Origin of the sequence: Xanthomonas bonasiae, from assembly GCF_014836395.1 — a bacterium.
Lineage (GTDB): Bacteria > Pseudomonadota > Gammaproteobacteria > Xanthomonadales > Xanthomonadaceae > Xanthomonas_A > Xanthomonas_A bonasiae.
Genome location: NZ_JACSQX010000016.1, coordinates 57,672 through 100,374 on the forward strand (window position 1 = coordinate 57,672; position 42,703 = coordinate 100,374).

The following is a 42,703-nucleotide window of genomic DNA, read 5'->3' on the forward strand; positions in this document are numbered from 1 at the left end:
AGGTTGGCTGTCGCGATTCGATTGGCGACGCCCAATGGGCGGTGCCGAAAGAAACCTTGAGCGGCGAGACGTGGCGGTAAGCAAATGGAGCGAGAATTCAACTGTTTCGTTGTACTGCTGTGCAGCTGCCGTGCCGTCGCCTCAAGGCTCTATCGGCACGGAAGCCGGGGTGCTGCATGAAACATTAGGCGTAAGGCGATTCCCGACCTCGGGTGCGTGCGCTCCCTACGCCTGGGAGGCGCGCCATTGCGCCGCGTCGTGCATGTCGCGTCGGTACCGAAGGCCAGCCGGACGAACTGTCCGCCTGGCCCTCGGTCAGAACTCCTGCCAATCCGTCTCGGCCGCGGTACTGGCGGCGGCGCGGTTGCCGGGGATCGCGCGCATGGCGGGCTTGCGCGCGCCGCTCGCCGGCTGAGGCCGCTTCGCCTGCGTCTGCGCCGCAGCCACGGGGCGGCTCGGTAGCGCCGTGCCCGGCGCGCTGCCGTCGAGCCTGAAGATCGCGACGACCTCGCTGAGCTGGCCGGCCTGTTCTTCCATCGCGCGCGCCGCGGCCGTGGCTTCCTCGACCAGCGCGGCGTTCTGCTGGGTGGCCTCGTCCATCTGGGTGACGGTGTGGTTGACCTGCTCGATGCCCGCCGACTGTTCCTGCGAGGCGGCGGAGATCTCGCCCATGATGTCGGTGACGCGCTGCACCGAGGATACGATCTCGGCCATGGTCTGGCCGGCGCGATCGACCAGTGCCGAGCCTTCGGCGACGCGGGTCACCGAGTCGTCGATCAGGCCCTTGATCTCCTTGGCGGCGTTGGCCGAGCGCTGCGCCAGCGTGCGCACCTCGCTGGCGACGACCGCGAAGCCGCGGCCCTGTTCGCCCGCACGCGCCGCTTCCACCGCGGCGTTGAGCGCCAGGATATTGGTCTGGAAGGCGATGCCGTCGATCACCGAAATGATGTCGGCGATCTTCTTGGAGGAGATCTCGATGCCACTCATCGTGGTCACCACCTGGCTGACCACGGCGCCGCCCTGCGAGGCGACGGAGGCGGCGCCGACCGCGAGCTGGTTGGCCTGACGCGCGTGTTCGGCGTTCTGCTTGACCGTGGAGGTCAGCTCTTCCATCGAGGCGGCGGTCTCTTCCAGGCTGGCCGCCTGCTGCTCGGTGCGGCGCGACAGGTCGTCGTTGCCGGCAGCGATCTCGCTGGCCGCGGTGTTGATGTTGCCGGCGGCCTGCTGGATGCGGCCGACGATGCCGGCGAGCCGTTCGGCGGTGGCGTTGGCATCGTCGCGCATGGTCGCGAACACGCCGTCGAACTCGCCGTGCATGCGCGCGCTCAGGTCGCCGTCGGCCAGTGCGCTGAGCAGGCGCGACACTTCGGCGATGCTGCCCGCATTGGCGTCGAGCAGGCCGTTGAGCTGCTGCGCCAGCAACAGGAAGAAGCCCTGCTTGCCGTCGCTGTCGATGCGTCTGGACAGGTCGCCGGCCGCGGCGCTGCGCACCACCTCGGCCACCTCCACTTCGACCCTGGCTTCGGCGGTGCGGTCGCGCCATTCGCAGACGAAGCCGACGTGGGCGCCGACCTCGTTGCGGATCGCGGAGACCTCCTGGGCGATGCAGGCTTCGCGGTAGCGCACCTCGCGCTGCGCGACGCCCTGGCGGTCGAGTTGCTGGTAGATCTCGGCGTCCTGCGAGTTGCCCACTTCCAGCAACGACACCGGCTGGCCGAGCAGGGGGCTGGAGCGCTGGAACGCCGGCGCGCAGGCGTGGATGTCGTCGGCGTAGGTGTCCAGCAGTTTCTGCAGCGCGCCGTTGGCGTAGACGATGGTCAGGTCGGGATCGGCGATGTACATGCCGGTCGAGGCGTTGTCCAGCGCGGTGCGGATGCGCAGGTTCTCGGCGGCGACGCTGCGCTCGCGTTCGATCCGCTCGCGCAGTTCGCGCTGCATCCGCGCCAGCGCCGCCATCAGGCTGTTGGCGTGCTTGGCGGCGACCGGAATCGGCTGGTCCAGGCGGCCCGCCGCGATGTGTTGGGCGGCGGCCATCGCCACGCTCGGCTCGCCGCCGAGCAGGCGCGAGACCGAGCGCAGGATCCAGCCGGCGGCCAGTCCCAGGCACAGGATCGCCAGCACCACCGCAGCGGACTGTTGCCAGGTCACGCGGTGGCTGTACTGCTCGGCCGCGCTGCGATTGGCCTCGTTCAGCGCCGCGATGCGGTCGCTGATCGAGCCCATGCGGGTTTCGAGCTGCTCGAACTTTTCGGTGAAGGCGGCGTAGGCGGCGGCGCTGTCCGCACCCGTTTCGACCAGGCCCACGACCTGGCTCGCCGCGTCGATGTAGCCCTGCAGCGCAGGCGTGACCGCGTCCAGTTCGCGACGCAGGGCCGGATCCAGCGGCAGCTTGCGGTTGTCGGCCAGGGCCTGGCGGAACTCCGCGGCGTGCTCGCCCAGCGAGGCGCGCGCGGCCTTGATGCCGGCATCGTCCTGGCGCGAGGCGGCCAGTAGCGCGGTGGTGACGTCGCCGCGCAACGCGTCGTGCATCATGTCCGCCTGCATGTGGTTGCGCAGCGCATCGGACGAGGTGACCTGTGCGGCGACCGCGCCGAGCAATCCTTGCTGGGCGCTGTAGCCGACGCCGCCCAGCGCCAGCAGTGCGAGCACCGCCACCAGCACCAGGATTGCGAGCATGTGCATGATCTTCATCGGTATCGCCTGGTTCGGTTCAAAAACGGAAAGACAAACCCGCGCCGAGCGCGTGATCCGGCGAACGATCGTTGAGGCCGTAGCTGTAGGCCACATCCAGTTGCACGTCGTTGCTCAGCAGCCAGGCCGAGCCGACGTCGAGCAGGGCGACGGTGCCGCCGTCGTCGCTTTTCGCGATCTGCGGCAGCGCCAGTTCGACGAACGAACGGCTGCGTTCGCTCCATGACTTGCCGAGCACCACGCCGAAGATGCCGGCCGCGTAGCGGTGGCCATCCTCGTTCTCGTCCCAGATCACGCCCGGCATCACCCCGGCGGAGAGGCTGTCGCTGAGCTCCCATTCGGCGACCAGGCGGAACGAAGGCCGCGCGCCGTTGCCGCGCAGGCGGCGCGCGCCGCTGGGCAGGTCCACGTGCAGCAACCACGCCAGCGAGGCGCCGCCGTCGTCGGACGCGGCCAGGTGATGCTTGACCCCGAGCGAGACGTCGGCGAAGCCGGAGATGTCGCCATCGCCGCCGGGCACGTCGTTGTGCTGCCAGCCGTCGGTTTCCAGGCGCAGTTCCCAGGTCGGGCCGAGCCCGTAGCGGAACAGGGTGGGCGTGGCGTAGCCGTCGACACCGTCGTCGCGCTCCCAGGCCACGCTGGTTTCCACTTGCAGGCGGCGATCGCCGACGGTGAGGCTGGATTCGACGAAGTCGGGGCGATCGGTGGCGATCGGCTCCTCTTCGGCGTGCGCGAGGCTGGCGATGCCGAACAAGGTCAGGCAGCTGGCAAGAACGATAGGTTTCATTGTGTTCCCCGTGAACGGTCGACCGTGAAACGCATGCGCCTGGCCGGGCTGTCCCGGACTGGCCGCATGGTCCGTTTGGACCGGCTGTCGCGTCCCCAAGACGCGGTCAGCCAAATGTCATACTGGCTAGCGGCCAGACGCGACGTATCTTTAAACATGTCCGACCGATGGCGCGCGGAGGTCATCGAAAGGACAACGCAGCGGCGGTTGGCGTGGCGTGCTTGTCGCACGTCACCCCAATCCTCTCTCCCACAGGGCTTTCCTTCGGTCGCCGGTGGGAGAGGGGTCCAGCCGATGGCGACGCGATGGAACGGCTGGCGACAAGCCATCCAACCAGGCACCGCCGCCCATGCCGTTCCGGCGCATACCCGCGGTGGTGCGGGTATGCGCCGAACCGCAACGGCTCAGAACTCGTGCCACTGCGTGTCGGCGGTGCTCGCCGGCTTGCCTGGCACCGCGCGCATCGGCACGTTGCTGCGCTTTGCCGGCGCGCGCTTGGCGTTCGTGCCTGACGCGGCGACCGCGAGGCCGGGCTTGGCCACGGCTGCCGGCGTGGAGACGGCGGCGTTGTCGAGCTTGAACACGGCCACGGCCGCAGTGAGCTGGCCGGCCTGTTCTTCCATCGCGCGCGCCGCGGCCGTGGCCTCCTCGACCAATGCGGCGTTCTGCTGCGTGGCCTCGTCCATCTGGGTGACGGTCTGGTTGACCTGCTCGATGCCGGCGTACTGCTCCTGCGAGGCGGCCGAGATCTCGCCCATGATGTCGGTGACGCGCTGCACCGAGGACACGATCTCCTGCATGGTCCTGCCGGCCTGATCGACCAGTGCCGAGCCCTCGCTGACGCGGGTCACCGATTCGTCGATCAGGCCCTTGATCTCCTTGGCCGCGCTCGCCGAGCGCTGGGCGAGGGTGCGCACTTCGCTGGCGACCACAGCGAAACCGCGGCCCTGTTCGCCGGCACGCGCCGCTTCCACCGCGGCGTTGAGCGCCAGGATGTTGGTCTGGAAGGCGATGCCGTCGATCACCGAGATGATGTCGGCGATCTTCTTCGACGAGATCTCGATGCCGTTCATCGTGGTCACCACCTGGCTGACCACGTCGCCACCCTGCGAGGCGACGGTGGCCGCACCGACGGCGAGTTGATTGGCCTGGCGTGCGTGCTCGGCGTTCTGCTTGACCGTGGAGGTCAGTTCTTCCATCGACGCGGCGGTTTCCTCCAGGCTGGCGGCCTGCTGCTCGGTGCGGCGCGACAGGTCGTCGTTGCCGGCGGCGATCTCGCTGGAGGCGCTGTTGATGCTCAGCGCGGCGGTCTGGATGCGGCCGACGATGGCAGCCAACTGCTCGGAGGTGGCGTTGGCGTCGTCGCGCATCCGGGCGAACACGCCCTGGAACTCGCCCTGCATGCGGGCGCTCAGGTCGCCGGCAGCGATGGCCTGCAGCAGCGTGGACAGCGCTTCCAGATTGCCATCGGCGGTGGCCATCAGCTGGTTGAGGCTGTCGACCATGGCGCGGAAGTCGTACTGGAAGCGCTCGGCATCGCCGCGCACGCTGAAGTCGCCGGCCGCGGCGGCAGAGGCGAGCTGGTTGATCTCGCGGTTCATCGCGGTCAGGTTCTGCTTGACCGTGTCCATGGTCTCGGTCAGCACGGCCTTCTCGCCAGGCAGGCGGTCCATGTCCTCGCTGAAGTCGCCGATCGCGTAGCGGCCCATGATCTGCGCCAGGCGCAGCTTCACCGCGATATGCGACGCGGCCAGCGCGTTGCTGTCGCGGACCATGCGCCCGTAATCGCCGGGGAAGGCGCTTTCGTCCATGCGGTAGCTGATCTAGCCGGCGTCGTGGCGCTGCGCCATTTCCTTCTGCGCATCGAGCACGGCACGCAGTTGTTCCTGCATCCGCTGCAACGAACCGAACAGGCGGCCCAGCTCGTCGTTGCGCTGGTAGTGGATGCGGCTGTCCAGGCGCCCGGCGGCGACGGCGCCGGACACCTCTACGGCGTTGGCCAGCGGGGTGACCACCAGGCGCCGCAGCAGGAGGTAGAGACCGGCGCTGAGCAGCAGCGCCGCGCACAGGCCGACCGCGACGATGGTCCACAGCAGCGAGCGCGCCTGGGCCATCAGCAGCCCGCGTGGCACCGCCACGCCCAGCGCGAAGCGCTCCTGCGCCTGGCCGATCTGCAGCGGCACGTAGACTTCGATATCGGTGGCGCCGGTCTGCGCATCGTCGACTTCGCGGGTCACGCTCTCGCCCTTGGCGATGGCGGCCAGCAAGGCGCGCGTGGCCGGGTCGTCCAGCTTCTTGCCCACCTTGGCCGGGTCGCGGTCGGCGATGATCGCGCCGCCTGGCGACAGCAGGCGCACATGGCCGGCGCCGAGCGGGCGCAGCTTGGACAGGCGTTCCTGCAGCTTGGCCAGGCCGAAGTCGGTGGTCACCACGCCCAGGAACTTGCCGTCCTCGAGCACCGGCGTGGTCAGCGTGGTCATCAGCACCTTGTTGCCGCCGATCTCGTACACGTAGGGTTCCACCACGGTCGGGCGGTGCTGCTGGCGCGCCTTCAGATACCAGTCGCCGGAGCCGGGCACCTCGTAGTCGCGCAGCGGTTCGCGCACCTGCTTGTCGCCCTGCCAGGCCCAATACACCATGTAGCGGCCGCTGGCGTCGTGGCCGTCGGCGTTGGCATAGGCCGTGTCCTTGCCATCGAACGCCTGCGGCTCCCACAGCGTGCCCAGGCCGGTCCAGTCGGGGTGCTGGCGCAATTCGCGCAGCACGATATCGCTGAACGTCTCGCGCACCTTGCCGTCCTGGTTGCGCTGCGCCAGCAGGCTGTTGGCGAACACCTGGTTGGAGACGAAGGCCGCGCCGATATCGTTGGAAATGCGCTGCGCTTCCAGGTAGGCGACATCGGTCATGCCGGCTTTGGCCGAGGTGAGCAGCGCATCGCTGCTGCGCACGTAGATGATCGCGGCGGTCACGCCGAAACACAGCACGGCGATCGCGGCCACGCCGAGCATCAGGCGGGTGGCGACGCTGGTGAAGCGGGGGGCTGGGGTCGGGCTCATGGCGTTCATCGCTGGCAGAAGTGGAGAAAAACGAAGCAACCGATCCGTTCGCCCGCGCTGTGGTGCCGCGTTTCTTGTTGGGTACGACGGTATCGGCACTATCCTGGGTCTGATTCCTTATCGGCACTGCGTCTCATAAATTGAATCGGCCGCAGCGAGCTGCGGCCGATCGGAACCTCATGCAGCGGTGGGAGCCGCCGCCGGACTCAGAACTCCTGCCATTCCGTTGCGGTCCCCACGGCGGCCAGGGCCCGCGGCCGCGGCGCCGGGCGCAGCGGCGAACGCGGGGCCGGCACGCTGCGCAGCCCGGGTCGGGCCGCGACGGCGTCGTTGGCGGCCTCGATCTTGAACACCGCCACGGCGCCGGTGAGCTGATTGGCCTGTTCTTCCATCGCCCGCGCCGCGGCACTTGCTTCCTCGACCAGGGCGGCATTCTGCTGGGTGGTCTCGTCCATCTGATTGACGGTCTGGTTGACCTGCTCGATGCCGGCGTACTGCTCCTGCGAGGCGGCGGAGATCTCGCCCATGATGTCGGTGACGCGCTGCACCGAGGACACGATCTCGCTCATGGTCTGGCCGGCCTGGCGCACCAGCGCCGAACCGTTGGACACCTGGCCGACCGAGTCGTCGATCAGGCTCTTGATTTCCTTGGCCGCGCCGGCCGAGCGCTGGGCCAGCGTCCGCACCTCGCTGGCGACCACGGCGAAGCCGCGGCCCTGTTCGCCGGCGCGCGCCGCTTCCACCGCGGCGTTGAGCGCGAGGATGTTGGTCTGGAAGGCGATGCCGTCGATCACCGAAATGATGTCGGCGATCTTCTTGGACGAGGCCTCGATGCCGTTCATGGTGGTCACCACCTGGCCGACCACGTCGCCGCCCTGCGCCGCGACCGAGGCCGCGCCGACCGCGAGCTGGTTGGCCTGGCGGGCATGTTCGGCGTTCTGCTTGACGGTGGAGGTCAGCTCTTCCATCGAGGCGGCGGTCTCTTCCAGGCTGGCGGCCTGCTGCTCGGTGCGGCGCGACAGGTCGTCGTTGCCGGCGGCGATCTCGCTGGCCGCCGCATTGATGCTGATCGCCGCGGTCTGGATGCCGCCGACGATGCTGGCCAGTTGCTCGGCGGTGGCGTTGGCGTCGTCGCGCATGGTCGCGAACACGCCGTTGAAGTCGCCGCTCATGCGGGCGGTCAGGTCGCCGGCGGCGATGGCGCGCAGCATTTGCGACAGCGCGTCGAGGTTGCCGTCGGCGGTGGCCATCAGCTGGTTGAGGCTGTCGATCATGGCGCGGAAGTCGTATTGGAAGCTTTCGGCGTCGCCGCGCACGCTGAAGTCGCCGGCCGCCGCGGCATCGGCAAGCTGGCCGATCTCGCGGTTCATCGCACCGAGGTTCTGCTTGACCGTGTCCATCGTCGTGGTCAGCACGGCCTTCTCGCCGGGCAGGCGGTCCATGTCCTCGCTGAGGTCGCCGATCGCATAGCGGCCCATGATCTGGATCAGGCGCATCTTCACCGCGATATGCGCAGCGACCAAGCCATTGCTGTCGCGGACCATGCGCCCGTAGTCGCCGGGGAAGACGCTCTCGTCCATGCGATAGCTGATCTGGCCGGCGTCGTGGCGCTGCGCCATTTCGGTCTGCGCGGCGAGCACGGCGCGCAACTGGTTTTGCATGCTGCTCATGCTGACCAGCAGGCGCCCGGTCTCGTCGCGCGATTGGGTATCGATGGTGTTGTCCAGCTTGCCCGAGGCGATGGCGTCGGCCACGTCGATCGCAAGGCCCAGACGCTTGACCAGCTGGCGGCGGATCACCAGGCCCATGCCCACGGCGACCAGGATCGCGACCAGGCTGCCGAGCAGCACCGACCACTTGCCCTGCGCGCGCACCGTTTCCAGCTGTTGGCTGCGCTTGACCAGCAACCCGCTTTCCTCGTCGGCGAATGCGCTCAGCAGTGGGCGGATCTTGTTCATCGCCTCGCGGTCGCGGCCTTCGCCGAACGCGGCCAGGACCTGTTGCTGGCTGTCGGGACGCTCGCGCAAGGCGATGACCTGCTGCTCGATCTGCACCAGCTCCTGGTATGCGGACTGCAATTGCGCCAGGCGCGCCTGTTGCCGCGGATTGTCCGCGGTCAGGCGCTTGGCCTCGGCGAAGCTCTTCTCGAAGCCGGCCTGGCCGAGTGCGAACGGCTGCAGGTAGTCCTTGTTGCCGGACAGCAGATAGCCACGGGTGCTGGTCTGCACGTTCAGGGTGTTGGCCTGCATCAGTTCGCCGGTAGCCAGCACCTTGAAGGTATGTTCGTTGATGGCGACGGCGTCGTTGAACTGGAACTGGCTGCGCAGGCTGATCGCGCCGACGATGAGCAGCACCAGCACGACGGCGCCGAAGCCGATGGCGAGTTGGGCCGACAGGGGCAGATTCTTGGTCTTCATCGATGGATCCCGGAGTTGAGGATGAAACGGGCTATGAAAGGGCGACAGCAGCGCGTCGGATGCCGATCACTGCATCCATGTCCTCTGTAACGGCGGATCTATCGTTAAATTCAATCGATTTCTTGATATCAATAGATAGTCAAAGCATATCGATATTTGGTTTATTGATGCATGACGCCTTTATCCGGCTGGCCAGTGGCACGCGACGGCGTGCGGTTGTGGCTTGCCGCACAATGGCCGTGTGCGGCGAATCCCAGCACGGGGTAAGTCGGCACTGTGTCCCAGAACGCGATTCGGCCGCGGGGGTCCGCGGCCGATCGGTGTCGCATTGCGCTGGGTCAGGTGGCGGCTGGACTTGCGATCGCCGCCATTCCTGTCTGGCTGGGCCTGGCGTCTATGCCTGACGCAATTGCGTCGGCTGTGCCGGCAGGTTGCGCAGGGCGGCCCGGCTGGCCGGCGCGGCGTTGGCCGCCTCGAGCTTGAACACCGCCACGGCTTCGGTGAGCTGGCCGGCCTGGTCTTCCATCGACCGCGCCGCGGCCGTGGCTTCTTCCACCAGCGCAGCATTCTGCTGCGTCGCTTCGTCCATCTGGGTCACGGTCTGGTTGACCTGTTCGATGCCGGCGTACTGCTCCTGCGAGGCGGCGGAGATCTCGCCCATGATGTCGGTGACGCGCTGCACCGAGGACACGATCTCGGTCATGGTCTGGCCGGCCTGGCGCACCAGCGTCGAGCCCTCGGCGACGCGGGTCACCGACTCGTCGATCAGGCTCTTGATCTCCTTGGCCGCACCGGCCGAGCGCTGGGCGAGGGTGCGCACCTCGCTGGCGACCACGGCGAAACCGCGACCCTGTTCGCCGGCACGCGCCGCTTCCACCGCGGCATTCAAGGCGAGGATATTGGTCTGGAACGCGATGCCGTCGATGACGCTGATGATGTCGGCGATCTTCTTCGACGAAGTCTCGATGCCGCTCATCGTGGTGACGACCTGGCCGACCACCTCGCCGCCTTGCGAGGCGACCGTGGCGGCGCCGACCGCGAGCTGGTTGGCCTGGCGCGCATGCTCGGCGTTCTGCTTGACGGTCGAGGTCAGTTCTTCCATCGACGCGGCAGTCTCTTCCAGGCTGGCGGCCTGCTGCTCGGTGCGCCGCGACAGGTCGTCGTTGCCGGCGGCGATCTCGGTGGCGGCGGCATTGATGCTGACCGCCGCGGTCTGGATGCGGCCGACGATGCCGGTCAACTGATCGGCGGTGGCGTTGGCGTCGTCGCGCATCCGCGCGAACACGCCATGGAACTCGCCGTGCATGCGCGCGGTCAGGTCGCCGGCGGCGATCGACTGCAGCAGCGCGGAGAGCTTGCCGAGGTTGCGGTCGCTGACCTCCATCATGGCGTTGAGGCCTTGCACCATTGCCTGGAAGTCGTGCTGGAAGTGATCGGCATCGCCACGCGCACTGAAGTCGCCAGCGGCGGCCGCCGCGGCCAGGCGCTTGATCTCGGTGTTGATCGCCAGCAGGCTGGCCTTGGCCGCATCCATCGATTCGTGCAGCACCGCGCGGCTGCCGGGCAGGCGCCGGGCGTCGCGGCGCAGGTCGCCGTTGGCGTATTCGTTGAGCACCGCGATCGCATCGACGATCGCGTCCAGGTGCTCGAACATCATGGTGTTGATGCCCTTGCTCAGGTCGCCGTACACGCCGGGGAAATCCAGCGGCATGCGATGGGTCATGTCCTTGTCGGCATGCAGTTCGATCATCAGCGCGGTCTCGCTGGAGAAGCGCTGCAGCTGCGTCTGCATCTTGTCCATCGCGTTGAGCAGGCGGCCGGGCTCGTCGCGGGCCTGGGTACTGACGTCGTTGTCCAGGCGGCCGTTGGCGATCGCCTCGGCGGCGCGGGTGGCGCGGTTCAGCGGCTGGGTCAGGCTGCGGGTGATCAGCCAGGCCAGCAGGCTGCTGGCCAGCACCGCGGCGATGCCGCCGCCGATCAGCATCGCGCGGCCGCGTTCGATATGGCCGACCGCGGTCGCATGCGCCTCCTTGCTGAGCTGGTTCTGCAGGACCGCGTTCTCGCGGATCTTGGTCTGCCAGGCGAGCGTCGCGGGACGCGATTTTTCGTGGAAGAGTTGCTGCGCCTGAGCATACTCGCCCGCCTTGACGGCTTCGATCACCGCGTTGTTCAGCGGTCGTGCCTTGTTCATCAGGTCTTGGATTTCGGCACGCAGGCGCTTGCCGGCGTCATTGGTCGGCATCGCATAGAGCTTGTCGCGTTCGGTGTTGTAGTGCTGGCGTTCGGTCTGGATCACTGCCAACTCCTTGTCGGCATCGGTGTTGCCGACCTGGGTGGCATACGTTCCCAGCGCCACCAGGATGGCGGAGTTCGCATCCAGCATGCCGTTGGACAGGTTGATCTTCTCGATATTGGAATGGACGATGCTGTCCAATTGCTTGCGCGCGCCGGACATCGCGAACAATCCGGCGGCAACCAGCAGGCCGGAGATGAGGATCAGGATGCCGAATGCTGCTGAGAGTCGATTGCCAACGCTGTAGCGCTGCAGGAATGCGGTCATGTAGCTGGCTCCTTTCGTAGAATGGATTTTAATTCACTAAGCAATAGTATTTTTTTGAAATTGTGAATTTCGTCGTGTTTTGTCTAATTCATAACGGCGGCGTGGTCGGGATCTTTAGCCGGTTGAGCGCATCGCAGCGCACCTGTAGATGGCAGGGTTCGGCTGCCAAGCGCCCGAGTGCCGGGCGGGATGCACCCTGGTCCGCGATCGGCTGCGGCCGGACTGAAGCGCGCGATGCGCCCATGCACACAAAAAAGGCCGTGGGGTGAGCACGGCCGATGGGGCGCTTCGCAGGGCAATGCCCTGGCCTGGCTCAGAAGGTCTGCCAATCCTTCGCGGTGGAGGCTGTCGCTGCCAGCGCCGGCTTGGCGCGTACGGGCAGCTTGCGTGCGGGCACGGCATGCAGGGCCGGACGCGATGCGGCCGAGGTGCGTTGCGGCGAAGGCGCGGCGGCGGCTTCCAGCTTGAACAGGGCGACGGTTTTGGTCAGCTGACCGGCCTGTTCTTCCATCGAACGGGCCGCGGCAGTGGCTTCCTCGACCAGGGCGGCATTCTGCTGCGTCGCTTCGTCCATCTGGGTCACGGTCTGGTTGACCTGTTCGATGCCGGCGTACTGCTCCTGCGAAGCGGCGGAGATCTCGCTCATGATGTCGGTGACGCGCTGCACCGAGGACACGATCTCCTGCATGGTCTGGCCGGCCTGGCCGACCAGGACCGAACCTGCGGCGACACGGCCGACCGAGTCGTCGATCAGGCTCTTGATCTCCTTGGCGGCACCGGCCGAGCGCTGGGCGAGGGTGCGCACCTCGCTGGCGACCACGGCGAAACCGCGACCCTGTTCGCCGGCCCGCGCCGCTTCCACGGCCGCATTCAAGGCCAGGATATTGGTCTGGAAGGCGATGCCGTCGATGACGCTGATGATGTCGGCAATCTTTTTCGACGAGGTCTCGATGCCGCTCATGGTGGTCACCACTTGACTCACGACATCGCCGCCCTGGGTGGCGACGGCCGCCGCGCCGACCGCGAGCTGGTTGGCCTGGCGTGCATGGTCGGCATTCTGCTTGACCGTGGAGGTCAGCTCTTCCATCGACGCGGCGGTTTCCTCCAGGCTGGCGGCCTGCTGCTCGGTGCGGCGCGACAGGTCGTCGTTGCCGGTCGCGATCTCGCTGGCGGCGGCGTTGATGCTGATCGCGGCGGTCTGGATGCCGCCGATGATGTCGGTCAATTGCGCGACCGTGGTATTGGCATCGTCGCGCATCGTGGCGAACACACCCTGGAACTCGCCGTGCATGCGTGCGGTCAGGTCGCCTTCGGCGATGGAGCGCAACAGCGTGGACAGCTTGCCCAGGTTGCTGTCGCTGGCCTCCAGCATCGCGTTGAGATCCTGCACCATCACCCGCGAATCGTACTGGAACCGTCCGGCATCGCCGCGGGCACTGAAGTCGCCGGCGGCCGCCGCTGCCGCCAGGCGCTTGATCTCGGTGTTGATCGCCAGCAGGCTGGCCTTGGCCGCGTCCATCGATTCGTGCAGGACCACCCGGCTGCCCGGCAGGCGCCGCGCATCGCGGCGCAGGTCGCCGATCGCGTACTCGTTGAGCACCGCGATCGCATCGACGATGGCATCCAGGTGCTCGAACATCATGGTGTTGATGCCTGCGCCGAGCTCGCCGTACACGCCCGGGAAATCCGACGGCATGCGGTGGGTCATGTCCTTGTCCGCGTGCAGTTCGATCATCAGCGCGGTTTCGCTGGAGAAGCGTTGCAACTGGGTCTGCATGCGATCCATTGCATCGAGCAGGCGGCCGGTCTCGTCGCGCGCCTGGGTCTTCGCATCGTTGTCCAGGCGACCGTCGGCGATCGCCTCGGCAATGCGGATGGCGCGGTTCAGCGGCTGGGTCAGGCTGCGGGTGATCATCCAGGCCAGCAGGCTGCTGACCAGCAGCACGCCGAAGCCCCCGGCGACCATCGTATTGCGCCCGTTCGCCATTGCCCTGGTCGCCGTGGTGTAGGCGATGGCGGCATTCTTGCGCTGGGTGGAAACGGCGTCACGGATGCCTTTTTGCCAGGCGTTCATCGCTGATCCGCCTGTCCCCATCAACATCGCTTGCGCTTCTGCCTGGCGGCCTGCGATGGCGCTGTCGATGATCGCATCGTTCGCTACGCGGGCAATGTCCCGTTGCTTGGACACCAGCGCGCGGTTCGTCATGCCCTGCGCATCGGTGGGCTTGGCGAACAGCACATCGCGGTTGGTGTTGTAGCGCAGGCGCTGGTTATCGATGACGCCCTTGGCAGTGGCGATGTCGTCGGCATCCTTGGCGATGGACAGGTCGCGCAACGCGATCGAGATGCTGTTGTTGGCATCCAGCATCTCGCTCCATAGCCGGATCTTTTCCATGTTGACGTTGACGATGTCGTCGAGCTCGCCGCGCGCTTTGGCGAGGGTGACGAGGCCGGCGGTGACCAGCAGACAGGACAGCAGGATCAAAAGGCCGAAGGCCATCGTCAGCCGGCGGCCGACGTTGTAGCGTTGCAGAAGTGCGTTCATTGCAGAGTTCCAGGAAGCCCGAGGGCACGGAAGATCGGCTGACGTGAGGATGTCAGTTGCGTTTGCGGCGTCCCTGCAGGAAGGCCGCTGTAGCCGCAAGACCGCGCGCCCTGCCCATGGATCCTGGGCATCGCGTCTGGGGTCTGCGGCGTAGCGGTCGTGGCGTCTGAAAAATGGAGCGTCGGCGGCCAGCGTCGGTGTCCGGCCTGCTTTTCTTCGCGCCGGCGATGGTGCCGGCGTTCTTGGGGCGCATGCGGTGGGGTCGTGCGGCCTGCTGCATCGCCGCTGCAGCCTGCGCGATCGGCGCCCGATCCCGGCGAAGCGGGTCGAGCGCAGTTGCGTGTTCGGCTACCTGATTTCTGGTGACTCTGCGGTATGCATCAGGCGCATCCGCGAGCAGGCATCATGCCCTGGGCGTTCTCGGCATTGCACCGAGCCGAACGCCAACGTCGATGTGTTCGACTGCACGGACCCGTCTGCGTCACGACGCGTGGGGAGTCCGTCCAGGATGCGGCGTGTTCCGAAAGCAACGGCTTTGGCCGCGATGTCGTTGGCCGACGACGCGCTGCCGCGTCGTCGGCGGTGCATCGACCGAAGCGATCAGGCCGCTTGCGGCACCTTCAGCGAACGCACCAGCCCGCCGATGTCCACGATCAGGGCGACGCGGCCGTCGCCGAGGATGGTTGCGCCGGAGATGCCGCCGATGCGCCGGTAGTTGTTCTCGATGTTCTTGACCACCACCTGCTGCTGGCCGACCAGTTCGTCCACTTCCAGCGCGATCTTCTGGCCGTCTGCCTCGACCACCACCACCAGCGGCTCGGCCTGCTCGGTGCGGCCGTAGCCGTACGAATCGCTGAGCGAGAGGATCGGCAGGTATTCGCCGCGGACCCGCAACACGCGGCCTTCGCCGGCCATGCTGCGGATGTCGTCGGGCTGCGGCTGCAGCGCTTCGAGCACGTAGGCCAGCGGCAGGATCAGGGTCTCGCCGGCGACCGACACGGTCATGCCGTCCAGGATCGCCAGGGTCAGCGGCAGGCGGATCAGCACGCGGGTGCCGCGGCCGGAATTGCTTTCCAGCTGCACTTCGCCGCCCAGGCCCTGGATGTTGCGGCGGACCACGTCCATGCCCACGCCGCGGCCGGACAGGTCGGTGACCGCGTCGGCGGTGGAGAAGCCGGGGGCGAAGATCAGGTCCCACACCTGCGCGTCGGTGGGGTTGTCCGGCACGCTCAGGCCGCGTTCGGCGGCCTTGGCCAGGATGCGGTCGCGGTTGAGGCCGGCGCCGTCGTCGCTGACTTCGATGACGATGTGCCCGCCCTGGTGCGAGGCGGCCAGGGTGATGGTGCCGGTCTCGTCCTTGCCGGCGGCGCGGCGCGCTTCCGGCATTTCCAGGCCGTGGTCGATCGAATTGCGCACCAGGTGCACCAGCGGATCGGCGATCTTCTCGATCAGGCCCTTGTCCAGTTCGGTGCCTTCGCCGATGGTGCGCAGCCGCACCTGCTTGCCGAGGCGGGTGGACAGGTCGCGGACCAGGCGCGGGAAGCGGCGGAACACCGCGTCCACCGGCAGCATGCGCACGCCGATCACCGCTTCCTGCAGGTCGCGGGTATTGCGTTCGAGCAGGTCCAGGCCGGCGAACAGGCGCTCGGCATGGGCCGGGTCGAGATCGCCGGAGACCTGCTTGAGCATGGCCTGGGTGATGACCAGTTCGCCGACCAGGTTGATCAGCGCATCGACCTTGTCGACGCTGACCCGGATCGAGCTTTCCGCTTCGTGCGCGGCGGCGGCGTTGCCGGCCGGCGCATTGGCGGCCACGGCAGCGGCCGGCGCGGCGGTTGCGCTGGCCGGCGGCTGCGCCAGGGTCGGGGCGGGCGCGCTGGCCAGGCTCGGCGGCGGCACCGCGCGGATGTCCAGTTCGCAATCGTCGATCACCCAGGCGAAAGTGTCTTCGATCGCGCTGCGCGGGATCTTGCCGACCAGGCCCAGGTCCCAGGCCAGGTAGGCCTCGAGCGGGTCGAGGTCGCTGAAGCCGGGCAGGCGCGCGGTGCGGCAGGCGACCTGCAGCGGGCCGAGGTGTTCGAGTTCGCGGATGATGCGCAGTGGGTCGTTGCCGCTCATGAACAGCGACGGCGCCGGGGTGAAGCCGATCTGCCAGGCTTCCGGTTCGGCCGGCTGGTTGGCGGCCGGGGTCGCGGCGGGCGCGGCGGCGGCGTTGCCGTTGAGGGCCTGCTGCAGGCGGTCGTGCACCGCCTTGACCGCGACCGGATCGGCCGGGGTGCCGTGCTCGGCTTCGCGCAGCAAGGCGCGCAGCACGTCCACCGACCCCAGGATCGCATCGATCGCGTGCGCTTCCACCTCGCGCTTGCCCGAGCGCAGCTCGTCGAGCAGCGTCTCCAGCACGTGGGTCAGGCCGGCCATCGCCTCGAAGCCGAAGGTGGCGGCGCCGCCCTTGATCGAGTGCGCGGCGCGGAACACCGAGTTGATCACTTCGGGATCGCGGTTGCCTTCTTCCAGCGACAGCAATCCGGCTTCCATCGCGTCCAGCCCTTCGCGGCTCTCCTCGAAGAAGGTGGCGTGGAAACGTTGCAGGTCCATGCTCATGGGCGGGGAATCCGGAAAAAGGGTGGAGAGGAAATCAGCCCAGGACTTTCTGGACGGTGGCGATCAGCTGTTCCGGGTTGAACGGCTTGACCAGCCAGCCGGTGGCGCCGGCGGCCTTGCCTTCGGACTTCTTGTCCGCCGCCGACTCGGTGGTCAGCATCAGCATCGGCGTGAACTTGTAGTCCGGCAGCTGGCGCAGCGCGCGGATCAGCGAGATGCCGTCCATGTTCGGCATGTTGACGTCGGTGACCACCGCGTTGAAGCGCTGGCCCTGGGCGCGGCCGAGGGCGACCTGGCCGTCTTCGGCTTCCTCGACCGCGAAACCGGCCGAAGTGAGGGCAAAGGAGACCATCTGGCGCATCGACGCCGAATCGTCCACCACCAAGATACGTGCGCTCATGCGGCGTTCTCCACAGATTTCAGGTTGTCAGGGGTTGCAGGAAGGCCCAGCGATGCGCTGACCCCTAGCAGGCGTGCCGCGTCGCGGAACGTGTCGTTGCAGGTTGCGAACACAGTGCTCTTGCCGTCCTTCCGACGTGCATCGACGAATGCGCACAGCACCTGCACGGATGCGGTATGGATGCGGCGGACCTCGCCGGCGTCCAGCTGCAGCTCGTCGTCCGACGCCAGGAACGGGGTCAGCCGTTGTTTCAGGTCGGCGCTGGTCTCGATGCCGAGATCTTCGCCAAGGGTCACTGTGCTCATCATTGCTCCGCACGGAATGGTTCTAGGGCAGATAACGGCCAATGCGCGGGAAGCTTTAGCGGCGCATCGGGAAAGTGCGGCAGGGTTGGCAGTTGCCGGCCGCCGCTGCCACGGCGCATCGCCGCTGGCTCGGGGCCTGGGTTGGGCGCGCGCCGCACACGGCCACTGGCCGTGCGGCGCCCGGGCGCGCACGGCACTGCGCCGTTGCGGGGCGCCTGCCGGCACAGGTTCCCTTGCTGGCCCGGCTTGCCGCACACGTGCGCAAGCACGGCGGGCCTGCCCTCGTGCGCTCAGTGCAGCAGTTGCTCGGCGTCGAGCAGGATCATCGGCTGCGGCCCCAGCCGCGCCACGCCGCGGAACAGGTGGTTGGAGATGCGGCAGATGCGGGCGTTGTCCGGCGGCTCGATCTGCTGGTCGGTGAGGCTGGCCACGTCCTCGACCGCGGACACGCGCAGGCCCAGGGTCTCGCCGTTCTCTTCCAGCACCACCACCCGGGTCAGCATGTCCATCTCGATCGGCGCGGCGCCCAGGTGGATGCCCAGGTCGATCACCGGCACCACCTGGCCGCGCAGGTTCATGATCCCCAGCATCGCCGTCGGGGTGCCGCGCAGCGCCAGCAGCGGCACCGGCAGCACCACTTCCTGCACCTTCAGCAGTTCCAGCGCATAGGCCTGTTCGCCGCAGCGCAGGCGCAGCCAGCGGGTGCTGCGGTCCGGCGCGCGACGCTGGTGCGGGGAGGCTTCGTGGGGGGCGCTCGGGGCCATGAACGCCTGTAGGTTGGGCGGCAGCCGCGATCCCGCGGCCTGCGCACGCTCGGCCTCGACGCGGCGTTCCGGCGGCACCGCCATCGGCGGGCGCTTGACCGCACGCGCGGCGGCGGCGTCGTCTTCCGCGGCCAGGTCGCGCGGCGGCGCGGCGGCGCGTTGCATCTCCATCGCCGCGACCACCTCGAGATCGGCCTCACGGTCGGCGGCGGACGGCGCCTGCTGCGACATGATGCCGGCCAGGGCCGGGTCGGAATCGGCTTCGGCCAGTACCGCGGCGGCGATTTCTTCGGCGGTCGGGCCAGCCGGCTTGGGTGCCAGGGCCTGCTGCGACATGATGCCGGCCAGGGCCGGATCGGCGTCGGCTTCGGCCAGCACCGCGGCAGCGAGTTCTTCCGGGGTGGGGCCGGCCGGCTTGGGCGCCAGGGCCTGCTGCGACATGATGCCGGCCAGCGCCGGGTCGGCGTCGGCTTCGGCCAGTACCGCGGCGGCGAGTTCTTCCGGGGTCGGGCCAGCCGGCTTGGGCGCCAGGGCCTGCTGCGACATGATGCCGGCCAGGGCCGGATCGGCGTCGGCTTCGGCCAGTACCGCGGCGGCGAGTTCTTCCGGGGTCGGGCCGGCCGACTTGGGCGTCAGGGCCTGCTGCGACATGATGCCGGCCAGGGTCGGATCGGAATCGGCTTCGGCCAGCACCGCGGCAGCGATGTCCTCCGCGGAGGGGACCACCGGCGCGGCGGCCTCGACGGCGCGCACCGGTTCCGGTTCCGGCGTCGCTGCGGCGCTGGCCGCGGCGAGCGTGGCCTGGCGTTCGGCGTCGCGCTCTTCGGCGATCACGTCGTGCAGCAGGCCTTCCAGATAGTCGTCGATGACCCCGGGCGTGTTCATGCGGCCTGCTCCTGCTCCATGGGCGTGGCGTCGCTGGCGATCAGCCATTCCAGCGCGCGGCGGTAGGCGGCCAGGCCGCGGCCGGGGTAGTCGCCGGGGACGCCGGCCACCGTCAACGCCTTGACGTTGCAGATCTTGGTGTCGACCGGGATCGCGTCTTCCCAGACCCGCTCGCCGTAGCTGTCCTGCATCTGCCGCAAGGTGTCGTTGCCGGCGCGGGTGCGCTTGTCGAACAGGGTCGGCAGGATCGAGGCGGGCAGGGGACGGCGGCGCGAGCGCTCGACCATGTCCACGGTGCGGACCATGCTGGCCAGGCCGTGCAGCGCCAGCGGCTCGGCCTGGGTCGGGATGATCACCCGGTCGGCCGCGGCCAGCGCGTTGATCATCAGCAGGCCCAGGGTCGGTGGGCAATCGAGCAGGATGTAGTCGTGCTGGCCGGCATGCCGCGCCATCGCCTGCTGCAGCGCCAGGCCCAGCCCGGGCTGGTTAGCGCTGCGCCGCTCCAGCGTGGCCAGCGCGGTCTGCCCGCAGACGTAGCTGAGGCGTTCGATGGCGCTGCCGCGGGCCAGCGCGGCCAGGTCGCTCGGCGGCGTGGCGAACAGGTCCAGCACGCCGCTCGGCGGCGGGTCCTGCGGCACGTCGAAGGCGCGGGTCAGCGAGGCGTGCGGATCGAGATCCAGCATCAGCACGCGGTGGCCGAGCATGGCCAGGCCACGGCCCAGCGCCAGCGTGGTCGTGGTCTTGCCCACGCCACCCTTCTGGTTGGCAATCGCCCAGATGCGCATCAGTTCACTCCTTCAATGGCGGCAGGTACCGCGCGGGACGGGCCGGCATTGCCGGCGGCCGCCGCGGCGGAATGTAGCGGGGTCGCCGGCGCGGCGCCGGCGGTATCGGTCAATCGGTCTTGCGGCGTCGGCGTGCCGGCCGCGGCGACGGGCGCCGTGCCGCTGCCGCTGTCGGGACCGCCGGCGTCGGCCAGGATCACCAGCACCACGCGGCGGTTGGCGTTGCGGCCGGCCTGGCTGTCGTTGTCGGCCCGCGGGCGGAACTCGCCGTAGCCGATCATCGACAGCCGCGACGGTTGCAGGCCCTGGTCGGCGAACAGATGCACCACGCTGGCCGCGCGCGCCGCCGACAGTTCCCAGTTCGACGGGAACTGCAGGGTGGCGATCGGGCTGTTGTCGGTATAGCCCTCCACGCGCACGCCGTTGGGCACCGGCACCAGCACCTGCGCCAGCTGCGCCAGGGTGGCGCGGGCGCTCTGGTCCAGCGACGCGGAGCCGGAGCCGAACAGGATGTCGCTGTTGATCTCCACTTCGATCCACAGCCCGGCATGGCGCACGGTGATCAGCTTCTTCTGGATCAGCGGCGCGAGGGCGGCGCCGAGCCGGTCGGCGATGCCGTCGAGCTGGCGCTGCGCGCGCCGCAGCTGCTCCTCGTCGCGCAGCGCGCTGGGCGAGCGCAGCGGCGAGGCCGAGGGCAGCCGGTTCGGGTCGGGCAGGGACAGCGCCGGGCTGGACTTGATCGGGGTCGGGCGCGCGCCGCCCTGGCCCTGCATCAGGTGATCGCCGACCTGCACCGGGCTCATCGTCCGCGGCGCGCCGCCGAAGGCGGTGCTCATCGCGTCGGCCATGACCCGGTACTTGGCCTCGTTGACCGTGGACAGCGCGTACATCACCACGAAGAAGGCGAGCAGCAACGTCATCAGATCGGCATAGGGGATGGCCCATGCCTCATGGTTGACGTGATCTTCGTGCTGACGCTTGCGGGCCATAGTCGTCGGGTCAATGCAAGAAGCCGGCCAGCTTCGATTCGATGTTGCGCGGGTTCTCGCCCTGGGCGATGGCGATGAGCCCTTCGATGATCATTTCGCGCTCGCCGCTGCTGTGCTTGATCACGCTCTTGAGCTTGCTGGCCATCGGCAGGAACAGCAGGTTGGCCGAGGCGATGCCGTAGATGGTGGCGGTGAACGCGGCGGCGATGCCGTGGCCGAGCTTGCTCGGGTCGGCGAGGTTCTTCATCACCGCGATCAGCCCCAGCACCGCGCCGATGATGCCCAGCGTCGGCGCATAGATGCCCATGCCTTCGAACACCTTGGCCGCGGCCAGGTCGCAGTGTTCCTGGCCGTCCAGGTCGATTTCCAGCATGTGCCGGATCGATTCCGGCTCCACCCCGTCGACCAGCATCTGCAGGCCCTTGCGCACGAACGGGTCGTGCTGCTGCTGCACCTGGTTCTCCAGGCCGAGCAGGCCCTGGCGGCGGGCGATGTTGCTCCACTCCACGATCTGCTGCAGCAGCGCCTGGCGATCGCTGGCCGGCGGATGCAGGATCCACTTGGCGATCTGGAACGCGCGCTTGAACACCGCCGGCGGGGTATGCACCAGGATCGCGGCGACGGTGCCCACGATCACGATCACGAACGCGGCCGGCGACCACAGCGCCGACACGCCGGCGCCCTTGAGGATGCTGCCGCCGACCAGCGAGGCGATCGCCAACAGCAAGCCAATGAGACTGAGTTTGTCCATGCAGAAACTATCGGCAGCTAGGGGAGGGACTTGATGGGACGGCCGGGATTGGGGAGTCCGGAGTGGGGATTCGAGGCGCCAGGCCGTCGGCTGTCGAGCCGCGGATCGGCGCGCGCGCGGCACCCTGCAGGAGCGGCTTCAGCCGCGAGGCGTTACCGGTAAGGCGTCGCGGCTGAAGCCGCTCCTACAGGAGCGCGCGGCGGGAAACCGACGTTGAACTTACCGGCAGGTCGATGACACTTTGGGCATCGGATCGCCCGCCGGCGATCCGCACCGGGACCGCCTTCAAATCCCCAATCCCGACTCCCCAATCCCGGCTCTATCAGCTCTTCAACCCGTCCACATCCAGGATCAACGCCAGCCGGCCATCGCCGATCAGGGTCGCGCCGGCGTAGCCGGGCAGGCCGCGCAGTGCGCGCGGCAGCGGCTTGATCACCACTTCCTCGCGGCCGCGGACCTGGTCCACGACCAGGCCCATGCGCGATTCGCCGGCCTGCAGCACCACCACGGTCAGCAGCGGCAGTTCCGGCGCTTCGATGTTCAACCAGTGACGCAGGTCCACCAGCGGCAAGGTGTGCGATTGCCGGTCGAGCACGGCGCGGCCGTCGAACCAGCCCAGCGCGCGGCGCGGCGCGTGCAGCACTTCCACCACACGCGCCAGCGGCAGCGCATAGACGGTGTCGCCGGCCTGCACCAGCAGGGTCGGCAGGATCGCCAGGGTCAGCGGCACGCGGATCAGGAAGCGGCTGCCGCGGCCCAGTTCGGACTGGATCTGGATCTGCCCGCTGAGTTCGCGGATGCGCGACTGCACCACGTCCATGCCGACGCCGCGGCCGGAGATGTCGGTGACTTCGGACTTGGTCGAGAAACCGGGCAGGAACACCAGGTGCAGGCATTCCTCGGTGGTCAGCCGCGCGGCGGCCTCCGGATCGATCAGGCCCTTTTCGCGCGCCTTCTGCCGCAGGCGTTCGGGGTCGATGCCGGCGCCGTCGTCCTGCACTTCGATGCTGACGTAGTCGCCTTCCTGCTGCGCCGACAGGCGCACGTGGCCGCCGCGCGGCTTGCCGGTGGCTTCGCGCAGCGCCGGCGTCTCGATGCCGTGATCGATCGCGTTGCGCACCAGGTGCACCAGCGGATCGGCCAGCGCCTCGACCAGATTGCGGTCCAGTTCGGTGTCGGCGCCGATCAGTTCCAGGTCCACTTCCTTGTTCAGGGAGCGGGCGACGTCGCGCGCGACCTTGGGGAAGCGCGAGAACACCTTGCCGACCGGCTGCATGCGGGTGCGCATCACCGCCGATTGCAGGCGCGAGGTGGCGATGTCCAGGCTGCTGACCGCGCGGTCCAGTTCTTCGTCGCGCAGGCGCACGCGCAGGGTCTTGAGCCGGTTGCGCGACAGCACCAGTTCGCCGATCAGGTTGACGATCGCATCCAGGCGCTTGGTGTCCACGCGCACGGTGTGTTCGGGTTCGGCGGCCTTGCCGGGCGCAGCGGCGGGCTTGGCGCTGGGCGCCGGCCGCGGCGCGGCGGCCGGCACCGGCAGCGCGGCCGGCGCGGCACCGCCGTGCAACTGGTCGAGCAACGCTTCGAATTCGTCGTCGTCGATCATGTCGCCGTTGCCGCCTGCGGCGGGCGGCGGCGCGGCGACGGCGGCCTTGGCGCTGGGCGCGGCGGTCTCTTCGCCGCTGGTGGCGAACTGCGCGATCAGCTGTTGCGGCGCGCGCGGCGGTTCGTTGCCGCTGCCGAACGCGTCGAGCATCGATTGCAGGTAGTCCAGCGACTGCTGCGCGGCGTCGAAGTGCCGCGCCTGCAGGGTGGCCTGGCCGGCACGGGCCTGGCCCAGGGTGTCCTCGGCGGCGTGGCACAGCTCGACCATCGGGGTGATCGCCAGGAACCCGGCGCCGCCCTTGAGCGTGTGGAAACCGCGGAACACCGCGTTGAGCTGGTCGCTGTCCTCGGGCGCCTGCTCCAGCGACACCAACTGCTCGCCGAGCCGGTCCAGGATTTCCTGGGCCTCGATGATGAAGTCGGCAGCGATGTCGTCGGGCACGGCGCTCATCGGATTACAGCCCCAGTCCGGACAGCAGGTCGTCGGCGTCGTTCTGCGACACGCCGTGGCGGTCCAGCCCGGCCAGCGCCGGGCCGGCCAGGCTGCCGTCGGGCTTCTTGTCTTCCTTCGGCGGCAGGCCGAGCGCGCCGAAGCCCTCGTGCACGCGGCGCACGATGGTCGCCACGCGGCGGATGATCTGCCCGGTCAGGTCCTGGAAGCTCTGCGCCAGGGCCATCTCGGTGAGGTTGTGGCGGATCTTGTCGAGGATCTCGCCCTGGTCGCCGGTCAGGCCGCCGGCGCGCAGCTGGTCGGCCAGCGCGCGGCATTCCTCGGCCAGGTCCAGGGTGCGGTGGCTGGCCTGTTCGGTCATCGCCACCACGTGGTCCAGGCGCGAGCAGGCGTCGTCCAGCTCGCCGGCTTCGGAGGGAATGGTGGGCAGCTCGCCGAGCGCCTGGCCCAGGTCGCGCGCCAGCCGGCTCAGGCCCTGCATCATCGGCCGCGTGCGCCACGCGGCGAGCGTGTCGATTTCCTTGCGCCAGGCGGTTTCGTCGCCGCGCTCCAGTGCGTCCAGCGCACCTTGCAGGCGTTCGATCAGGGCGCTGCGTTCGGCGGTGGCTTGCATCAGGCGGTCGCTCCCAGGCGTTCGAAGATCTTGCCCAGCTTCTCCTGCAGCGTCTGCGCGGTGAACGGCTTGATGATGTAGCCGTTCACGCCGCACTGCGCCGCCTCGATGATCTGCTCGCGCTTGGCCTCGGCGGTCACCATCAGCACCGGCAGGTGCTTGAGCTTGTCGTCGGCACGGATGTTGCGCAGCAGGTCGATGCCGGTCATGCCGGGCATGTTCCAGTCGGTGACCACGAACTCGAACGGTGCCGAGCGCAGTGCCGCCAGCGCACTGTTGCCGTCTTCGGCCTCTGCAGTGTTGGTGAAGCCCAGATCGCCGAGCAGATTCTTGACGATGCGCCGCATCGTCGAGAAATCGTCCACGATCAAAATCCGCATGTTCTTGTTCACCGCTAACTCCCTTGGGTCTTATTCTTCGTCTTCCAGGCCGGCGTCCGCCGCTTCGAACGCTTTCAAGCGTCCGCGCAAGCGTACCGTGGCCTGGCCGTGGATCTGGCAGACGCGCGACTCGCTGACACCGAGCACCGCGCCGATTTCCTTCAAGTTCAATTCTTGTTCGTAGTACAGCGACAGTACCAGCTGCTCGCGCTCGGGCAGCTGCGCGATCGCCTTGCCCAGTTCGCGCCCGAACTCGCTGCGCTCCAGCATCTGCTGCGGATTGGGCCCGCCCTTGGCGATGGTGTCCAGTTCGCCGTGGTCTTCGACCCGCGACTCCAGGCTCAGCACCTGGCCGCGCGCGGCATCTTCCATCAATCGCAGGTATTCGGGAAGCGGCATGTCCATCGCCGCGGCCACTTCGTTGGCGGCGGCGGCGCGGCCGGTGCTCTGCTCGATCTTGCGGATCGCCGAGGCGGCGTCGCGGGCGCGGCGGTGCACCGAACGCGGCACCCAGTCGCCGCGGCGGATCTCGTCGATCATCGAGCCGCGGATGCGGATCGAGGCGTAGGTCTCGAACGAGGCGCCCTGGTCGGCGTCGTAGCTGCGCGAGGCCTCGATCAGGCCGATCATGCCGGCCTGGATCAGGTCGTCGATCTCGACGCTGGCCGGCAGCCGCGCCGCCAGGTGGTGGGCGATGCGCCGCACCAGGTCCGAATGCTGGGCGATGTAGTCGTTGGAACTGTTGCGCTGCACGGCGCGGTACTGGGCGGCGGCGTTCATGCGGCGACCCCCCGCTGGATGATCCGTTCGACGAAGAACTCGACGTTGCCGCGCGGCACGGTCGGCGCCTGCCAGCGCGAGGTGCGGCGGGCGATCTCGGCGATCGCCTGCGCCGACGGGCTGGACGGGTAGGCCTTGACCACCGGCTGCTGGCGCTGCACCGCCAGGCGCAGCCAGTCGTCCTGCGGCACGCAGCCCAGGTAGTTCAGCGACACGTCGCCGAGGAACTTCTCGCACACCCGGCTCAGCTTGTCGTACAGCAGGCGGCCTTCGTTGAGGTCGCGGACCATGTTGGCGACGATCTGCACCCGGTCCACGCCGCGTTCGCGCGACAGCACCTTGATCAGCGCGTAGGCGTCGGTGATCGAGGCCGGCTCGTCGCAGACCACCACCACCGCGTCCTGCGCGGCCTGGCAGAAGGTCAGCACGCTGTCGGTGATGCCGGCGGCGGTGTCGATGATCATCACGTCCAGCTCGCGCTTGAGCTCGGAGAACACGTTGACCAGGCCGACGTGCTGGGCCGGCGGCAGCTCGGCCATGTGCCGGCGACCGGAGGCGGCGGGCACCACCATCAGCCCGTTGGGCATGTCGATCAGCACCTCTTCCAGGGTGCAGCGCCCGGCGACCAGGTCGGCCAGGGTGAACTTGGGGGTCAGCCCGAGCAGCACGTCGACGTTGGCCAGGCCGAGGTCGGCGTCCAGCAGCAGGGTGCGCTTGCCCATGTCGGCCAGCGCCATCGACAGGTTGACCGAGATGTTGGTCTTGCCGACGCCGCCCTTGCCGCCGGTCACGGCGATCGTGCGCACCGGGCCGAGCGGTTCGCTGCGCGTTGCCGACAGGGGGAAGGCATTGGTCAGATTGGCGTAATCACGCGACGGCATGGTTCTGCTCCGGAGTACAGGGCTTATCGGCAGCGCGCCGCAAATCTTCAAGGCGCAATACCAGGCTGGCGGCGTTGGCGCGGTGCAGGTCGTCCGGCACGCGCTGACCATCGGTCACCCAGGTGATGGGAAGCCGGTGGTCCGCGACCACCGACAGGGCACTGCCAAACCGCCCGGTTTCATCCAGCTTGGTCAAGATCACCCCCTGCGGATCGGCGCCGGCAAACCGGCGCACCACCTCGTCCAGGTCGGAGAAATGAGCGTTGGCAGGGAGTACTAGCAAGGACCGGACCACTCGCGAGGCGCGCAGCCAGTGCAGCTGTGCGGCCAGGGCGCGGTCGCGCTGGCCCATGCCGGCGGTGTCGATCAGCACCAGCTTGTAGTCGCGCAGGCGCTCCAGCAGCTGCTGCAGGGCGGCGTCGCTGTCGGCCTCGTGCACGGCGATGCCGAGCTGGCGGCCGTAGCTGTGCAGCTGTTCGCGGCCGCCGACGCGGATGGTGTCGGTGGTGACCAGGGCCACGTCGCGGGCGGCGTGGCGCTCCAGGAAGCGCGAGGCCAGCTTGGCGATGGTGGTGGTCTTGCCGGCGCCGGTGGGGCCGATCAGGGCGATCACGCCGCCTTCCTCGATCGGGTCCAGCGGGGCGATCGGCAGGCGCTTGGACAGCAGCCCCAGCATCAGCCCGCGGCCGCGGTGCAGCTCCAGGTCGGCGGGGATCTGCATCACCACGTCGCGGGTCAGGCCGCTGTCGAAGCCGTAGTCGTCCATCAGCTCCAGCGCCTGGGCGCGCACCGGCGAGCCGCGCAGGCGTTCGTCGGTGAGCCGGTTCATCTCGCGCTCGATCATCTGCCGCATCAGCGCCAGTTCGTCGCGCAGCTGAGTCAATTGTTCGTCGTTCTGCACGCCGGGGAAGCTCGCCACCGGCGCCAGCGTCGGCGCCGCCGGGATCCCGGCGCTGGCCGCCGGCGCCGCGGCCGGCAGCGGCACCACGTTCGCGGCGCTCGGCGCGGCGGCCGGGGTCAGCGACACGGCGGCGATGTCCTCGAGCCAGGCCGGCACGTCGGCGGCGATCGCGGCGGCGCTGGCAGCGGCGGCCGGGGCGGCGAACGGGCTGGGCATCGGCACGCTGATCGGTGCGTTGCGGAACACGTCCTCGGGAATGCGGAATTCGGCGAAGGGGGCGGCTGGCTGGGCCGGGGCAGGGGCCCGCGGCGCGGCGGCGGGGCGGCTCGGCGCCGGCGCGGTGCCGCCGGGCATCGCCGAAGCGGCGATCGCGGCGGGCTGGGTCAGCGGCCGCGCCGGCGCGGCCTGCGCCACGCTCGCGCTGCTGCCGGCGCCGGCCATGGCCGCGGCCGGCGCGCGGCGCTCGCTGATCGCGGCCATCATCGCCATCGCCGGGTTGGCGGCGGCCTTGGCCGCACGCGGCGCCGGATTGGCGGCCGACACCTGCAGCCGCGGCGCCGCCTCTTCCGGACGCGCCGCGTCCAGCGCCTGCTGCACCAGGGCTTCGTCGTAGTTGCTGGCGGCGACGATCTCGATGCCCTCGTCGGTGCGCCGGTTGGACAGGATCACCGCATCCGGACCGTGCTCGTCGCGGACCATGCGGAACGCGGTGCGCATGTCGGGGGCTACGAAGCGTTTGATCTTCATGGGTGGAAACCGGGATTCGGGAGTGGGGATTGGGGATTGGTCGCGGATGCCGCCATTGCGCGGCTGGCATCCGGTCGCCTTGCTCTGGTTGTCTTCGATCGTTTCACTGCTGTCTCTCTCCGCTCGCGGGACCCGCTGTTGCGAATCCCGATCCCAAATCACCAATCCCTGCCTGTCAGCTGATCGTCCCGACCAGCTTCAGCCGCTTGTCTTCCGGTACCTCGCTGTAGGACAGCACCGACAGCGAGGGGACGCTGTGGCGGACCAGCCTGGCCAGCGCGGCGCGGACTTGCGCCGGGACCAGCACCACCGCCGGTTCGTTGCGGGCTTCCTGCTTGCTGACGCATTCGGCTAGGCTCTGGTGCAGTCGCTCGGCCAGGCCGGGTTCCAGCGCGGCACCGTTGCCTTGGGTAGAGTCTTGCAAGACACGTTCCAATTGCGGGGCCAGGGTGAACACCGGCAGCTCCGCCGACATTCCGGCGATTTCCTGGACGATGAAACGGCCCAGCGCATTGCGCACCGCCGCGGTCAACGCGCCGGGTTCCTGACTCTGCGGGGCGTGCTCGACCAGCGCCTCGACGATCTTGCGCAGCTGCCGCACCGGGATCTTCTCGATCAGCAGGTTCTGCAGCACGCGCACCACCACCGACAGCGGCAGCGCCTTCGGCGTGAGGTCCTCGACCAGCTTCGGCGCGCTCTTGGCCAGGGTGGCCAGCAGCTGCTGCACCTCTTCGTGGCCGAGCAGTTCCGGGGCGTGCTCGCGGATCAGGTGCGACAGGTGGGTGGCGATCACGGTGGCCGGGTCGACCACGGTGTAGCCCATGGTCTCGGCCTGGGCGCGCTGGTGCGGCTGGATCCAGATCGCGTCCAGGCCGAACGCGGGGTCCTTGCCGGCGATGCCGTCGATCTTGCCCAGCGCGCCGCCCGGGTCCAGCGCCAGTTCGCGATCGGGGTGGATGTCGGCGGTGGCCACCGGCACCCCGTGCACCAGCAGGCGGTAGGCGTTGGCCGGCAGCTCCAGGTTGTCGCGGATGTGCACCGGCGGGATCAGGAAGCCGATGTCCTGGGTCAGCTTGCGGCGCACGCCCTTGATCCGTGCCATCAGCTCGCCGCCCTGGGCCTTGTCCACCAGCGGGATCAGCCGGTAGCCGACCTCCAGGCCCAGCGGATCGATCGGGCGCAGTTCGTCCCAGCCCAGTTCGGCGTTGGCCTGCGCGCCGGCGCTGGCCGCCTGCTGCGCCGGATCCGGCTTGGCTTCTTCCGGCAGCAGGCTGCGCTTCCACATCTTCCAGGCCAGCAGGCCCAGGATCAGCGCCAGCGTCAAGAAAGCGACGTTGGGCATGCCCGGGACCAGGCCGACCAGGCCCATGATCGCCGCGGCCACCGCCAGCGCTTTGTGCTGGCCGAACACCTGGCCCATCATCGAGGCGCCCATGTCCTGCGAGCGCGAGGCGCGGGTGACCAGCATCGCCACCGCCGAGGACACCAGCAGCGCCGGCAGCTGCGCCACCAGGCCGTCGCCGATCGACAGCAGGGTGTAGGTGGACGCGGCCTGCGCCACCGGCATGCCGTGCTGCAGGACGCCGACCGCCATGCCGCCGATCAGGTTGATGAACAGGATCAGGATGCCGGCGATGGCGTCGCCGCGGATGAACTTGCTGGCGCCGTCCATCGAACCGTAGAAGTCCGCTTCCTCGCGCACCTCCTCGCGCCGGGCCTTGGCTTCCTCGCGGGTCAGCAGGCCGGCGTTGAGGTCGGCGTCGATCGCCATCTGCTTGCCGGGCATGGCGTCGAGGATGAAGCGCGCGGTCACTTCCGACACGCGCCCGGCGCCCTTGGTGATGACCACGAAGTTGATGATGGTGAGGATCGCGAACACCACGATGCCGACCGCGTAGTTGCCGCCGATCACGAACTCGCCGAAGGCCTCGATGACCTTGCCGGCGGCGCCGTGGCCGTCCTGGCCGTTGATCAGGATCACGCGGGTGGAGGCCACGTTCAGCGCCAGGCGCAGCATCGTGGTCATCAGCAGCACGATCGGGAAGATGCTGAACTCCAGCGGCCGCTTCACGTAGACCACCGCCAGCAGCACCATCAGCGAGATCGCGATGTTGAAGGTGAACAGCGCATCCAGCACCGGCGCGGCCAGCGGCACCACGACCATCGCCAGCATCGCCATCACGATCACCGGCGCGCCCAGGCCGTGCTTGATCATGTCCATCATCTTGCGCGTGTTCATCTGCGCGGCAGGCTGGCTCACGGCTTGCTCCCCGGGGCGAATTCATCGACCTCCAACGGCGGCAACGGCGGCATCGGCCCGCTGCGCCAGGAGCGCAGCTGGTAGACGTAGGAGAGGATCTGGGCCACCGCCGAATACAGTCTCACGGGAATTTCCTTGCCGAGTTGCCCTTCCCGATACAAGGCGCGTGCCAAAGGTGGCGCAGACACCACTGCGACGCGGTGCTGCTCGCCGATCTCGCGGATGCGGAAGGCCAGTTCGTCCACGCCCTTGGCGACCACGGTCGGCGCGCGCATGCGGCCGCTCTCGTACTTCAGCGCCACCGCGTAGTGGGTGGGGTTGACCACCACCACGTCGGCGCTGGGCACCGCCTCCATCATCCGCCGCTGCGACAGCTGCATCTGCATCTGCCGGATGCGGCCCTTGACCTCGGGGCTGCCCTCGCTCTCCTTCATTTCCCGGCGCACTTCGTCGCGGGTCATCATCAGTTTGCGGGTGTAGTTCCACTTCTGGTACGGCGCGTCGATCGCCGCCAGCAGCGCCAGCGCGCCGGCGGTATACAGCAGCAGGTGCAGGGTGAAGCCCAGGCCGTCGCCGATGGCGGTCTCCAGCGGTTGCCGCATCAGGCTGCGCAGGCCGTCCACGTTGTTGGAGATGCACAGCGCGGCGGCGCCGCCGACGAAGCCCATGCGCAGCATCGACTTGAACAGTTCGGCCAGGCTTTCCGGGCCGTACAGCCGGGTCAGTCCGGCCATCGGGTTGAGCCGCTCGAACTTGGGGATCAGCGCCGCCCCGGAGAAGCGCAGGCTGCCCATCAGGATCGGCGCGACGAAGCCGGCCGCCACGCAGATGCCGACCAGCGGCAGGGTCACCCACAGCAGCCCCAGCAGCAGTTCGCCGAAGTGGCCGAACAGCGCGTCCGGGTTGTCGTGCAGGCGCGGATCCGGGCGCAGCGCGCCCTTCATCCAGTTCGCCGCGCCGGCCGCCAGCGAGCCGGACATGCCCATCAGGGCGAAGATGCCGGCGCTGAACACCGCCGCTGTCGCCAGTTCGCGCGAATGCGGGATGTTGCCCTGCTCGCGCGCCTCGCGCAGGCGTTTTTCGGTCGGTTGTTCGGTTTTTTCGGTGCCTTCTTCGTTTTCGGACATGACGGTGAGGCGTGCCGGGCAGGGGGTTCAACCCAGCCTCCTGCAAGGACCGTACCGTTCGCTGCACGGTCGCGTCGCGTCTCCGCCGCGGCGCCTCTGCCTAGTCCTGCTGCAGTTCCACGCGATTGCGTCCCAGGCGCTTGGCCCGGTACAGCGCCTCGTCGGCACGGGCCAGCAACTGCTGCAGGTTCTCGCCCGGCCGGTACCAGGCCACGCCGATCGAGGCGGTGACCGCCAGGTTCTGCGTGCCGACCCGCAGCGGATGCCCGGAGACCGCCACGCGCAGGTCCTGCAGCCGCTCGTGGGACGGGATCGGCAGTCCGGGCAGCACGCCCAGCAGTTCCTCGCCGCCGTAGCGGCCGATCAGGTCCGATTCGCGCAGATTGCTGTTCAGGCGCTGCGCGACCTTGGTCAGTACCGCGTCGCCGATCAGGTGGCCGTGCGTGTCGTTGATGCGCTTGAAGTGGTCCAGGTCGATCATCGCCACCGCCAGCGGCCAGCCTTCGGCCAGGCTGTGCCGCATCTGCGCGGCCAGCGCATCGAGGATGCCGGCGCGGTTGAGCAGGCCGGTCAGGGAGTCGTGCGAGGCCTTCACCGCCAGCGCGGCGCGGGCGATCTCCAGCTCGCGCTTGTCGTGTTCCAGTTCCTGGGTGCGCAGCGCGACCAGGTCGGCCAGGTGGCGCTCGCGCTGGCGCAGGCGGCCCTCGCGCCAATGCAGCGCGGCGATCGCCAGCCCGCCGCCGAGCAGCGCGTACAGCGCCAGCATGGTCTGGCTGCGCCACCACACCGGCGCCACCGAGAACGCCACCCGCACCGGCGCCGAGGCGCTGTGCCGGTAGGCGTCGAGCAACTGCAGTTCGAACGTGTAGTCGCCCGGCGCCAGCGGCGGATGCTCGATCTCGAAGTTGGGCGTGTAGATCCAGCGCGTATGCGCGCCTTCGAAGCGGTAGCGCAGCGAAACCCGGTTGCGGTCGTCGTACAGGTCCGGCGACCCGGCCTCGATGTGCAGCGGCTCCTCGTTCCAGGGCAGGCGCGCGCCGGCGGTGATCGGATGGCCGCCGCGGCTGAATTCGCTCAGCATCACCCCTGGCGCGTTGGCCTGGAACAGGCGCGGCGGGGCCAGGATATGGCTGACGCCCTTGCTGGTACCGATCCACACAGAGCCGTCGTGGTCCTCGAAGAACGCCGATTCGGAGATGTCGTCCCACAGCAGCCCCTGCGACTGGGTCAGGCGCGACCAGCGGCGGCCGTCGTAGACGTCCACGCCCTGGTTGTGGCCGATCCAGATCCAGCCGTTGCGGGTGCGCCGAATCAGGTAGATCTGCAGTTCGCGCTGCTCGGGTTGGGCGCTCGGCCGCAACTGCAGGGTGTCGCCGTCGAGCCGGCCCTGCCACACGCCCGGGTTGTACAGCGCGGCCCAGACCTGGCCGTCTTCCTGGATCAGCAGCTTGCTGACCCACGGCTGCGCCGGCTTGCCGTCCAGCTGCAGCCGGATCGGGGTCCAGGTGTCGCCGCGCAGCCGGAACACGCCGGCCGCGCCGGCCAGCCACAGGGTGCCGTCGCGGCGCTGCTGGATGTCCGAGTACTCGCCGGCGGGCAGTGCCTGCACCCGCTGCGGCACGTCGTCGGACTGCGGCCGCTGCAGCAGGTACAGCCCATCCGCGGCGAGGATCCAGATCCGGCCGTCGGCATCCAGGAACACCCGTCTGATCGAGCCGCCCAGGCGCGGATAGCTGCGCAGCAGGCGGCCGTGGCGATCGTGGTGGCGCAGTTCGCCCAGCGAGCCCAGGCTCCACAGCGATCCGTCCGCCGCGATCTGCAGGCTGATGACCTGCAGCCCGGCATCCGCCAGCCAGGGCTGGAAGCGCTGGTCGGGACGGCGTTGGCGGTTGATGCCGGCTTCGTTGCCGAGCAGCAGCGCGCCGTCGCCGTTGCGCAGGATGCTCCAGGTCGGCGCGGTGCTCATGCCTTGCGAGACGTCCCAGTTCTCGATCCAGCCGTAGCCGTTCCAGCGCACCACGCCTTCGCCGTCCACCGTCATCCACAGGTCGCCGGCGCGGTCGAACAGCAGCACCACGATGCCGCCGTCGGGCAGGCCGTTGCTGCGGTCGAACTGGCGCCAGTGGCCATGTTCCCAGCGCGCCAGGCCCTGGCCGGTGCGGACCAGCACGCGCCCCTGCGGATCGAGCAGGATCTGCGCCTGGCCGACCACCTGGCGCTGGCCGGCGCCGGGCGGGGGCCGCGCGACGAAACGCTCGGCCGCGGCCGGCAACTGCATCACGTGGTGGTCGCCGCGCAGCCACAGCGCGCCGTCGTGGTCGCGCACGACATGGCGCCAGCGATCGGGCGGCAGGCCCTGCGCCTGGCCGTAGACCGTCACCGAACCATCGGCGGCGACCCGGCACAGCTCCTGGTCGCAGCCCAGCCACAGCGTGTCGGCTTCGCTCTGCGCCGCAGCGAGCTTGCCGAGCTGCGGCAGCCGCGCCAGGGTCGCCGCGTCGAACAGCGGCCGCAGCCGCCAGCGGCCGTCGCTGGCGGGCACCGCGCGCAGCGCCTGCTGGCCGTTGAGCAGCACCATGCCCCAGGGGGCGCTGGCCAGGCGCAGCTTGTTCTTGTGCAGCGGTCCGGTCTCCTGCGTGGTCAGCCGGCGCAGTTGGGTGCCGTCGCCGACATAGAGCGCGTCGAAGGTGGCCACCCACAACCGGTGCTCGGCGTCCTCGGTCGCGGCGCTGATGAAATGGCCGCGCTGCCCCTGCAGCGGCACCTGTTCGAAGCGATGGCCATTGAAGCGGTACAGCCCGCTCTCGGTGCACACCCACAGGCTGCCGTCGCCGGTCTGCAGCAGGCAGGTGTCGGCCAGGCCGAGCAGGCCCTGGTCGTGGGCGTAGCGGCGCAACGGAATCGATTGCGCACGGGCGACGCCGGCCGACAGCAGTTCCAGGGCCAGCCACAGCAGCAGGGCCTGCAGCGGCCACAGGCCGCGCCGGCGCGCGCGCATGCCGGGCCCCTCAGCCGCCGCGTGTGCCGCGGCAGTCATCGGCGGGGGCTGGCAGGAAATCCGACATCGCGTGCGGCACCGGGCAAGAAGTGGAGAAGGAGCGCGACCGTTGCGTGCCGTGGTCGCAGCGGTCGGCGGCCGTGGCGCTGCGCGCGCGGCGCGTCGCTCGCTGTCTGTTATCGGCCGCGCCGCGGCTGGGCTTGAGCCGGCGCCGCTCAGCGCGGCACGCTGGCTCCCAGGGCCGGGTCCAGATGCAATTCGATCCGGTTGCGGCCGCCATGCTTGGCCCGGTACAGCGCGTCGTCGGCGCGGCTGAGCAACTGTTGCACCGACTCGCCCTCGCGGTACCAGGCCACGCCGATCGAGGCGGTGACCTCGAGCAGGCCGGCATCGGTGAGGAACGGGGTGGCGCCGATCACCTGGTGCAGGGCGCGCAGCCGGCTCTGCGCCGGCGGCGACAGGCCCGGCAGCACCGCCAGCAGTTCCTCGCCGCCGTAGCGGCCGATCAGGTCGGCACCGCGCAGGTTGGCGTTCATGCGCCGCCCGACCCGCGCCAGCACCGCATCGCCGATCAGATGGCCGTGCTGGTCGTTGATCTGCTTGAAGTGGTCCAGATCGATCATCGCCACCGCCAACGGGCTGCCGTCGTCCTGGCAGCGCTGGATCTGCACCGCCAGCGCGTCGAGGATGCCGACGCGGTTGAGCAGGCCGGTGAGGTCGTCGCGCACCGACTTCAGCGCCAGCGTGGCACGCGCCTGCTCCAGTTCGCGCTTGTCGTGCTCCAGTTCCTGGGTGCGCTCGGCGACCAGGCGCGCCAGGGTGCGCTCGCGCACCAGCAACTGCTTCACCCGCCAGCGCCAGACCACGGTCAGCAGCAATGCCGCCGCCAGCAGGTACGCCATCCATGCCAGCGGGCTGCGCCACCACGGCGGCATGATCGAGAATTCCAGGCGCACCAGGTTGCTGCGGGTGCGCTGGCGTTCGTCCAGCGCCTGCACCTCCAGCGCGTAGCGGCCGGGCGAGAGCAGGGTGTAGCTGAGATGCGCCTGCTGGGTGCCGGCCCATTGCTCCTGCAGGCCCTCGAGGTGGTAGCGGAAGCCGATGCTGTCGCTGCCGCCGACCGCGCCGGGGGCCGAGAAGGCGAACTCGATCGGCTGCTGCGACCACGGCAGCTGTGCGCCGGCGGTGACCGGTTTGCCGGCGCGGGTGGCGCGCAGCAAGCGCAGCTGCAGTGGCCGCACGGCGAACAGCCGCGCCGGGTCCAGGATCTGGCTGACGCCCTTGCTGTTGCCGATCCACACCGAGCCGTCGCTGTCCTCGAAGAACGCCGATTCGGAGGTGTCGTCCCACAGCAGTCCATCGGCCTGGGTGACCCGGATCCAGCGCCCGCCCGACCACAAATCCAGGCCCTGGCTGCTGCCGACCCACAACCGTTGCTGCCGGTCCTGGCGCAGCACGTAGGGCACGATCCGCGCCAGCAGCGGGTCGTCCACCTTGCGCAGCGACAGGCTGGCGCTGCGCGGGTCGAAGCGCCCGCGCCAGATCCCGACATCGTCGAACGACAGCAAGGCTTCGTCGCTGGCGTCGATGCTGAACTTGTCCAGTTCCGCATCCGGCAGCGCGGCGCCGCGCAGCCGGATCGACTGCCAGCCCTGCGCCTGGCGCAGGTACAGGCCGTTCTTGCCGACCAGCCAGAAGCGGCGGCGCGCATCGTAGCCGCCGCCGACGAACTGGTCGCGCGGCACGTCGCGCGCCGGCCGTGCGCTGGATTCGCCCGGCGGCAGCAGGAACATGCCGCGGGTGGTCAACAGCCACAGCGTGCCGGCGTCGTCGAAGAACATCCATCTCAGCGCCGACAGCACCTTGGTCCGCTCCAGCATGCGTCCGCTGCCGCGATCCAGCTGCAGCACCCGCCCGGACGACTGGCCCAGCCACAGGCTGCCGTCGGCGGCATCGATCAGTTGCACCGTCTGCCGCAACGCCTGCCCGTCGCGGTCGGTCAGCGGCAGCATGCGCCCGCTGTCGGCGTCGAGCACGTTGGCGCCCATTTCGCTGCCCACGTACAGGCGGCCGTCGCCGCGGCTGCGCAGGATCGACCAGGTCGGCCCGGTCGCCAGTCCCTGCGGTTCCTCCCAATGCTGGATCAGCCCGTAGCCCAGCCAGCGCTGCACGCCGCGGCCGCGGGTGCCCATCCACAGGCGGCCTTGGCGATCGCTGAGCATCGGGGAAATGTTGGCCGCCAGCGCGCCCAGGCCCTGCGCACGCTCGAACGCGCGCCAATGCCCGCCTTCCCAGCGCAGCAGGCCGGTGTCGCTGCGGGTCAGTACGCGGCCAGCGGCGTCCTCGACCAGGTTGATGCCCACCGCCATGGTCGACAGGCTGCTGCCCGGCGGCGGCGGCCGCTCGGCGAAGCCCGCCGCGCCGGCGGGCCAGGCCAGCACGTGGTGGATGCCGCGCGCCCACAGCGTGCCGTTGCGGTCGCGCAGCAGCGCCAGCCAGCTGTCGTCGGGCACGCCGTCGGCGCGGCCGAGCCGCTGCAGGCGGCCTTGCGCATCCAGCCGGCACAGCTGGCGGCCGCAGCCCAGCCACAGCGCCTCGCCGATCGCGGTGACGCTGGAGATCTCGGCCAGGGGCGCACCGTCGGCGGTGCGCAGCGGCGCGACCTGCCAGCCGCCAGCGGCGCCAGCGGCGATCCGCAGCGGCTGTTTGCCGCTCAGCGCCACGATGGCGTCGCCGAACGCCGCCAGCGATTGCCCCTGGTCGATCCGCAGGCGGCGCCCGTCGGCGCCGGGCACGGCGGCGAAGCGGCGCCCGTCGCCGACGTACAGCGCATTGGACGCGCCGACCCACATGCGTTGCCGGCGATCCTCGGCGATCGAATAGACCAGCGGACTGCCGAAGCCGGCATCGGTGCCGACCTGTTCGAAGCGTTCGCGCTCGTAGCGGTGCAGGCCCAGTTCGGTGCAGGCCCAGACCACGCCGTGCCGATCGGCGTACAGGCAATTGATGCTCAGGCCCTGCAGGCCGTCGGCCTGCGCGTAGTCGCGGAAACTGTATTCCTGCGCCGGGGCGGCGCCGATGCAGGCGCATAGCGCGAGCAGGGCGGCGAGCCGCCATGCGATGCCGCGCGACGGGGAGGGCGACAGCGGCGGGTGGCTGTTCGGCACGGCGATGACTGGCGTCCCCGGAAGGCGCTGCGCGGCGGTAAGTGCTGCACGCGCAACACCGTTGGAAAGGATATCGGCGCAGCCGCACGGGGCTTGAATGCGCAAGGCCCGGCAGCGCGCCTGCGCCCGCGTAGTCTAGGCGGTGACCTGCCGGGCGGCGTCAAAGGCGGCATCGAACAGGCGCTGCACCGGCGGCCCCATCTCGCCGACCAGCACCGCCAGCAGCGCCAGGCCGATCACCACCGCTACCGGCAGGCCGAGCTGGATCGGATTCAGCGCCGGCGCGGCCTTGGCCAGCGCGCCGAACGCCAGGTTCACCGCCAGCATCGCCACCATCACCGGCAGCGCCAGGGTCACCGCGCCGCGCATCATGCTCATGAAGAAATCCGGCGCCACCGAGGCCATCGCCTGCGCATCCGGCAGCGCATTGCCGATCGGCAGCGCCTTGTAGCTGTCCACCAGCAGCTGCACCACGGCCAGGTGGCCGTTGGCGGTGAAGAACAGCAGGCCGAAGGCCAGGTAGAACCATTGCCCGATCACCCCGGAGGTGACCCCGCGCAGCGGATCGGCCATCTGCGCGAAGCCCAGGCCGGTGCTCTGCGAGACCAGTTCGCCGGCCAGCGCGCCGGCCTCGAAGATCAGCCGCAGCATGAAGCCCATGCTCGCGCCCACCGCCAGTTCGCGCGCCACGCTCAGCACCACCGCGGCGTCGAAGCCGTTCCAGTCCGGCACCGGCGGCAGCAGCGGCGCCAGCGCCATCGCCAGCGTCGCCGCCAGCATCACCCGCACCCGCGCCGGCACCGCGCGGGTGCCGACCAGCGGCATCGCCATCAGCATCGCGCCGATGCGCAGCATGGTCCACAGGATCGCCCCGACCATCGCGAAGGCCTGCTGGCCATCGATGACCATTTGCGTTGCGGAGTCCATGGCGCTGGCGGCCCGCTAGCCGATCAGATGCGGAATGCGCTGGAACAGCATGGTGGTGTATTCGACCAGGTGCGCCAGCAGCATGCTGCCGGTGGCGAACAACATCGCGGTCAGGGTGATGACCTTGGCGATGAAGGCGATGGTCGGTTCGTTGAGCTGGGTGGCGGCCTGGAACACGCCGATCACCACGCCCACCACCAGCATCGACAGCAGCAACGGGCCGGCCACCCACAACACGGTGATCAGGCCGCCGCGCAATTCGGTCAGGGCCAATTCGGGACTCATCGGCTCAGACTCCGTTGAAGCTGGCGGCGAGGGTGCCGACGGTCAGCACCCAGCCGTCGACCAGCACGAACAGCAGGATCTTGAACGGCGCCGAGACCAGCATCGGCGACATCATCATCATGCCCATCGACATCAGCACGCTGGCCACCACCAGGTCGATGATCACGAACGGGATGAAGATCAGGAAGCCGATCTCGAACGCGGTCTTCAGCTCCGAGGTCACGAACGAGGCCACCAGCACCGGGAACGGGATCGCGTCGGGGCTGCTGTAGGTGCCGTTGCCGGCCATGCCGGCGAAGGTCATCAGGTCGGCCTCGCGGATCTGCGCCAGCATGAACGCGCGCAGCGGCTGGGTGGTCAGGGTCCAGGCGGTCTGGAAGTCGAGCTGGCCGTTGAGGTAGGGGCTCATGCCCTGGCCCCAGGCCTTTTCCCACACCGGCATCATCACCAGCGCGGTCAGGAACAGCGCCAGGCCCATCAGCACCTGGTTGGACGGGGTCTGCCCGGTGCCCATCGCCTGGCGCAGCAGGCCGAGCACGATGGTGATGCGGGTGAACGCGGTCAGCACCAGCAGCATCGACGGCAGCAGGGTGATCGCGGTCATCAGCAGCAGGGTCTGCAGCGGCAGGCTCACCGGCTGCGCGCCGACCTTGCCGACGTTCACTTCCGGCAGCGAGGGCAGGGTCGGGGCGGCGTTCTGCGCGGCCGGCGCGGCCGGCGCGGTCGGCGCGGCCTGGGCCCAGCCCAGCGCCGGCAGCAGGCTCAGCGTCAGCAGGATCAGCAGCAGGCGCAGGCCGCGCGCATAACGGTTCCAACGAGGCAACATGATCATTTGTCCTTGCGCAGCTTCTGCGCCAGCAGCTGGGCGAAATCGGGGAGGTTCTTGAGCTGCTTGAGGTTCGGCAGCGACGGCGCCGGCGCTTGCGGCAGCGGCTCGGGCAGGCGATGCAAGGTGCGTACCCCGCCCGGCGACACGCCCAGCAGCAACTGCTCGCCGTTGACCTCGACCACCACCACGCGCTCCTTGGCGCCGACGGCCAGGCTGGCCACCACGCGCAGGCCCTCGGCCGGGCGGAAGCCGCTGCCGGGCAGGCGCTTGAGCACCCAGGCCATGCCCAGGATCAGCCCCAGCACCAGCAGCAGCGCGAACACCGCGCCGATCAGGCTGGGCGGCGAGGGCGCGGCGCTGCCGACGCCCGAGGCCGATTTGGCCGCCTGGGTGGCGGCCGCGAGCAATAGGCTCACCGCAGTCTCCGGATGCGTTCGCTGGGGCTGACCACGTCGGTCAGGCGCACCCCGAAGCGGTCGTTGATCGTCACCACCTCGCCGTGCGCGATCAGGGTGCCGTTGACGTACACGTCCAGCGGCTCGCCGGCGCCGCGCTCCAGTTCCACCACCGAGCCCTGGTTGAGCTGCAGCAGGTTGCGGATCGGAATGCGGTTGCGCCCGACTTCCAGCGACAGCGTCACCGGCACGTCCAGGATCATGTCCAGATTCAGCTCGTTGCCGTCGCTGCCGGTTTCCGGTTGCAGGCTGTCGAACTGGGTCGGGACCGGCTCGGGGATTTCGTTCTGGCTCATGACGCGTCTTCCTGAAGGGCGGGGCGGCGGCGCAGCGCGCCCGGGGGTTGGGTCGAAGTGATCTTCACGGCGTTCTGGCCGCGGGAAATGCCGAACTCGCCGGTGAACACCGGAATGTTCTCCACGCACAGCGGCACTTGCTTGGGCAGCTCGATCGGCAGCACGTCGCCGATCTTCAGCCGGGTCAGCTCGCGCAGGGTCATCTGCTTCTGCGCCAGCACGCTGGAGATGGTGACCTCGGCGGTGTTGAGCTGCTCGCGCAGCATGATGTTCCAGCTCTCGTCGCGGTCCACGCGGTCGCTCTGGATGCCGGCGTCGAGCAGTTCGCGGATCGGCTCCAGCATCGAGTACGGCAGGGTGATGTGGATCTCGCCGCCGCCGCCTTCCAGCTCCACGTGGAAGCGGCTGACCACCACGTACTCGCGCGGGGTGACGATGTTGGCGAAGTGCGGGTTGACCTCGGAGTTGAGGTACTCGAACTCCACCTCCATCACCGGCGCCCAGGCCTCGTGCAGGTCGGCGAAGGTCTGCTTGAGCATCAGCTGGATCACCCGCATCTCGGTCGGGGTGAATTCGCGGCCTTCGATGCGGGTGGGGTAGCGGCCGTCGCCGCCGAAGAAGTTGTCGACCACGGTGAACACCAGGGTCGGTTCGAACACGATCAGGCCGGTGCCGCGCAGCGGCTTGAACTTGATCAGGTTCAGGTTGCTCGGCACGTACAGCGAGTGCATGTAGTCGTTGAACTTGATCAGGTCGATACCGCGCACCGACAGGTCGGCCGAGCGCCGGATCAGGTTGAACAGGCCGATCCGCCACAGCCGCGCGAAGCGCTCGTTGACCATCTCCAGGGTCGGCATGCGCCCGCGGATGATCCGGTCCTGGCTGGAGAAATCGTACTGGCGCGCTTCGCCGGGCGCCGGCGGCGCCGGCCCGGTGTCCACCGCACCGGCATCGACGCCATGCAATAGCGCATCGATCTCGTCTTGGGAAAGCAGGTCGGTCATCGCGGCGGCGCCTTACTGGGTCACGAAGCTGGTGAACAGCAGGTCTTCCACGCACTTCTTGCCGGTCTCGGCGGTCATCAGCTTCTGCGCGTCGGCCAGCGCCGCGGCCTGCAGCTTCTTGCGCCCGGCGATGTCGGCGATGTCCTGCGCCTGCACCTGCGAGAACAGCATCAGCAGGTGCGCGCGGATCGCCGGCGCGTTCTCGGTGATCAGCTTCAGCTCTTCCGGGTCGCGGGTCATCAGCTGCACTTCCATCTGCAGGTAGTGCGGGCCCTCGTCGGGGCTGCCGTTGAGATTGACCACGAACGCCGGGTCCATCGCGAAGTACTGCGCCGGCTTGGGAAGTTCTGCGGTCTTGGCCGCGGCCTTGCCATGGGCGGCATCGGGCTTCTTCAGGAAGAACCAGGCGCCGGCGCCGCCGCCGCCCAGCACCAGCACCGCGGCGATGACGATGATCAGCAGCTTCTTCTTCGACTTGCCGCCCTCCGGGGCCTCTTTGGCATCCTTGGCGTCGGCGGATTTCTTGGATTTGTCGGCTGCTGCTGCCACGGATGGGCTCCTTAAGGGGGGACTCTGCCCCTAAGGATGCAATCGGCGTGCCGAAACGGCGGGATGGACTCGCCGGATATTTGACGGTGGCCGCGACGGCCGATGGATGCGGCTTTTTGTGGGACGGAGTTCAACCCCGACGGGCTTGATCGGCGACCCGCGTCGGGGCTGACGCCCCTCCCACAGGCAGCGGTTGCGGCCGAGGCCGCCGCGATGCTGCGGTCGGCTTAGGCGTAGGCGTCGAGCAGGCCGCGCTGGCGCAGCACCACCGACGGAATCCCGACGTTGCCCAGCAGCTCGTCGCCAACGCCGCCGCCGGCATTGCCGGCGTTCGACCCGCTGCCTTGGCGGGCGTTCTGCGAGGCCTGCTGTTGCTGCTGGCCGACGTCGGCCTGGCCGAGCTGGAAGCCGTGCTGGCCGAGCATGTCGCGCAGCCGCGGCAGGCTGTTCTCCAGCGCCTGGCGCACTTCGGGCTGGGCGCTGCTGAAGCTGGCGTTGACCTGGTCGCCGTTCAGATGCAGGCGCACCTCGACCGGGCCCAGGTCGGCCGGGCTGAGCTTGATGTGCGCGTGGCCGATCTTCTGGTCCGCCAGCCAGCTCATGCGCGCGCCGAGTTCGTCGTCGAAGTTGTCGCCGTGCAGGTTCGGGGTCGGGGTCGGCGAGCCGGTGAACGGCGCGGCGGTGTCGGCGCTGCGCGCCGGCGCGTGGATCCCGGCCGTGGCCAGCAGGTTGATCGGATCGGTGCCGGTGCTGGCCACATCGCTGCCGCTGTCGGCGCTCTTGTCGGTGGCGGTCGCCAGCGCCGCCAGTGCGGCGACCGGGGCCGTGGCATCGCCGCCGCTGGCGGCCTGCGCCGCGGCCCCCGCGACCTGCGCCAGCATGCCGCCGAAGCCGGGGGCGCTGGCGCCGCTG

General features: G+C 69.2%; 30 protein-coding genes and 1 pseudogene. All 31 read right to left on the reverse strand.

Annotation, left to right across the window (positions count from 1 at the left end):
• Positions 1–315: 315 nt before the first annotated feature.
• Positions 316–2,691 carry a methyl-accepting chemotaxis protein gene (locus H9658_RS20480; RefSeq protein WP_191826750.1) on the reverse strand — a complete coding sequence of 792 codons (2,376 nt, stop codon included), beginning with the start codon at positions 2,689–2,691 and terminating at the stop codon, positions 316–318.
• Between the two features lie 19 nt (positions 2,692–2,710).
• On the reverse strand, positions 2,711–3,478 hold the full coding sequence (locus H9658_RS20485) for a transporter (RefSeq protein ID WP_191826751.1): 768 nt from the start codon (positions 3,476–3,478) through the stop codon (positions 2,711–2,713).
• Between the two features lie 404 nt (positions 3,479–3,882).
• A pseudogene (locus H9658_RS23220) lies at positions 3,883–6,543 on the reverse strand (methyl-accepting chemotaxis protein).
• Between the two features lie 197 nt (positions 6,544–6,740).
• Positions 6,741–8,951: a methyl-accepting chemotaxis protein gene (locus tag H9658_RS20495; protein WP_191826752.1), complete on the reverse strand. Its 2,211-nt coding sequence runs from the start codon at positions 8,949–8,951 to the stop codon at positions 6,741–6,743.
• A gap of 394 nt (positions 8,952–9,345) precedes the next feature.
• Positions 9,346–11,511, reverse strand: coding sequence for a methyl-accepting chemotaxis protein (locus tag H9658_RS20500; RefSeq protein ID WP_191826753.1), 2,166 nt, complete (start codon positions 11,509–11,511; stop codon positions 9,346–9,348).
• Between the two features lie 313 nt (positions 11,512–11,824).
• A complete protein-coding gene (locus tag H9658_RS20505) occupies positions 11,825–14,056 on the reverse strand; it encodes a methyl-accepting chemotaxis protein (RefSeq protein ID WP_191826754.1) in 2,232 nt (743 codons plus the stop codon).
• A gap of 600 nt (positions 14,057–14,656) precedes the next feature.
• A complete protein-coding gene (locus H9658_RS20510) occupies positions 14,657–16,657 on the reverse strand; it encodes a chemotaxis protein CheA (RefSeq protein WP_179564474.1) in 2,001 nt (666 codons plus the stop codon).
• A 34-nt stretch (positions 16,658–16,691) separates the two neighbouring features.
• Entirely contained in the window at positions 16,692–17,057 is a 366-nt protein-coding gene (locus tag H9658_RS20515) for a response regulator (protein ID WP_003470902.1), read from the reverse strand.
• The gene (locus tag H9658_RS20520; RefSeq protein WP_074375519.1) at positions 17,054–17,362 is read right to left on the reverse strand and encodes an STAS domain-containing protein; all 309 of its coding nucleotides are present in this window, start codon (positions 17,360–17,362) and stop codon (positions 17,054–17,056) included. The genes H9658_RS20515 and H9658_RS20520 overlap by 4 nt, the downstream gene beginning before the upstream one ends.
• A 290-nt stretch (positions 17,363–17,652) precedes the next feature.
• Positions 17,653–19,011, reverse strand: a complete 1,359-nt coding sequence (locus H9658_RS20525) for a chemotaxis protein CheW (RefSeq protein WP_191826755.1) — start codon at positions 19,009–19,011, stop codon at positions 17,653–17,655.
• Entirely contained in the window at positions 19,008–19,796 is a 789-nt protein-coding gene (locus tag H9658_RS20530) for a ParA family protein (protein ID WP_191826756.1), read from the reverse strand. Before H9658_RS20530 ends, H9658_RS20525 begins: the two co-directional genes overlap by 4 nt.
• Positions 19,796–20,785: a flagellar motor protein MotD gene (gene motD / locus H9658_RS20535; protein WP_191826757.1), complete on the reverse strand. Its 990-nt coding sequence runs from the start codon at positions 20,783–20,785 to the stop codon at positions 19,796–19,798. Before motD ends, H9658_RS20530 begins: the two co-directional genes overlap by 1 nt.
• Before the next feature lie 10 nt (positions 20,786–20,795).
• A complete protein-coding gene (locus H9658_RS20540) occupies positions 20,796–21,536 on the reverse strand; it encodes a flagellar motor protein (protein WP_179564482.1) in 741 nt (246 codons plus the stop codon).
• A gap of 322 nt (positions 21,537–21,858) precedes the next feature.
• On the reverse strand, positions 21,859–23,592 hold the full coding sequence (locus tag H9658_RS20545; protein ID WP_179564484.1) for a chemotaxis protein CheA: 1,734 nt from the start codon (positions 23,590–23,592) through the stop codon (positions 21,859–21,861).
• A gap of 4 nt (positions 23,593–23,596) precedes the next feature.
• A complete protein-coding gene (locus tag H9658_RS20550) occupies positions 23,597–24,205 on the reverse strand; it encodes a protein phosphatase CheZ (protein ID WP_179564486.1) in 609 nt (202 codons plus the stop codon).
• Positions 24,205–24,597: a chemotaxis response regulator CheY gene (cheY, locus tag H9658_RS20555; RefSeq protein WP_010341542.1), complete on the reverse strand. Its 393-nt coding sequence runs from the start codon at positions 24,595–24,597 to the stop codon at positions 24,205–24,207. The genes H9658_RS20550 and cheY overlap by 1 nt, the downstream gene beginning before the upstream one ends.
• A gap of 18 nt (positions 24,598–24,615) precedes the next feature.
• Positions 24,616–25,365 carry an RNA polymerase sigma factor FliA gene (locus tag H9658_RS20560; protein WP_179564488.1) on the reverse strand — a complete coding sequence of 250 codons (750 nt, stop codon included), beginning with the start codon at positions 25,363–25,365 and terminating at the stop codon, positions 24,616–24,618.
• Positions 25,362–26,246 (reverse strand): MinD/ParA family ATP-binding protein, encoded by an 885-nt coding sequence (locus H9658_RS20565; protein WP_179564490.1) that lies wholly within the window; start codon positions 26,244–26,246, stop codon positions 25,362–25,364. The genes H9658_RS20560 and H9658_RS20565 overlap by 4 nt, the downstream gene beginning before the upstream one ends.
• On the reverse strand, positions 26,233–27,894 hold the full coding sequence (gene flhF / locus H9658_RS20570) for a flagellar biosynthesis protein FlhF (protein WP_191826758.1): 1,662 nt from the start codon (positions 27,892–27,894) through the stop codon (positions 26,233–26,235). The genes H9658_RS20565 and flhF overlap by 14 nt, the downstream gene beginning before the upstream one ends.
• 175 nt (positions 27,895–28,069) lie before the next feature.
• A complete protein-coding gene (gene flhA, locus H9658_RS20575; RefSeq protein WP_179565589.1) occupies positions 28,070–30,133 on the reverse strand; it encodes a flagellar biosynthesis protein FlhA in 2,064 nt (687 codons plus the stop codon).
• 17 nt (positions 30,134–30,150) lie between these two features.
• A complete protein-coding gene (flhB, locus tag H9658_RS20580; protein WP_179564494.1) occupies positions 30,151–31,281 on the reverse strand; it encodes a flagellar biosynthesis protein FlhB in 1,131 nt (376 codons plus the stop codon).
• Between the two features lie 100 nt (positions 31,282–31,381).
• A complete protein-coding gene (locus H9658_RS20585; protein ID WP_225210150.1) occupies positions 31,382–34,279 on the reverse strand; it encodes a ligand-binding sensor domain-containing diguanylate cyclase in 2,898 nt (965 codons plus the stop codon).
• A gap of 215 nt (positions 34,280–34,494) precedes the next feature.
• Positions 34,495–37,446, reverse strand: a complete 2,952-nt coding sequence (locus tag H9658_RS20590; protein ID WP_318241497.1) for a ligand-binding sensor domain-containing diguanylate cyclase — start codon at positions 37,444–37,446, stop codon at positions 34,495–34,497.
• Positions 37,447–37,581: 135 nt separating this feature from the next.
• The gene (fliR, locus tag H9658_RS20595) at positions 37,582–38,373 is read right to left on the reverse strand and encodes a flagellar biosynthetic protein FliR (protein ID WP_179564498.1); all 792 of its coding nucleotides are present in this window, start codon (positions 38,371–38,373) and stop codon (positions 37,582–37,584) included.
• Positions 38,374–38,388: 15 nt separating this feature from the next.
• A complete protein-coding gene (locus H9658_RS20600) occupies positions 38,389–38,658 on the reverse strand; it encodes a flagellar biosynthetic protein FliQ (RefSeq protein ID WP_145708136.1) in 270 nt (89 codons plus the stop codon).
• Between the two features lie 4 nt (positions 38,659–38,662).
• A complete protein-coding gene (fliP, locus tag H9658_RS20605; protein WP_179564500.1) occupies positions 38,663–39,484 on the reverse strand; it encodes a flagellar type III secretion system pore protein FliP in 822 nt (273 codons plus the stop codon).
• Between the two features lie 2 nt (positions 39,485–39,486).
• The gene (fliO, locus tag H9658_RS20610) at positions 39,487–39,903 is read right to left on the reverse strand and encodes a flagellar biosynthetic protein FliO (RefSeq protein WP_191826760.1); all 417 of its coding nucleotides are present in this window, start codon (positions 39,901–39,903) and stop codon (positions 39,487–39,489) included.
• The gene (gene fliN / locus H9658_RS20615; protein ID WP_179564504.1) at positions 39,900–40,238 is read right to left on the reverse strand and encodes a flagellar motor switch protein FliN; all 339 of its coding nucleotides are present in this window, start codon (positions 40,236–40,238) and stop codon (positions 39,900–39,902) included. The genes fliO and fliN overlap by 4 nt, the downstream gene beginning before the upstream one ends.
• Positions 40,235–41,242, reverse strand: a complete 1,008-nt coding sequence (gene fliM / locus H9658_RS20620) for a flagellar motor switch protein FliM (protein WP_179564506.1) — start codon at positions 41,240–41,242, stop codon at positions 40,235–40,237. Before fliM ends, fliN begins: the two co-directional genes overlap by 4 nt.
• Positions 41,243–41,254: 12 nt before the next feature.
• Positions 41,255–41,791, reverse strand: coding sequence for a flagellar basal body-associated FliL family protein (locus H9658_RS20625; RefSeq protein WP_179564508.1), 537 nt, complete (start codon positions 41,789–41,791; stop codon positions 41,255–41,257).
• Between the two features lie 227 nt (positions 41,792–42,018).
• The coding region (locus tag H9658_RS20630) for a flagellar hook-length control protein FliK (RefSeq protein ID WP_191826761.1) at positions 42,019–42,703 on the reverse strand (685 nt) is incomplete at its 5' end.

Bases quoted from the DNA above. Each gene is read 5' to 3' on its own strand.
- H9658_RS20480 (WP_191826750.1), bottom strand. From the start codon at position 2,691: ATGAAGATCATGCACATGCTCGCAATCCTGGTGCTGGTGGCGGTGCTC.
- H9658_RS20485 (WP_191826751.1), bottom strand. From the start codon at position 3,478: ATGAAACCTATCGTTCTTGCCAGCTGCCTGACCTTGTTCGGCATCGCC.
- H9658_RS20495 (WP_191826752.1), bottom strand. From the start codon at position 8,951: ATGAAGACCAAGAATCTGCCCCTGTCGGCCCAACTCGCCATCGGCTTC.
- H9658_RS20500 (WP_191826753.1), bottom strand. From the start codon at position 11,511: ATGACCGCATTCCTGCAGCGCTACAGCGTTGGCAATCGACTCTCAGCA.
- H9658_RS20505 (WP_191826754.1), bottom strand. From the start codon at position 14,056: ATGAACGCACTTCTGCAACGCTACAACGTCGGCCGCCGGCTGACGATG.
- H9658_RS20510 (WP_179564474.1), bottom strand. From the start codon at position 16,657: ATGAGCATGGACCTGCAACGTTTCCACGCCACCTTCTTCGAGGAGAGC.
- H9658_RS20515 (WP_003470902.1), bottom strand. From the start codon at position 17,057: ATGAGCGCACGTATCTTGGTGGTGGACGATTCGGCGTCGATGCGCCAG.
- H9658_RS20520 (WP_074375519.1), bottom strand. From the start codon at position 17,362: ATGAGCACAGTGACCCTTGGCGAAGATCTCGGCATCGAGACCAGCGCC.
- H9658_RS20525 (WP_191826755.1), bottom strand. From the start codon at position 19,011: ATGAACACGCCCGGGGTCATCGACGACTATCTGGAAGGCCTGCTGCAC.
- H9658_RS20530 (WP_191826756.1), bottom strand. From the start codon at position 19,796: ATGCGCATCTGGGCGATTGCCAACCAGAAGGGTGGCGTGGGCAAGACC.
- motD (WP_191826757.1), bottom strand. From the start codon at position 20,785: ATGGCCCGCAAGCGTCAGCACGAAGATCACGTCAACCATGAGGCATGG.
- H9658_RS20540 (WP_179564482.1), bottom strand. From the start codon at position 21,536: ATGGACAAACTCAGTCTCATTGGCTTGCTGTTGGCGATCGCCTCGCTG.
- H9658_RS20545 (WP_179564484.1), bottom strand. From the start codon at position 23,592: ATGAGCGCCGTGCCCGACGACATCGCTGCCGACTTCATCATCGAGGCC.
- H9658_RS20550 (WP_179564486.1), bottom strand. From the start codon at position 24,205: ATGCAAGCCACCGCCGAACGCAGCGCCCTGATCGAACGCCTGCAAGGT.
- H9658_RS20560 (WP_179564488.1), bottom strand. From the start codon at position 25,365: ATGAACGCCGCCGCCCAGTACCGCGCCGTGCAGCGCAACAGTTCCAAC.
- H9658_RS20565 (WP_179564490.1), bottom strand. From the start codon at position 26,246: ATGCCGTCGCGTGATTACGCCAATCTGACCAATGCCTTCCCCCTGTCG.
- flhF (WP_191826758.1), bottom strand. From the start codon at position 27,894: ATGAAGATCAAACGCTTCGTAGCCCCCGACATGCGCACCGCGTTCCGC.
- flhA (WP_179565589.1), bottom strand. From the start codon at position 30,133: ATGAACACGCGCAAGATGATGGACATGATCAAGCACGGCCTGGGCGCG.
- flhB (WP_179564494.1), bottom strand. From the start codon at position 31,281: ATGTCCGAAAACGAAGAAGGCACCGAAAAAACCGAACAACCGACCGAA.
- H9658_RS20585 (WP_225210150.1), bottom strand. From the start codon at position 34,279: ATGCGCGCGCGCCGGCGCGGCCTGTGGCCGCTGCAGGCCCTGCTGCTG.
- fliR (WP_179564498.1), bottom strand. From the start codon at position 38,373: ATGGACTCCGCAACGCAAATGGTCATCGATGGCCAGCAGGCCTTCGCG.
- H9658_RS20600 (WP_145708136.1), bottom strand. From the start codon at position 38,658: ATGAGTCCCGAATTGGCCCTGACCGAATTGCGCGGCGGCCTGATCACC.
- fliP (WP_179564500.1), bottom strand. From the start codon at position 39,484: ATGTTGCCTCGTTGGAACCGTTATGCGCGCGGCCTGCGCCTGCTGCTG.
- fliN (WP_179564504.1), bottom strand. From the start codon at position 40,238: ATGAGCCAGAACGAAATCCCCGAGCCGGTCCCGACCCAGTTCGACAGC.
- fliM (WP_179564506.1), bottom strand. From the start codon at position 41,242: ATGACCGACCTGCTTTCCCAAGACGAGATCGATGCGCTATTGCATGGC.